The organism is Niveispirillum sp. FG156, from assembly GCF_057809555.1.
The window spans coordinates 1-49465 of the sequence record NZ_JBMDKE010000051.1; the positions used below are offsets into that span (position 1 = coordinate 1).

The following is a 49465-nucleotide window of genomic DNA, read 5'->3' on the forward strand; positions in this document are numbered from 1 at the left end:
CCCCGACCGGGCGGTTAACAGCCGCCTGCTCTACCACTGAGCTACCTGGGATCAGGCCATTTCCAACACTGGAACTACTATCGTACGCGTGCCAATCGCACCCCTGAATGAACAGGGCCGGACGCTTTTGGGCATCCGGCCCTGCCGATTGGCTCCCAGGGAGGGATTCGAACCCCCGACCGGGCGGTTAACAGCCGCCTGCTCTACCACTGAGCTACCTGGGATCAGTACTCACGTCACGACGCGTCATCGGCGCCGCATCGTGCGGTGGGCGGGCTTATAGCCAACCCGATCCGGGTTTGTAAACCCCTGTTTCGCGATTTTGCGCATTTTCTTGATCGGGGTAGAAAATCCCTGTGATTCCAGTAGCCTGAACCCATGTCTGACAAGGGGGACACGCATGCGCAACGATGACCCGGACGCCAATCCCTGGCGCACGCTGACCCGCCGTCCGGTTTATGAGAATCCCTGGATCCGGGTGGATCACCATGACGTGCTGAAACCCAGCGGCGATCCCGGCATCTATGGCCTGGTCCATTTCCAAAACCATGCCGTCGGCGTGGTCCCCGTGGCGGCGGACGGCACAACCTGGCTGGTGGGGCAGTATCGTTACCCGCTGAACCGTTACAGCTGGGAAATCCCTGAAGGCGGCGTGCCCGCGGGAGAGGATCCCGCCGCAGGCGCCCTGCGGGAGCTGCGGGAGGAAACGGGCCTGACCGCTGCCTGCATGATCCCCATCATCCCCCGCGTGGCCCTGTCCAACAGCGTCTCGGATGAGGAAGGCACGCTTTATGTCGCCTGGGACCTGACAGAGGGAGAGTCGGAGCCGGATGATACCGAACAGCTGCGGCGGCACCGTCTGCCTCTGCGTGCGGCACTTGATATGGCGCTTTCAGGGGAGATCACCGACAGCCTGTCTCTTCTCGCCCTGCTGCGCCTGCCCCTGCTGCTGAAAGCTGCGGATACGCCGGCGGATCTGCGCGCAGCACTGGTGAAGGGCTTGGGGTGAGGGCAAAGAAAAAGGCCCGTCGCGAGGACGGGCCTTTTAATTCTGGAGGCACGGCCGGGAATCGAACCCGGATTCACGGATTTGCAGTCCGTTGCATCACCATTCTGCCACCGCGCCATCGGTGCCGCCGTTCGGCATCGCCGTCCGGGGTGGGGCCGGTATATAGACGGGTGCCGCCACCAAGGTCAAGGGCCTGAAAGAAGAATTCCTTCGCACGGGTCTGTGGTGCAGCCGCAACATTGTGTTCCGCGGGCGGGACGGATATATAGCAGCGTGGGTTCCCGCTTTCCGGCGGCTGGGCCCACCCGCCCTTTCCTTTCCCCAGCGCGACAGACACGTCCATGATGGCCACCACCGAATATAGCGCCGCCCGTCTGAACATGGTCGAAGGCCAGATCCGGCCCAACAAGGTGACCGATCAGCGTGTGGTCGATGCCTTTCTGGCGGTTCCGCGCGACCAGTTCGTGCCTGAAGGCCTGCGCGGCGTCGCCTATGTCGACAAGAGCATCCCGGTCACCAGGAGCCGCTATCTGCTGGAACCGATGGTCCTGGCACGCCTATTGAACGACGCGAAGATCGAGTCCACGGATATCGTCCTGGATGTGGGGACCGGCACCGGTTATTCCGCCGCTGTCATTGGCCGCCTGGCCGCCACCGTCGTGGCGCTGGAATCGGACAGCGAACTGGCCGCATTTGCCAACCAGGCGATGCAGACCCAGGGCGTGGACAATGCCGCCGTCATGCATGGCCCACTGAATGCCGGCTGGGCCAAGCAGGCGCCGTACAACGTGATCATCGTGCAGGGTGCGGTTGCCGCCGTGCCACCCGCCCTGCTGGACCAGCTGGCTGAGGGCGGGCGTCTGCTGGCCGTTGTCCTGCCTGAAAGCGGTCAGGGCACCGCCCGCCTCTATCTGAAGACTGGTGGACAAGTGTCCAGCCGTATCCTTTTCGATGCATCGGCGGCCCTGCTGCCGGGCTTCGAAGCCAAGGCCGATTTTCAGTTCTGATTCAGTATCCGGAGGGTTCTGTGCGCCCCATCACAGACAATGAGCTGACGGTGGAGGATTTGGCGGACAGGCTCCGGACGGATGACGGGATTGTCGTGCTGGATGTACGTGAATCCTGGGAAGTGGAACTTTGCCATATCGCGCAAAGCATCCACATTCCGCTCGGGCAATTGCCGTCAGCCGTGGCGGCATTGCCAGAGGACCGCGATATCGCGGTGCTTTGCCACCACGGCATGCGAAGCGCGTACGCCACGCAATGGCTGCGCACCCAGGGTTTCGACCGGGCCATCAATCTTGCGGGCGGAATCGACGCTTGGGCCCGGCGTATCGATCCGACCATGAAGGTGTATTGACCATGGACTCCAGCCGTCTGAAGCAGTCCCCGACCAGCCTGATCCTGCGCCGCGTGGCGCGCGCCGCTCTGCCGGCCGTGGCCCTGGCCTTCGGACTTGGCCTTTCTCCCGCCAGCGCACAGTCCCTGCAGGACGCGCTGGCCCAGGCCTATCAGTCCAATCCGACCCTGGACGCCGCCCGCGCCCAGCTCCGCGCCACGGACGAGTTGATCCCGCAGGCCAAGTCCGGCTTCCTGCCGACCATCAACGCCAATGGTAGCGCCAGCCGCAATGTGCAGAAGAACGGCCCGGTTGACACCTACTGGACCGAGAAGTCGGTCGGCGCCGAAATCGTGCAGCCGCTGTTCCGCGGTGGCCGCACCGTTGCCAGCCTGAGCCGCGCTGAAGCGCTGGTGCAGGCGCAGCGCGCCACCCTGCAATCCACCGAGCAGTCGGTGCTGCTGGCCGTTGCCCAGGCCTATTCCGACGTGGTCCGCGACGAGGCGGTTCTGCAGCTGACCGTGAATAACGAGCAGGTGCTAAAGCGTCAGCTGGAAGCGGCCAATGACCGGTTCCGCGTGGGTGAAATCACCCGCACCGATGTCAGCCAGTCCGAGTCGCGTTTGGCCCTGTCGACCTCCAACCGCATTGCCGCCGAAGGTGCCCTGAACGCCAGCCGTGCGACCTTCGCTCGCCTGATCGGTGCGGTGCCGCAGGGCCTGACCCAGGCCACCGCGCTGACCGGCCTGCCGGCCTCGCTGGACGCCACCATCGCGCTGGCGGAACAGAACAATCCGCAGGTTCTGGCTGCCAAGTTCTCCGAACGGGCCGCTGACGCCGCCGTCGATCAGGTCGCGGGTGAACTGCTGCCGACCGTGTCGCTGGTCGGTTCTTACAGCCGTACCTGGGATCGCCCCGGCACTCTGGGCGATCTGGATAATGGCGCCATCGTCGCCCGCGTGACGGTTCCGATTTACGAGGCTGGCGGCACCACCGCCCGCGTGCGTGAAGCCAAGCAGACCGCCTCGCAGCGTCGTATCCAGATCGACGAGGCCGTTCGTGGCGCCCGCGAGACCGGCATCCGTGCCTGGGAGGCATTGAGCACCTCCCGCGCCTCCATCAAGTCGCGCAATGAGCAGGTGCGTGCCGCCAATATCGCTCTGGAAGGCGTGCGCCAGGAAGCGACCGTCGGTTCGCGTACCGTCCTGGATACGCTGGACGCCGAGCAGGAACTGCTGAACGCCCAGGTCGAACTGGTTCGCGCACAGCGTGATGAGGTTGTGGCCAGCTTCCAGGTGATGGCCGCCACCGGTCAGCTGTCGGTCGGCAGCCTGGGCCTGCAGGTCCAGACCTACGATGTGGAAACGCATTACAACAGCGCTTCCGGCAAGATCTGGGGTCTGTCGGCCGATTGATTCGGCAGCATTTGACGCAAATGAGCGCCAGCGGGGGAGGCCAATCGGCCTCCCCATTGCTTTTTGGCCGCCTTCAGAGCCGATTCTTCAATACTGTTAACAAGTTCGTGGAAATTTCTCGCGTTCTGCCCTAGGCTTGCCAACGAATTCGTGGAAGGTCAGGTTACGCGCGAAATGGCCGACAAAGGGTCCTCACAAGAACCATCGATGGAAGAGATCCTCGCTTCCATTCGTAGGATCATTTCCGAAGATGGCGAGACGCCGGGCGAAGAGGCTGCACCGCCTCCTCCCCCGCCGCCGCCACCTCCCCCGCCACCCCCGCCCCCTCCTCCTCCGCCACCACCTCCCCCGCCGCCGCCGCCTCCACCGCCACCCATGGCGATGATGATGGAGCCGGAGCCGGAGCCCGATTTCGGGCTGGTTGAGGAAGAGCCGCTGGAACTGACCCAGATGGTTCAGGAGGAGCCGGAATATTACAGTCCGCCGCCCCCGCCGCGCCGCGCGCCCCCGCCTGAAGATGGTGGACTGATTTCCGACTATGCCGCCGACGCGGCCAGTCGTGCCTTTGCGTCCGGTCTGGCCGGTTTCCGCCGTGGTGGGCCCAGCCTGACGGGCGATGGTCCCGTCGGTCGGGGCGACGTCACGCTGGAGCAGATCGTTTATGAGATCGTGCGCCCCATGATCCGTGAGTGGCTGGATGACAATCTGCCCACCATGGTTGAACGTATGGTCAAGCGTGAGATCGAGCGGGTGGTACGGCGCGGCCTCGACTGACGCGCTTGCCTGCTTTGACGTGAATAAAAGGGGCGGCGCCTTGCTGGTGCCGCCCCTTTTCCTTTATCTAAGCCAATCCCCTTTACCCGGAAGGTCCGGCCATCATGTTGGAAAAGACGTTCTCCCCCGCCGAGGTTGAAGCCAGCCATTATCAGCGTTGGGAGGAGACGGGTGCCTTTGCCGCACACGTCGATTCGAACCAGACGCCCTATACCATCATGATGCCGCCGCCCAACGTAACGGGCAGCCTGCATATGGGCCACGCGCTCACCTTCACCTTGCAGGATATCCTGATCCGGTATCAGCGCATGCGCGGCAAGGATGCCCTGTGGCAGCCCGGCACTGACCATGCCGGCATCGCTACCCAGATGGTGGTGGAACGCAACCTGGGCAAAGAAGGCATCAGCCGCCAGGATCTGGGCCGTGAGAAGTTCCTGGAAAAGGTCTGGGAATGGAAGGCAGAGTCCGGCGGCACCATCACCACGCAGCTGCGCCGCCTGGGCGCGTCGACCGACTGGGCGCGCGAACGCTTCACCATGGATGAAGGCTTGAACAAGGCCGTCCGCAAGGTGTTCGTGGAACTGTTCCGCCAGGGCCTGATCTATCGCGACAAGCGCTTGGTCAACTGGGACCCCAAGCTGCACACCGCCATCTCCGACCTGGAGGTCGAGCAGAAGGAGGTGAACGGCAATCTCTGGCATTTCCGCTATCCCATCGATGGGCAGGAAGGCCGGTACATTGTCGTCGCCACCACGCGTCCGGAAACCATGCTGGCCGATACCGCCGTCGCCGTTCACCCGGAGGATGAGCGCTATAAGGACCTGATCGGCAAGTTCGTGCGCCTGCCCCTGGTCGGCCGCCTGATCCCCATCGTGGCGGATGAATATGCCGATCCGGAGACGGGATCGGGTGCGGTCAAGATCACGCCGGCCCATGATTTCAACGATTTCGAGGTGGGCAAGCGCCACAAGCTGCTGCTGATCAACCTGCTGGATCGCGATGCCCGCATCGTGCAGGCCTTCGAAGGCTATAAGCCGGATGCCAATGGCCGTCTGGAAGCGTTCAGCGAGCCGGTGCCCGATTCCTATCGCGGCCTGGACCGGTATGAGGCGCGCAAGAAAGTGGTCGCCGATCTGGAAGCGCTGGAGCTTCTGGAGCAGATCGTCCCGCACAAGATGACGCAGCCGCATGGCGACCGTTCCGGCGTGGTGATCGAGCCCTGGCTGACCGATCAGTGGTATTGCGACGCCGCAACCCTGGCCAAGCCGGCCATCGAAGCGGTCGAAACGGGCAAGACCGTGTTCGTGCCCAGGAACTGGGAAAACACCTATTTCGAATGGATGCGCAACATCCAGCCCTGGTGCATCTCGCGTCAGCTGTGGTGGGGTCACCAGATCCCTGCCTGGTACGATGCCGACGGCAATGTCTTCGTGGCAGAGACCGCTGAAGAGGCGCAGGCCCTGGCCGGCGCAGGCGTCGCGCTGACCCGCGACAGCGACGTTCTGGACACCTGGTTCTCGTCCGCCCTGTGGCCGTTCAGCACGCTGGGCTGGCCGGAAAAGGTGCCGGAGCTGGACCGCTATTATCCGGGTGACGTTCTGGTCACCGGCTTTGACATCATCTTCTTCTGGGTCGCCCGTATGATGATGATGGGCATCCATTTCATGGGCGATGTGCCGTTCAAGACGGTCTATATCCACGCCCTGGTCCGCGATGAGAAGGGCCAGAAGATGTCGAAGTCGAAGGGCAATGTCATCGACCCGCTGGAAGTGATCGACCAGTATGGTTGCGACGCCCTGCGCTTCACCCTGACGGCCATGGCCGCACAGGGCCGCGACATCAAGCTGGCGGTGAACCGCGTCGAAGGTTACCGCAACTTCGCGACCAAGCTGTGGAACGCGGCCCGCTATGCCGAAATGAACCAGGTGGCAGCCGTTCCCGGCTTCGACCCGGCGGGCGTGAAGCTGACCGTCAACAAGTGGATCGTGGGCGCGGTGCAGCAGGCGGCGGGCCGCGTCACCGATGCGCTGGATGCCTACAAGTTCAACGAGGCGGCCAACGGCATCTATCAGTTTGCCTGGAACAGCTTCTGCGACTGGTACCTGGAATTCACCAAGCCCATCCTGAATGGCGAGGATGAAGCCGCCAAGGCCGAAACCCGCGCCACCACGGCCTGGGTGCTGGACCGTATCCTGCACCTGCTGCACCCGGTCATGCCCTTCATCACCGAAGAGCTGAACGAGAAGCTGGGTGGTGCGGGCCAGACCCTGATCTCCGCCCCCTGGCCCCTGCCCCAGGCCGCCCTGATCGATGCGGCGGCGGGCGACGAGATGGAATGGGTGGTGCGCCTGATCTCCACCATCCGCACCGTGCGGTCGGAAATGAACGTGCCGCCCTCGGCACAGTTGCCCCTGCTGCTGAAAGGGGCGTCGGAGGTCACGCGTCAGCGTCTGGCCACCCATCGCGACCTGATCCTGCGCCTGGCCCGCCTTTCGGGTGTGGAGACCACCAGCGAGGACGCCGCCAAGGGCTCCGCCCAGGCCATCCTGGACGAAGCCACCCTGATCCTGCCGCTGGCCGACTTCATCGATGTGGACAAGGAAAAGGCGCGTCTGGCCAAGGAGATTGGCAAGCTGGCACAGGACATCGCCAAGATCGACGCCAAACTGTCCAACAAGAACTTCGTGGACAAGGCGCCGGAAGAGGTGATCGAGGAACAGCGTGACCGCCGGGCGGAAGCCGACACCGTGCGGGCCAAGCTAGCCGATGCGCTGACCCGGCTTGGGTAAAATGTTCGGGCATTGCCCGAAGGGTGCATAAGAAAGGCGGCGTCCAACGGGCGCCGCCTTTTTGTTTGATGGACCATACGGTCGGGTATCAAACCAGCCGCTTGCCCGTGGCGCCGGCCAGATCTTGGATCAACTGCCACGCCACACGGCCCGACCGGTTCCCGCGCGTGACCGACCATTCCACGGCGGCGGCATGCAGTTGTTCGACCGTCAGGTCCAGGCCATAGGCGGCGGCATAGCCCTCCACCATGGCGAAATAACTGTCCTGATCGCAGGCGTGGAAGCCCAGCCAGAGGCCGAAACGGTCGGACAGGCTGATCTTTTCCTCCACCGCCTCTGACGGGTTGATGGCGGTGGACCGCTCATTCTCGATCATGTCGCGCGGCATCAGGTGGCGGCGGTTAGAGGTGGCGTAGAGCACGACATTATCGGGCCGCCCCTCGATCCCACCTTCCAGCAGGGCCTTCAGTGACTTGTAGTCGCCATCATCGTGGCTGAAGGACAGGTCGTCGCAGAACAGGATGCAGCGACGGTCCGACGCACGCAGCACCTCCAGCAGCTTGCCCAGCGTCGGGATATCGTCACGGTGGATTTCCACCAGCGCCAGGGAGCCGGGCGCATCGCGGTTCACCCTTGCATGCACCGCCTTGACGATGGAGCTTTTGCCCATGCCGCGCGCGCCCCAGAGCAGGGCATTGTTGGCCGGCAGGCCGCGCGCGAAACGCGTGCTGTTCTCCAGCAACTGCGCCTTCTGCCGGTCGATGCCCTTCAACAGGTCGTAATCGACATAGGCGACGCGGGCCACGGGCGTTAGGGACAAGGTATCGGCATGCCAGACGAACGCGTCGGCAGCGGACAGGTCACCCGTGGCGCGGGCCGGCGGGGCCAGACGGTCCAGGGCGTCGGCGATGCGGGACAGAAGGGGCAGGATATCCTGGTCAGCCATGTCGGTCGGTACTCGAAAGTTCAGTGGTACCCCTTGTGCGCGGCGGCGCGCGGGGCCAGATGTGATGCCGCACGCTATCACGGGGTCTGTGCCGTGCCGAAGCCCGCTTGCCGCATGGCAGAAGGCCGGTTTCGGTTGCAACGGCCCCGCTGGCTTGTATAGTCCCCGCATCCGGCGTCGCCGGGCTTTGAAGAATTTGAGGAGCAGTTGATGTTCATTTCCACGGCCTATGCCCAGGCCGCTGCCGGTGCGCCGGGTGGCGGCATGGAATCCCTGATGTCGCTGGCCCCGCTGGTGCTGATCTTCGTCGTCTTCTATTTCCTGCTGATCCGTCCGCAGCAGAAGAAGCTGAAGGAGCACAAGTCGATGCTGGAGGCGCTGCGCCGGGGTGACAAGGTCGTGACCGGCGGCGGTATCGTCGGCACCATCGTGAAGGTCGCCGATGACGAGGCGACCGTCGAAATCGCCGAAAATGTCCGCGTCCGCGTCCTGCGCTCCACCATCACCACCATCCTGGCCAAGACCGAGCCGGCCAAGGTGGAAGAGAAGTAAGCGCCCAATACGTCGTTACCGACGGAAAAGCAAAAACCCCGATCCGGGCATGGCGCCTGGATCGGGGTTTTCTTTTGGGCTGATGGAACGGCATTCACCGCGCCATCAACCGGTACTTCATCCGGTAAAAACCGCCCCCAGCCTTTCGACCGGGGGCGATCTTCATCAGAACGTCTTGGACACGTTCACGTAAACGCGACGACCGTAGAAGTCGTAACCGGAATAGATCGGCGAGTTGCCAACGCGGCTGTAGGAAGCCTTGGAACCCGTCAGACCCGACGAAATCTTCGGCGGCTCCTTATCGAAGGCGTTACGCACGCCAACCGTCATGCCCCAGTCGTCGGTCTTATACTGAACCGAGAAGTGGTGCAGGTCGTAGGACGGAACCTTGGCGATACGAGAGTCCGTGGCCGGGTTCAGGCCCAGGAGTTCGTAGCTGTCCATGCTGGCGATCCACTCGAAGCCGTAACGGAACTTCCAGTTTTCATACCGGTAGGTCAGGTCGGCGTTCAGCGTGTATTCCGGCGTGTTCAGCGTGCCATTGTACTCATCATAGGGCTGATCCGGGAAGGTCTTGCTCTTCTGCTTGAAGAACTGGGTCAGCTGACCATTGACGATGACATCGCCCGGACCCACTTCCGTTTCGTACCGGATGTTGTAATCCAGGCCGGTGGTGATGGACGAAGCGATGTTCGTGTAGCTGTCAGAGATGATGAGGCGGTTCGTACCGGCCTCACGCGCCGATACCAGACGGCACAGCGGAGCGCCACTGCGGAATTCAACCGAGCTATAGCAGCGGCCCAGGATTTCGGTACCGCCGATACGGGTGACCGAGTTGTCAATCTTGATGTCGAAATAGTCCACTGCCAGCGAGAATTCGCCCATGCCATCCGGCAGTTCCGGCTGGATCACCGTACCGATGGCGAAGTTCTCAGACGTTTCGGCCTCGACGCCGTTGGCGCGACCGCCACCGGAATTGACCTGAACCGACTGGGTCGCCTGGTAGTTCGGGGACAGGCCCTCGGCAGCGCAGTTGGCCTTGACGTTCGCACCCACACCAGCGGCACCGTAGTTGTTGCAGGGATCAGCCTGCGACGACAGGAAGCCCGAAGTGGTACCCAGGTACTGTTCGTACAGCGCCGGAGCGCGGAACGAAGTGCCGAAGGTGGAGCGGATGGCCATCCACTTGGCCGGACGGTAGTTACCGCCAACCTTGTAGGTCCAGTCCGAACCATAGCTGTCATACTCGGTGTAACGGCCCGAACCGGTGAAGGTCAGCTCTTCGACCAGCGGCAGGTCCTTCAGCAGCGGAACTTCCACTTCGCTGAAGACTTCGTACACATTGTCCTTGCCGCGCGTCGGAGCCGACGTCGTCAGGTTCAACAGATTGCCACGCACCGAGTTCGGATCGGGCGAATCGTTGATCTTGGACTCACGATATTCCGCACCGATGGCCATCTGAACCATGCCGGCCGGCAGTTCGAAAATCGGGCCGTCCATGTTCAGGGTGGCGGTGTTCTCACGGAACTTCGTGTTACCCACGACGTCGCGGAACATGTAGTTCACCCAGTCCTGCGGCAGCACGCCACCGATGGTCTGGCTGTTCAGGACCGGAGCCGGGATGCAGTTCTCGGCCGGATTGGTCAAGTTGACGGCGCAGGTGACGCCCACGCCATTGGCGCCCGGACGAACCAGAGCCGAGTTGAAGCCAGCCGGAGCCGTGACGACATTGACCGAATTGGAGGTCTTGTCAGTCAGGAAGGACTGCTGCAGGTAGCTGCCCTCAGAGTTGGCGTGCGAGACGTTGAAGTCATAGCGCCAGTTCGGCACGAACTTCAGGTCGCCGCGAACACCGGTCGTGCCCTTATAGAAATCGACTTCCTGCTCGGACTTGTCGTTGCCGAAGCCGATGAAGGCGCGCAGGCCAGGACCGGTGTGCAGCAGCGAACCGAAAGCAGTACCACGGCCCTGCAGGTTTGCGGGAACCAGCGGGCTGGTGTTCGGATAGTCCAGCGACAGCTGGCGATAGCCGGTCTGCCAGGATTCACGACGGTTATACAGGAACTCGGCATAGACCTCTGCTGCGCCCTCTTCATCCAGCTCGTAAGACGCCTGACCGAAGAAGTTGTAGGTCTTGACGGGGGACAGCAGCGAACGGTTCAGCGTGCGCGGATCGAACGTGTCGCGGACGTTGATGTTGTTCGAACCACCGCCCACACCTTCGAAGCCCGGCAGGCCCGTGGTGACAGCAGAATTCGGACGCCAGCGGTTGAAGGAGGTGCCCACCGAACCCAGGGCGCCAACACCCGTGATGCTGGCGGTACCCAGCGTGTTGATGGTCACGCCGTTGGAGCCGGTACCGGTGATCGGGTAGCACTTCGGCTGGCCCGTGATCGGATCGACGAAGTCAACGGAAGCACCGGTGGTCGGGTTGCGCTGGTAATCCAGGTTGCAACGGGTCCAGTCGCGGTCGGCCAGCGTCAGATTCTTCTGCTGGAAATATTCCAGCGAACCAGCGATCTGCCAACGGTCACCCGAGGTGCCACCGACGAGGGAGGCGCGTGCCTGCTCACCACCATTGTCGAACGGACGGGTGAACTGGCCTTCCGCCGTCACGCCCTCAATGTTCTTCTGGGTGACGATGTTGATAACGCCGGCGATGGCGTCAGAACCGTAAACGGACGATGCACCTTCGCGCAGGATTTCGACGCGCTCGACAATGGCGTTCGGCAGCGTGTTCAGGTCGGTGGCGCCCACCGAACCACGCGTGCCCGACGGCATAACGCGGCGACCGTTGATCAGCACCAGCGTACGACCGGAACCCAGGCCGCGCAGCGAAACAGAGTTCGCGCCGGGACCGCCATTGGTAACAAAGCCGCCAAAGGCGTTGTTCAACTGACCGGAACCGCTGGTCACGCCGCTCTGCTGCAGCAGGTCACCCGTGGAAACCATGCCTGCCAGCACGCTTTCCTCACGGTTGATCACCTGCACCGGCGAGGGCGAGTTGAACACGTCGCGGCGCAGGCGCGAGCCCACCACCACGATTTCCTTCAGCGCATCCCCCTCGCTGCTGGCCTGGCTGCTCTGCGCCATAGCCGGGAACGAGGTCAGGACCATCGCTGCGGCGCCCGTCAATAGAGCTGTCCGCAGGGTGCCAGACTTGGAAACCCGATAGTTCGTCATCTCTCAGCATTCCTTTTTAATTTTCGTTGGACCTTTGGGCCCATGCGGACATGCCACAGGGTCCGATACCCCGATCCAACGTATGAACAGTTAAAAATCCAGCTGCCGTTGCGGACAAGAGTGCTTGCATCTACGATACGTATTTGGGCAAAAGTGTTGCATTATTGCATATGATAGGAATTTAAACGTCATAATCGTTTCAATTTTGTCACTGCCCACGTAACTTTTGAACGATTAAAAACTTCAGTAATTAATCAATGTTTCTGACATGTAACTGACATAATAACATATCGAATATGTGAAAAGGTGCTCATCCAGAAAATCTGCCAGATTCTCTGATTATTCGCCTGCGCGCATCAATTGAATTTTCTTTTATCGCCTGCCGGCCAAGCTGCACCGTCACAGCAGGAACAGCGTCGCCAGACCCAGAAATGACAGGAAACCGACAACGTCGGTGATCATCGTCAAGAACACGCCCGACGCGACGGCGGGGTCAATCTTCATCCGGTCCAGCAGGAACGGGATAAGGCCACCGAACAGGCCGGCACAGATCAGGTTGATGATCATGGCGCCGGCAATGACCAGACCGATGATGGAATGGCCAAACCAGAAATAGGTGATGCCGCCGACAATACCGGCCAGGGCCATGCCATTCATCAGGCCTACCAGCACTTCCTTGCCGATCACGCGGGCGGCATTGGACGTGGTCAGTTCCTTGGTGGCAAGCGCGCGAACGGCAACAGTCAAGGCCTGGGTCCCGGCATTGCCGCCCATGCTGGCCACGATGGGCATCAGGGCCGCCAGCGCCACGACATGGGCGATGGTGGTGGTGAACTGGTTGATCACGGTCGCGGAGATCAGTGCCGTGACCACGTTGAAGGCCAGCCAGCGAAAACGCGACCGCGCCGTGGAAAGGACGGCACGATACAGGTCGTCCTCACCAACGCCACCCATGGCCAGCATGTCGGCCTCGGCCTCCTCCTCGATCACGTCCACGACGTCATCGACGGTGATGACACCCAGCAGACGACCGCCCTTATCCACCACCGGGGCAGACACGAGACCATAATTACGGAACAGGCGCGCCACCTCTTCCTGGTCCATGGTGACCGGAATGCGGTGAATATCCTCGTGCAGAATATCGGCCAGCTTCACGCCACGCTTGGCGCGCAGGACGCGGGACAGCGGTACGGAGCCGATGACCCGATGCATGGGGTCCACAACGAAGATGTCGTAAAACTGCTCCGGCAGATCGCTTTCGTCGCTGGTTGCAGCAGCACGCAGATAATCCAGAAGGCCGCCGACGGTCCAGAATTCCGGTACGGACACGAATTGCCGACCCATCAGGCGACCGGCAGAATATTCAGGATAAGTCAGCCCCTCCTCCACCAGCGCCCTGGCCTCGGGCGGCAGGTTGGAAAGGATGGATTGCTGGGACTCCTCGTCCAGGTCCTGGATCACGTCGACGGCGTCATCGGTGTCCAGTTCAGCGACAGCCGCGGCCAGTGCCTTCGGCTCCAGCCGCTCCACAACCTCGTCACGCAGGTCGATGGAGAGATAGGCCAGGATCTCTGCGTCGAACTGTGGTCGCAGCAGCGCGATCAGCAGCTCGCGCCGATCCTCATCAGCCTGTTCCAGCAGATCGGCAATATCGGACGGGTGCAGTTCGGCCAGAGCCATTGCGGCGCTTTGGGCGTCGCCGGCATCCAGAAAATCCGAAATCTCATGCATCTGCGCCCGCTCAGGCTCCTGCACCGTCACACCCCCGCCCCTATCGCCCTGACGCCAACGGTGCGGCCTTACCGCTCTGCGGGAAAGTGGGCATCCGCCAAGGCGCGGAGTTCCCCATCTTTCAGTGCTGCATTCGACGCAACCATCCAGAGGTCAAAAAACGGGAATCCACGGGAAATACCGGCAACAGCCTTGAAACCAGCCTCCTGCAACAACGACGCCAGACTGTCCCGGGTGAAACCGGTCCGGTGGGCCATGAACTGGTTGCCCGAGGCCAGCGAAGGGCGATAGCCGTACAGCATGTCGATGGCGGAGATGGGTCCGGCGGGCGCTGCCGCGAACGGCTCCATCAACTGGCCCTTGGCCACAAGGGCCGCGACCCCCTGCAGATCGGGACAGGTGATGATGATGAAACCATCGGGCTTCAGGATCCGGTGGCACTCCGCCAGCGCGACAGGCACCTCATGCGCATAATGATGCTCGATGCTGTGGGAGGAGAAGATGGCATCCATCGACCCAGACGCGATCATGTCCATCTTGACCATCGATCCGACAATATCGGCCCCGACACTGGGGTCGATATCAAGAAGGACCTCCCCCCAGCCGTCACCGGCAAAGGTCTTGGTCGTGTTTTGGCGCCGCTTTTCGCCGCACCCGGCATGAAGGAATTGCTTCAACCCAGCCGTCATACCCTGATCCCGGATGTAAAATTGGACGGGCCGCCCGCTGGCGGCCCGCCATGGAGGGCTCAACGCTCCTGCGTGGCCGTCGGACTATGCATCTGTGCGTCGATAACGGCCAGGGCCGACATGTTGACGATGCCTCGCACGGTAACCGACGGGGTCAGGATATGCGCCGGCTTGGCGGTACCCAGCAGCACGGGACCGACAGTCAGGCCATCACCCAGCACCTTCAACAGGTTGAAGGACACGTTGGCGCTGTCACGGTCGGGCATGACCAGCAGGTTAGCGGATCCATGCAGGCGGCTGTTGGGGAAGATGCGACTGCGGATCTCCGGACTGATGGCCGCGTCCGCATGCATTTCGCCTTCCACCTCCAGGTTGGGATAGCGGGCGGTGATGGCCTGCAGCGCCTCCCGCATCTTTACGGCGGAGGCGTCATTGTGGCTGCCGAAGCTGGAATGGGACAGCAGCGCGATCTTCGGCGACAGACCGAAGCGCCGCACCTCTTCTGCCGCCAGATCGGTGATGTCAGCCAGTTCCGACGCGCTGGGCGCCGCGTTCACATAGGTGTCGGTGAGGAAGAAGGTGCCGCGATTAAGGATCAGCACCGACAGGGCCGCCATCACGCGCGCGCCCGGCTTCTTGCCGATCACGTCATTCACATGCTTCAGATGCCAGTCATAGAGGCCGACGGTACCGCAGATCAGGGCGTCTGCGTCGCCCTTCTCCACCATCAGGGCACCGATGACGGTGCTGTTGGTGCGCACCACCTGGCGGGCGCGGTCGGGCGAGACGCCGCCGCGTTCCATCTTGCGGTGATAGGTCTGCCAATAATCATTATAGGCCGGGTCGTTCTGCGGATCGATCAGACGGACATTGTCGTCCAGGCGCAGACGCAGCCCCAGCTTTTCAATGCGGCGGGCCACAACCTCGCGGCGGCCGATCAGGATGGGCTGGGCAATGCCATCATCCATCACCTGCTGTGCGGCGCGCAGCACCCGCTCCTCCTCGCCCTCGGCATAGGCGATGCGGCGCGGATCGGCCTTGGCCTTGGCGAAGACCGGCTTCATCAGCAGGCCGGAGCGGAAGACGAACTGGCCCAGTTGTTCCAGATAGGCGTCGAAATCCTGGATGGGGCGGGTCGCCACACCGCTTTCCATGGCGGCCTTGGCCACCGCCGGCGCGATTTCCAGGATCAGGCGCGGGTCAAACGGACGCGGGATCAGGTATTCCGGGCCAAAGCTGGGCGGCGCCTCGCCATAGGCCATGGCGACGACATCATGCACCTCGGCCTGGGCCAGACGGGCGATGGCGTTGACGGCGGCGATCTTCATCGCCTCATTGATCGTCGTGGCCCCCACATCCAGCGCACCGCGGAAGATGAAGGGGAAGCAGAGGACGTTGTTCACCTGATTGGGAAAGTCAGACCGGCCCGTGCCGACAATGGCGTCGGGACGCACGGCCTTCACCTCGTCCGGCATGATTTCCGGCGTGGGGTTGGCGAGCGCCATCACGATCGGATTGGCGGCCATCTTCTTCACCATGTCCTGGGTCAGGACACGGGGGGCGGACAACCCTAAGAAAATGTCGGCATCGCCGATAATATCGTCCAGGGTACGGGCGTTGGTCGGCTTGGCGTAGCGTTCCTTGCGCGGGTCCATCAGTTCGGTGCGGCCCTGATAGACCACGCCCTTGATGTCATTCACCCAGACGTTCTCAACCGGCAGGCCCATATCGACCAGCAGATCCAGACAGGCCAGCGCCGCCGCACCGGCACCGGAGCAGACCAGCTTCACCGACGCAAAGTCGCGGCCCGTCAGTTTCAGCGCATTGGTGATGGCGGCAGCCACGATGATGGCGGTGCCGTGCTGATCGTCATGGAAGACGGGGATCTTCATGCGCTCACGCAGCTGCTTCTCAACATAGAAGCATTCCGGCGCCTTGATATCCTCCAGATTGATGCCGCCAAAGGTCGGCTCCAGCGCCGCGATGACATCAACCAGCTTGTCGGGGTCCTTCTCGCTGATCTCGATGTCGAAGACATCGATGCCGGCGAACTTCTTGAACAGGACGCCCTTGCCCTCCATCACGGGCTTGGACGCCAGGGGACCGATATCGCCCAGGCCCAGAACGGCGGTGCCGTTCGTGATGACAGCCACCAGATTGCCGCGGCTGGTGTACTTGGCGGCATTCGCCTCGTCCTCCACGATGGCTTCACAGGCATGCGCAACGCCCGGCGAATAGGCCAGGGCGAGATCGCGCTGCGTTGCCAGCGGCTTGGTCGGCGTCACGGCAATTTTGCCGGGAACGGGAAGGCGATGGTAATCCAGCGCCGCATCGCGGAAGGAATCGGTCATTTCAGGGTGAGCTCCCAACAAACCTGAACGGATTTTTGTTGGTCCTAGTTAGTCCCCTACCACCGCCGCTGTCCAGCCAGAGGACACCGCGCAAAACGGTTACCAGATAAAACAAGAAGGATGGCCGGCGCGCAGCCGGCCATCCTTTCCTGATTTCCGGCCCTGTCGGCACACGTCCCGATCACTGATCCCGGCGCAGAAGGACACCCCAATAAAGATCCGGACCGCATGCGACATTCACATTGATGGCGGTGGCGTCAGCGATGGTGAAGCCTGTGCGACGCATCAGGCTTTGCCAGGATGACAGGCCAAATACGCTGTAATGGTTCAGGTTCTCATGATGATAAGCGGATGTATCGGGCGCCGGCACCTCGACATAGACATGGCCACCGACACGCGTCAGCCGGAAATATTCCGACAGGGTGAAAAGCGGAAACGGGCTGTGCTCCAGGACGTGGCGGCACCAGAGAAGGTCGAATGACTGGTCAGGGAACTCAAGAAAGCTCTGGTCGGCCTCGACGACCTCATACCCTGCGGCCTTGCAAACCTCATAATCGGCGCCGATGGTAATGCCGATGGCCTTGGCCCCTGCATCCCGGAAATGGGCCAGGGCCACGCCCTGCCCGCATCCGATGTCCAGGACATCCATGCCGGCCTTCAGCACGCCATTCTGCTTCAGATGGTTGACCATCATGGCCGTGACGGAGATCGCCGGTTCCGAAGGCGGTTCGGCGTAGATTTCACCACGCAGACTGTCCAGGAATTTATCGAACCGTGAATAGTCGCGCATTACCGCCCCCCGCATGCCATCAAATAGACAATACACGCGGGATGGGACGAAAAGAAAGATCACCATTGTAGGCTGACCGTCGCCACAGGCCAGAAAACACGAAGCCCCGGAACATTACTGTTCCGGGGCTTATCGCGGATCATGGTGCGGCCGAAAAGACTCGAACTTTCACGGGTTGCCCCACAGCGACCTCAACGCTGCGCGTCTACCAATTCCGCCACGGCCGCAAGCACATGTCGAAAACCAAACGGGGTCGCCGTTCGGTGGAGGGGTGGATAGCAAATCGCGACACGAGGTTCAAGCAGCATTTAGAGCCGCCCCGACCATGCTACGGATTTGACGGGCCGGTCACGCGTGTTAGCTTCTCCCCCACGTTCCACGCCCCGATGGGAGATTGGCGACAATGCAACTGAAGAAGACCCTGACCGCCGCACTGACGGCAGCGACCATGCTTTCGTCCCTGCCGGCACTGGCCGACACGGTGGTGGGACTGGTGGCGCCGTTGACCGGCCCCAACGCGGTTTTCGGTGAACAGATGCGCCGTGGCGCCGAAATGGCGGTGGCCGATATCAATGCCAAGGGTGGCTTGCTGGGTGAAAAGCTGGTTCTGGTCAATCTGGACGATGCATCCAATCCCAGCCAGGGTGTCGCCATCGCCAACAAGCTGGCCACGCAGGGCGGTGTCGCCGCCTTCGGCAACTTCAACTCCGCCGTTTCGATTCCCTCTTCCAAGGTGTTCGCCGATGAAGGGATCGTGATGATCAGCCCGGCCTCCACCAACCCGCAACTGACGGAGCAGGGCCTCACCACCGTATTCCGCACCTGCGGACGTGATGACCAGCAGGGCGATGTGGCCGCCGCCTGGCTGCTGAAAAGCCACAAGGATGGCAAGGTCGCCGTCATCCATGACCAGACCACCTATGGCCGTGGCCTGGCAGAAGCCACCCGCAGCGCCCTGAACAAGGGTGGCAAGAAGGAAGTCATGTTCGACGCCGTGAATGTCGGCGACCGCGACATGTCGGCCCTGGTTACCAAGATGAAGGATGCCGGGGTCAATGTCGTGTATTTCGGCGGCCTGCATACCGAAGCGGGCCTGCTGGTCCGTCAGATGGCCGATGCGGGGCTGAAGGCCGTGTTCATGTCGGGTGACGGCACCGTGAACCAGGAATTCTGGAACATTGCCGGCGCTTCCGCCGAGGGGGCCCTGGTCACGTTCGGCAATGAATATCGCGACAAGCCGGAAGCCGCCGATGTCGTGAAGCGCTTCCGCGCTGGTGGCTTCGAACCCGAGGCCTACACGCTCTACACCTATGCCGCCGTGCAGGTCTGGGCCGGTGCTGCCGCCAAGGCCAAATCGGCGGATGCCGACAAGGTCGCGGCCAGCATTCGCGATGGCGCCTATTCCACCGTGATCGGTCCGCTGTCGTTCGATGCCAAGGGCGACCGCAAGGTCACCGACTATGTCGTCTATCGCTGGACCGCCGGTAAGTACGCCCCGATCCCTGGGCAATAATCATACTCCCCCGAACACCCCCGGCCCGCCAAATGCCGGGGGTGTTTCGATTCTGGCACTATCGCTTTTGGCATTGGGCGAACTTTTGGTATAAGTGCCTGTGCCTACTGGCTGAATTGCGCGTATTCGGCTGTTGCCCTATCCAGAAGACATTGATGCCGTCATGCGCCCCTTGATAGGGACGCTGCGGCGGGCTCCCCCCCGCTTGAAGGAATCGTGGTGACCGTGTCCCCCGCCGCCAATCCGCCCCTGAAGGTCATGATCGTCGAAGACGACGCTCTTGTCGCCATGGGGGTGCAATTGACGCTGAACGAGCTTGGCCACGAAGTGGTCGGCATTGCGGCGTCGGAGATGGAGGCGTTGGCCGTGGCACAGGCGGAGCGCCCGCAATTGGCCCTCATGGATATCCGCCTGCGCGGGGCCAATGATGGGGTGCAGGTGGCACAGCGGCTTTGGCAGGAATTGCGGGTCCGCTGCATCTTCCTGTCCGCCTATGCCGACGAGCATACGATGGAACGTGTGGCCAAGACCCGGCCCCTGGGTTTTGTTCAGAAACCCTACTCGGCCCAGCAGCTGAAAACAGCGCTGGAACAGGCGCGCCCGCGCTTGAACGAGGACTAAACGACCCTTAGGTCTCTGAATTACCCCGTGAACGGCATCTGATTGCCGCATTTCCGGGGGAACCTGAGCATGAAGACGGCAGGAATGAGGGTGGTTTGACGGGAAAATACGCAAAAACTTCCCCGTGAAGCCATCGACCCTGTTGTCATAATGCACTCAAGGCTTCAAGGTTGGAGCGTTGAAGCGTACCCGGTAACGGGGGGATGGGCCCCTGCCAACCGGTCACATATAAGCGAAGGAGCGAACAAATGCGCGTGCTTCCCATGGTCTTTGCCGGCCTGATGGTTGTCGGTCTGGCCGCCTGCGGCAAGAAGGAAGAGGCTGCCGCCCCGGCTCCGGCTCCGGCCGCTGAGACGCCGGCTCCGGCCCCCGCCGCCGAGCCCGCCCCGGCGCCTGCGGAAGCGCCGGCTGCTGCTCCGGCTGAAGGCACCACGGCTCCGGCCGAGGGCGCTGCCCCGGCGACCCCGCCGGCTGAGGGCACCACCCCGCCGGAAGGTAACAAGTAATCCTTGATACCTTGACCGCTTAGGCGGTCGGAAGGGGCCGGGCATCGTCGGGATGCCCGGCCCTTTTCATTTCCGGAAGGAAAACACCGTCAGGCCTTCTTTTCCCAGCCACCACGGTCATTCTGCTGCCAGTAGGTCAGTTCGTCGCCCGCCGCCTTTGCCGTGCGCCAGCGGTCGCGGGCCGATGCGACCGCATCGGGATCATTGCCATCGAACAGATCGCAGATCAGGGTGACGCCCGGCATTCCCGGTTGATCCACACCGTCGGTCAGGAACAGAACCGTGGCACCGTTGGGCGGCGTTTCCAAGGGCCCATCGGCCAGGGCATGGATCAGCACCGGTTGTAACGCGGCGTGCCCATCCTTGGCGGTGCCGTGGGGCAGGAAGCCATCAGGCCGGTAGGTCCAGAGATGCTGGTTCAGCGCCTCCGCCCGTTCCGAACTGGCCACCATCACGAGCACGCGCCAGCCGCGTTCCAGCGACTTTTCCAGCAGGCCCGGTAGGGTCTGTTCCAGCGTCTTGCGCGTCAGGTGATAGAAACGCCGTTCCGTCATCGACAGGACCCCATCCCGGTTCACGACCGTTGCTTTAGCACGAAAGCCGACCGTGAAGTCAGGGGGCACGATCAGGGGACAGCCACCGACAGCGCATATTCCGGCACGATACGGGCGGATTTCAGCACCGCCACCTGGCCATCCGGCTTCTGCACCGGTTTCCATTCCTGCTGGATATAGATGGGCGCATCGGCGCGCAGCGGCATGACAGTCAGGGTCAATGGCTGTGCGATCTCCGCTGCGAAACGCTTCAATCCGATGCGCCAGACGGGACCATTGAAGTAGTGATCATCGATCATGCGCACGCCGCTGAACAGCCGGCCAACATCACCCTGATAATCCAGTTCCAGCCAGGCATCGGCCACACCGGCCAACGCATCCGCCGGCACCCGGACCGACCACGCCGCCGACCTGCCATAGGCTTCCGGCGCCGGCTGCATCGCCGCCTTGGCCGGGCCGCCGATACGGCTGGCAGGAGCAGGCTGCGCCGCGCGCACCAGTTCCACCGTTACCGGCATATCCGGCTTGGGTGTCACGGCCTTTTCATAGGCGGTGAACAGCCCATCCGCTTTGCCGCCCTGGCCCAGAGACGGCAGCGCGGAATAACGGAAACGTGGATTGCCCCGGCTGCGCAGGTCGAATCCTGCATCGGTGGGGAACAGGTCGGCATCGCTGATGACCGCAATATCCTGACCGTTCCGGCGCAGCAGTGCCAAGGATTCGGCCTGCACCTCCGTCAGGATCAACAGACGCTTGGCAGCACCGGCGGCCTTGAAGTTCACGACCGCGCCAAGGCCGGGCTTCAAGCCCGTGACAAGGGTGGTGCCAGGGCGATTGGCGAGCTTCGCCCCCGGCGCCATGACATCCACTGCACCCGCCAGGGCCAGTTCCACGGGCACGCCGGGTTCGGCCTGCAGGATATGGGTTTCGATGCCGTCGATCGTCACACGCGTGACCGGCTGCGCCGTGGCGTAGGCCAGCCGGGCGCCGCCAAGGTCCATGTTCACGGGCCAGATGAAGTGCGATCCGACAGGAATGGTCACCGGTACGGACGGAAAGCTGACAGGTCCGCCGGGCAGATTGATGGTGAAGCGCACATCGGTGACCGGCTGCATCCGGTATTGACGGATATGGCTGCTGAAGAACAGGAAAGCGGCGTCGCCGGCGCTGCGCACCGACCAGCGCGGTGTGGAAAGGTCATCCAGCGCCTTGGGCAGGATGGCCGGTGCATGCGGCACCATGGGCGCCAGTTGATCGCCATAGGCGGATGTGAACAGGTGGAAGGGCCGCACCTTGCGCAGGACGGGGCGCATATCGCCATACTGACCAATCGGCGCCTGGAAATCATAGCCGATGATGGGCGTGTCATTATGGCCGTGGATGGCCGTGTTCTCTTCCAGCGTGGTGCGCCCCACCGGATTGCGCCCGCCATGGAACATGTAATAGCCGAACAGGTTCACGCCCGACCCGATCTGTACCGGCAGCATCGCAGAGATATCGGCGGGGTCGATCACGGCCCGGCGCCGATACATGGCCGGCACCCCGCCACCATATTCGGCCCCCAGGAAGGGGGTATGCGGGATGTCGGGATCGGCATCACCCCGGCGCGTGGCCACCGTCTGCGCGCCCAGATTGCCGCTGACCCGGCTGTCGAACCGGAAGGCATAGGTTTCCTTGGGCGGCAGGATTTCCGGACTGGCCTTCCAGGGTTCATCCGGATAACCGCCAAAGACGGGCACCACTTCCCCGCTGGGATAGACGGTCTGGTCCCAGCCGGTGACGGTATAGAGCGGGACATCGAACCCGGCGGCCAGCGCCATGCGCTTCAAGGTGGCGATATGGTCCCGCCCCTGCCCCGGCCCGGTCAGGTTATATTCATTCTCCAACTGCACCCCGATGACCGGGCCACCATCCTTCCACAGCAAACCTGAAACCTGCGCCGCGATCTGCCGGTAGAAGCGGTCGACATAGGACAGATATTGGGGGTCGTTGCCGCGCGTCGGCATGGCATCCACCACCCAGTCAGGGATGCCGCCATACCGCACCTCCGCATGCGACCAGGGGCCGATGCGGACCACCAGTTTCAGCCCGTGCTTGGCACAGAGCTGCGCAAACCGCCGCAGGTCGCGATCCCCGGTCCAGGTGAAGGCGCCCTCCACCTCCTCATGATGGTTCCAGATGATGTAGGTGGCGACGATGTCGATGCCCGCCGCCTTCATCTTGGCCAGTTGTTCCTCCCAGCCATCGGCGGGGAAGCGGGTGTAATGGAACTCACCCATGGTCGGCATCCAGGGCTTGCCGTCCAGCGTCAGGTAGCGGTTGTTGATGCCAATGGTTCCGCCCGCCGGGCTGACCCCCTGCCCCATTTTCAGGTAACCGGCTTCCAAGGCCGGAGCGGGCGCGGTGGCATCCACGCTGAGCACGGTTTCCGCCCGGCTGATCCCCGATGACAGAAACGTCGCGGCCAGAGCCATGCCGACCAGATGGCCATGTTGAACGCGCATCAACCTACCTCCCCAAACCTGATTTTGGAGAGTAGTATTATACGATAAATATGCCCTGTAAAAGCCCGTCAGCGCAGCGGGAACGGATCGAAATCCACTTCCTGGACCATGGAACGCAGGTCATCCAGGGTTCCGGTGCGGGTGGTCAGCATGACAATACCGTCCGCCCCGGCGGGAATCTGGATCTGGTGAAGCGGCACCTGCGCCTCCGGATAGGTGATGACGATGGCGCGCTTGCCATGCAGCACCTCAACCGTGCCGTTCGGTGGCAGGGTGCTGGGGATCTTGATGGAGCCCATGACGGCCTTGAACAGGGTCGGGCTACGGGCCGCCCCCACCACAACCTCAACCTTGCCCTTGCGGTAGGAGGCCTCTGCGGTCGCTGCCGAATACATCGGCAAGGCGCCGCCCGCCGTGCGGACCTCGCTTTTCTTCCAGCCATCATGGCCGCCGGGAAGGACGTCCTGCATCTGGCTGTTCGGCTTGATGACAGGCTCCTGGGCCGTTGCCAGGGTGGCCGGCAGCAAGGCCAGCGGGGAAACCAGCAGGGCAAGGGAGAGAGCAAGGGCCGAACGACGCATGAAACCTTCTCCGTCGGAAAATCACCGTAGAAAAGGGGCCGGCCATTCCGCCGGCCCCTGACCATGTATCAGATATCAGCCTTCGTAATGCGTGGCGACCAGCTTATCCAGCAGGCGCACGCCGAAAGCCGTGGCGCCCTTCGGCACCATGCCCTTGTCAGCCTTGGCCCAGGCGGTGCCGGCGATGTCCAGATGTGCCCACGGCACCTTGTTCACGAAGCGCTGCAGGAACTGCGCCCCGATGATGGAACCGGCATTCATGGGGCGGCCAATGTTCTTCACATCGGCCACATCGCTGTCGATATCCTTGTCATAGGCGGGCGACAGCGGCAGACGCCACAGCTTCTCACCCGTCTTCAGACCAGCCTCGGTCAGCTTGGCGGCCAGATCGTCGCTGTTGGAGAACAGGCCCGCATGTTCATTGCCCAGGCTGACGATGACGGCGCCGGTCAGGGTAGCCAGATCGACCATGAATTTGGGCTTGAACTGATCCTGGCAGTACCAAAGCGCGTCGGCCAGCACCAGACGGCCTTCGGCGTCGGTGTTCAGCACTTCGATGGTCTGGCCCGACATGGTGTTGACGATGTCGCCCGGACGCTGGGCATTGCCATCGGGCATGTTCTCGGCCAGGGCGACGACGCCGATGGCGTTCACCTTTGCCTTGCGCCCGGCCAGCACGGCCATCAGGCCGATGACGGTGCCGGAACCGCCCATGTCCCACTTCATCTCGTCCATATTGGCGGCGGGCTTGATGGAGATGCCGCCCGTGTCGAAGGTGATGCCCTTGCCGACGAAGGCCACCGGCGCCTCATCCTTGGCACCGCCATTCCACTTCATGATGACCAGACGCGGCGGACGCACCGAACCCTGGCCCACGCCCAGCAGCGCGCCCATGTTCAGCTTCTTCATCTTCTTCTCGTCCAGCACCTCGACCTCAAGGCCCAGCTTGGACAGTTCGACGCAGCGGTCGGCCAGCGTCTCCGGATAGATGACATTCGGCGGCTCGGACACGACATCGCGGGTGACGAAGATGCCGTCGGCGACCTTTTCCAGCTTCTCCCAGACCTTCTTGGCGGCCTTGGCGGCGTCGGTCTGCACCGTCACCTTCTTGATCGACGGCTTCTTATCGTCGGACAGCATCGTGCGGTACTTGTCGAAGCGGTAGGAACGCAGGACGGCGCCAAACGCGACCTCGGCGGCCAGTTCACCCGCATCGCCCGCCAGCTCGTCATGGGCATCCAGTGCCACGGCCAGATCAACCTCGCCCGTGCTCTGTGCGGCAGCCCAGGCGGCGGCACCGGCATTGTTGGCGCCATTGCCGTCAAAGTCACCGGGCGCGCCAATGCCGACCAGCAGCAGGCGGGAAACGTCCAGGCCGGTGGGCGCGACGAGGTTCAGCACCTCTTCCGCCTTGCCCTTGAAACGGCCCTGTTCCATGGCGCGGGTCAGCAGGCCGCCGGTCTTCTGGTCCAGATCACGCCCCAGGGCGCCCAGCGCGCGGTCGGCGGCGACAGTGACGGCCAGGATGCCGGATTTCGGCGTACCGGGCGAAGCGAAGGCGATTTTCATTCCGGTGCTCTCTTGTTGTTGAACCGGCGAATTGTGGCGCCGGCGGTTGTGTGCATGGCAAGGAGTCGATAAAGAACAGCCACGTACCCATGTCAAGGTCACCTTGGGCCAAAATCTGTCGGTCCGCCACGAACAGGTCGCAATCGGGCGATACGTTGTATGGTGGGTGCAGGGCCGGTACGGTGCCCGACCCTTTGGGAAAACATGTCTCAGATCAACCGTTACCTTCTGCGCAACCTGTTCCTGGCCACGATTGTGGTGACGGGTGCCCTGTCGGCGGCCATCTGGCTGACGCAGTCGCTGCGCCTTGTCGAACTGGTGGTGGAAGGGGGTGCCGGCTTCGGCGCTTTTGCGCATCTGGCGCTGCTGTCCTTCCCCACCTTCCTGTCGATCGTGCTACCCTTCGGGGTGCTGACGGCGGTGCTGTTCACCTATAACCGCCTGACGCAGGACAGTGAACTGGTGGTGATGCGCGCCGCCGGCCTTGGCCCCATGGCGCTGGCGCGGCCTGTCCTTATCCTGGCGCTGGTCGGCACCTTGCTCTGTTTCATGCTGTCCGTCTGGCTGGGTCCGGCGGCGCAACGCAGTCTGGTGGCACTGCGCCAATCGGTGCGCAGCGACGTGTCGGCCATGCTGCTGCGCGAGGGGACGTTCAACGAACTGTCGGACAAGCTGACCATCTATATTCGCGACCGGCTGCCCGATGGATCGCTGGAGGATATCCTGATCCATGATGGGCGCCAACAGGGGGTGACCACCACCATCGTGGCGGCGCGCGGCACCATCACCGATGCCGATGGCACCCCCCGCGTCCTGGTCCATGATGGCACGCAGAGCAAGTTCACGGAGGCCACGGGCAAGGCCGAATGGCTGGAATTCGAACGCTACGCCGTGGATTTGCAGTCGCTGCGCCGTGAATTGGCGCCCCGCTGGGTGGAGCCGCGCGAACGGACCCTGGAACAGCTCTGGATACCCGATGAGAATGACCCGATTGACCGCCGCTTTGCCGGGCGGTTGCGGGCGGAACTCCATAACCGGCTGGCCAGCCCCTTCCTGGTCCTGTCCTTTGCCACCATCGCGCTGGCGGCCCTGCTGCCGGGTGAGTTTTCCCGCCGGGGTCGCGGCAGGCGCATCACCATTGCCGCTGTTGGTGCCCTGGTGCTGCAGGCAGCATTGCTGGGCATTGTCAGCCTGATCGGCAAGGTGCCGGTACTGGCGGGCCTGCTGTACCTGTTCGTGCTGGCGCCCGTACCGCTCTGCCTCTGGTATCTGCGGCGCGACGGCATGGGCCGTTCCCAGCCCGCTGCCCCTGGCAAGGGGGTGGTCTGATGCGTCTGTTTGCCACCCTTTCCCTTTATATCGGGCGTCAGTTCCTGCTGTGGTTTGCGGCGGGGCTTGGTTCGCTGCTGGCCCTGGTCTATCTGCTGGACACGGTCGAGTTGCTGCGCCGTGCCGCCAACAGGCCGGAAGCGACCTTTGATATCGTCGTGACCATGGGCCTGCTGAAACTGCCGGAGATCGGGCAGGAGGTGCTGCCCTTCGTCGTGCTGTTTGGCGCCATGTACACATTCTGGCGCCTGACCCGCACGCATGAGCTGGTGGTGGCGCGGGCCAGCGGGATCAGTGTGTGGCAGTTCACGGCCCCCGTGCTTGCCTGGGCCATGATCATCGGCGTGGTGCTGGTCACCATTCTGAACCCGATCTTCGCCGCCATGCTGACCCGGTATGAAAAGCTGGAAAACCGGTATCTGCGCGGCCAGACCTCCTCCCTGGATGTCGGGCGGTCCGGCCTGTGGCTGACACAGCTGACGCCGGAAGGGGCCTATCGCATCCATGCGGAGTCGGTGGTGCCCGGCACGCTGGAGATGCGGCGCGTCATGGTGCTGCTGTCCACGCCGGGGCAAAAACTGTCGGCCCGTCTGGATGCGGCATCTGCCGAACTGGTGCCCGGATACTGGGACCTGGGCGAGGTCTGGTACAATGAACCGGGGGAGCCTGCCCGTTTTCTGGCACGCTATCGCCTGCCCACCGACCTTACCGAACAGCGCATCCAGAACAGCTTTGCCAGCCCCGACACGCTGTCCTTCTGGCAATTGCCGGACTTCATCCGCACGCTGGAACTGACGGGCCTGTCACCGGTAAGACACCGTCTGCATTGGCATGTTTTGCTGGCGCAGCCTTTCTTCTATGCGGCCATGGTGCTGCTGGCGGCGGCGTTCTCCCTTCGGCAGATGCGGGGTGGCGGCACCCTGACCATGGTGGGGGCCGGGATCGTCACCGCCCTGCTGCTGTTCATCGTGAAGGATGTGATCATGGCCCTGGGCCTGTCGGGCGCGGTGCCCGTGATCATGGCCGCCTGGGCGCCCGCCGGGGTGACGGTGATGCTGTCCGCCGCCGCCCTTCTTCACACCGAAGACGGATGAACAGCGGTACGCTTTGCGTTTAGCCCTGCAAGCCTCTATAAGAACGCCCCATGATGCAGCCTGTGATCCGACCGACCATGAAAAGCCTCGCGCGCAAAGCCCTGCTGGGGGCGACCGCCCTGTCCATCGCCCTGCTGTCTGCGCCTGTGGCCGTGATGGCGCAGGGCGCCAACGGGGCCCAGGGCCAGTTGGGCCGTATCGCCGCCATCGTGAACGAGGAACCGATCACGGTTGCCGACGTTGAAGGCCGGTTGCAGCTAGCCATCGTATCTTCCGGCCTGCCCGACAATGACGAGACGCGTCAGCGCCTGCTGCCGCAGGTCATCCGCCTGCTGACCGACGAAGCGTTGCAGATCCAGGAAGCGCGCGAACGCAACCTGACGGTCACCGAGGATGAGCTGAGCGAGGATCTGGAAGCCGCGGCACAGCGCAACCGCATGGATCTGGAACAGCTGAAGGCCGCCCTGGTTCAGGCCGGCGTGCCCTGGAACACCATGCGTCAGCAGATGCTGGCCCAGATCGCCTGGAGCAAGGTCGTGCAGCGCGTGGTGCGCCAGCAGGTGACCGTGCCCGACAGCGAAGTGAACGCCTATATCGAGCGTATCCGCGCCAATGCCGGTAAGCCCGAATATCAGGTCGCGGAGATTTTCCTGGCCGTCGATAGCAGCACCAGTGAAGCCGAGGTTCTGCGCCTGGGTGAACGTCTGGTGGAACAGATCGGCCGGGGTGCGAATTTCAGCGCCGTTGCGCGTCAGTTCTCGCAATCGGCCGGTGCCGCCAATGGCGGCGACCTGGGCTGGATTCAGCAGGGCCAGTTGGAAGACAATCTGGACCGGTCGTTGCAGCAGATGCAGAAGGGCCAGTTCTCCCGCCCGATCCGTGGTTCCGCCGGCTACCACATTCTGTGGCTGCGCGATCAGCGTATCGTGGCTGCGGGCGATCCCAAGAATATCCAGATTGCCATCCGTCAGTTCGTGGTGCCCATCGCCGGTGAGGCGCAGGCCCAGCAGGACGCGGCCTTCAACGCCGCCAAGCAGGTGAGCGAGCAAGCGCGCGGCTGCGAAGCCCTGGAACAGGCCACGCAGGCCGTGCCGGGGTCGCAGGTCTTCACCCAGCCGCTGACCCGTCTGGGCGACATCCCTGAACAGATCGGGCAGATGGTGAGCGCGCTGGGCGTGGGTCAGGCGACGGCCCCGCTAATGACCGACCGTGGCGCCATGCTGCTGATGGTCTGCGACCGCGTGGTGCCGGAGGGCAGCCTGCCGCCGCCCGATCAGGTGCGCAGCGCCCTGTTCCAGGAACGCATGGACTTGCAGCAGCGCCGGTACCTGCGCGACCTGCGCCGGAACGCCACCATCGAGACCAGGATGTAAGTCATGGCGGCGCCACTGGGCCTGACCATGGGGGAACCGGCAGGCATCGGCGGCGACATCGCCCTGAAGGCCTGGATGGAACGCGGGGCGGCATCAGTGCCGCCCTTCGTCTTGCTGGATGACCCCGACCGTATCACGGCGCTGGCATCAACGCTGGGCCTGGATGTGCCGGTCGCCATCGTCGATGAGGCGGGGCTGGACCTTGTTGCTGATCTGTTTGCCACGTCCCTTCCCGTGCTGCCCGTCACCCTGCCCGCCCCCGTTACCTATGGCAATCCCGATCCGGCCAATGGATCGGCGGTGATTGCCGCGATTGACCGTGCCGTCGGGCTGGCAACAGAAGGGCGGCTTTCAGGGGTCGTTACGAACCCGATCCAGAAAAGTGCGCTCTATGCCTGCGGCTTTCGCTGGCCGGGCCATACCGAATATCTGGCGCATCTGGCGGGGCTGCCCGATGACGGCACCGTCATGCTGCTGGAAGGCGGTGGCTTGCGCGTCGTGCTGGCCACCATCCATGTCGCGGTGAAGGATGTGGCCAAACATCTGACGTCGGATGCCATCCTGCACGTGGCCCACGTCACCAATGCCGCCCTGAAAAGTGATTTCGGTATCGAAACACCCCGTCTGGCCGTTGCAGCCCTGAACCCTCATGCGGGCGAAGGGGGTGCCATGGGGCGGGAGGAGATCGAGGTGATCGCGCCCGCCGTCGCCAGCTTGAAGGCTGACGGCATCGATGCCGCCGGTCCCTTCCCCGCCGACACCCTGTTCCATGCCGGTGCCCGTGCACGGTATGACGCGGTTGTCTGCATGTATCACGACCAGGGTCTGATCCCGCTGAAGACGCTGGATTTCGACACGGGCGTGAATATCACGCTGGGCCTGCCCTTTGTCCGCACCTCGCCTGACCATGGCACGGCCCTTTCCCTGGCCGGGACCGGACAGGCCAATGCCAGCAGCTTGATCGCGGCCCTGCATGCCGCCTCCCGCATCGCCGCCCGCCGGCAGAAGAGTGCTTGATATGAGTGATGGCCGCGACCTGTCCCACCTGCCGCCCCTGCGCGACGTCATCGCCACCCACGAACTGGCCGCCAAAAAGGCATTTGGGCAGCATTTCCTGTTGGACCTGAACGTCACCCGCCGCATCGTGCGCGAGGCCGGCGATTTCACGGGCGTGAATATCGTGGAGGTTGGCCCCGGTCCCGGCGGCCTGACCCGCGCCCTGGTGGAAAGCCCGGCTGCCAGCATCACCGCCGTTGAACGCGACCCGCGCTTTGCCGTCGCCCTGGCCGACATCGTGGCCGCGTCGGCGGGGCGCATGCGGTTGATTGAGGCGGATGCGCTGACCGTGGACCCGGTTGATCTGGTCCCAGCCCCGCGCGCCGTCGTCTCCAACCTGCCCTATAATGTCGGCACACCACTGCTGATTGGCTGGTTGAAGCAGATCCACGAGTACCGGTCGCTGACCTTGATGTTCCAGAAGGAAGTGGCCGACCGCATCGTGGCGGGCACGCGGACCCCGGCCTATGGCCGTCTGGCCGTGATGGCGCAATGGCTGGCCCATTGCCGCAATCTCTATGATTTGCCGGCCCGCGCCTTCACCCCGCCACCCAAGGTGGACAGCGCCGTCGTGCACCTGACCCCGCGCGAACGGCCTGCCGACGATCCCGACTTCGCCACGATGGAGACGCTGGTGGCGGCGGCGTTCGGGCAACGGCGCAAGATGCTGCGCGCCAGCCTGAAGTCGGTGATGAAGGAGCCGGAGCCCCTGCTGCTCTCCGTCGGCATCCCCCCCACCGCGCGGGCGGAGGAGATCGACGTGGCCGGGTTCGTCGCCCTGGCCAAGGCCTGGAAGCCGAAATGAAAAGGGCCCCACGTCACCGTGGGGCCCTTTCTTTTTAGACCACGCCTGCCTTGCTGAAAGGCAGGTCGTGCAGCTTCTGGCCCGTGGCGCGGAAGACCGCGTTGGCGACCGCCGGGGCCGCCGTGGGCACGCCGGGTTCGCCCACGCCCGTGGGGCGGGCCGTGGACGCCACGATATGCACCTCAACCTCGGGCATGTCTGACAGGCGCATCGGCTCGTACCCGTCAAAATTGCTCTGATCGACCAGACCGTCCGTCAGGGTGATCTGGTCGCGCAGGGCATGACCGATGCCGAAGCCGGTGCCGCCTTCGATCTGGGCCTTGATGACGTTGGGGTTCACGGGCACGCCGCAATCCACCGCCACGACGACACGATCAACCTTGATCTTGCCATCCTTGGACACCGTCACCTCGGCCACGTGGGCCACAAAGCTGCTGAAGCTTTCATGGACGGCGACACCGCGCGCCCGCTTCGACCCGTCCGCCGCCGGGGCCAGGGGCTTAGACCAGCCGGCCTTTTCCGCCGCCAGCTTCAGCACACCCGTCAGACGCGGATGGGCATCACCCAGCAGTTCCAGACGGAAAGCCACACTGTCCTTACCGGCTGCCGCCGCCAGTTCCTCAACAAAGGCCTCCTTGGCGTAGGCAGTGTGGGTGTGGCCGACCGACCGCCACCAGAGCGTGGTAACCGGCGAGGCCATCTGATGGTAATCGACGGACAGGTTCGGCACGGCATAGGCCATGTCCGAAGCGCCTTCGACCGCCGTCGCATCGACGCCATCCTTGATCATCACCTGCGCAAAGGGCGTGTCGGCGATGAAGGACTGGGTCACGATGGCCTGTTCCCAGGCGACCAGCTTGCCGGCCTTATCCAGCCCACCCTTGACGCGATGGACGACCATGGGGCGATACCGGCCCCCCTGGATATCATCCTCACGCGTCCAGACCAGATGCACCGGCACCTTCTTGCCCTTGGCTGCCAGGGCCTTGGCGATCAGGGCAACCTCGGCGATATAGTCAGCGGTGACGGTCGCACGGCGGCCAAAGCTGCCACCGGCCCAGAGCGTGTTGATCTTCACCTTGTCGGGCGTGGTGCCCAGGATGCCGGCCACGACCGGCTGTTCAATGCCCTGGAACTGCGAGCCAGCCCAAATCTCAGCCCCGCCATCGGCCTTGATCTCCAAGGTGGCGTTCAGCGGCTCCATCGGGGCGTGGGCCAGATAGGGGAAGCTGTATTCCGCCTCGATCACCTTGGCGGCATTCTTGAAGGCGGCACCTGTGTCACCCTTGCGGGCGGCCTTGGTGCCTGGCTTCTTGGCCTGGGCGCGGTATTCGGCCAGCATCTGATCGGTGCCACGCTTTTCAGCCTTGGCATCATCCCACTGGATGGACAGGGCCTCGCGGCCCTTGATGGCGGCCCAGGTATTCTTGGCCACCACCGCCACGCCGACCGGCAGGGTCAGCACGTCGATGACGCCGGGAACCGTACGGGCGGCCTTGTCATCCACCGACTTGACCGTGCCCCCGAAACGCGGGCTGCGGGCCAGAACCGCCGTCACCTGATTGGGACGCCGGATATCCATGGCGAAGATGGCGGTGCCATTGGTCTTCGACACATGGTCCAGACGGTGCAGCGTCTCATTCCCGATCAGGCTGTACTGGCCGGGTTCCTTCAAGGTCACCTTGGCGGGGATCGGCTGCTTCGACGCGGCTTCGGCCAGTTTGCCAAAGGTGGCGGACTTGCCCGAGGCCTTGTGGCTGACGACACCCTTGGCGACGGTGATCTGGTCAGCCGGCACCTTCCATTCGGCGGCGGCGGCGTTCACCAGCATGATGCGGGCGGCGGCACCGGCCATCCGCAGCTCATCCCAGCTATTGGCGACGGCGGTGGAACCGCCCGTACCCTGGATGCCGAAGAAATGGTTGCCATACAGCTTGCTGTCGGCGGGCGCATGCTCACCCCGCATCTGCGACCAGTCAGCGTCCAGTTCCTCTGCCACGATGGTGGTGAGACCGGTCATGATGCCCTGGCCCTTGTCCAGATGCTTGACCAGGACGGTGACACTGTTGTCCTTGGCCACGCGCACGAACAGGTTCGGGCGCGGGTCGGCGGGGCCGACAATGCCGGGGGCAGCGGACTCGGCCGCAAATGATCCCAGCGGGACCACGGCACCGATGACCAGGGCGCCGCCCGTGCCCTTCAGAAAGGCGCGGCGGCTGGGGGTGGGTTCGGCCACGTTGGACGCGGCCTGTCGCAGCAATTGACGCAGCATCATGGCTCAGGTCCTCGCCAGCTTGGCAGCCTGCTTCACGGCTGCCTTGATCCGCACATAGGTGGCGCAACGGCAGACATTGCCGTCCAGCGCCGCCTCAATATCGGCATCGGTGGGGTTCTGGTTCTCGGCGATCAGGGCCGTGGCGGCCATGACCTGACCCGACTGGCAGTAGCCGCACTGCACCACGTCCAGATCGGCCCACGCCTTCTGCACCGCGGCGGCGGCCTTACCGGACAGGCCCTCGATCGTGGTGATCTTGGCGCCCACGGCGGCAGAGGCCGGCAGCTGGCAGGACCGGGTCGGCTGACCATCCACATGCACGGTACAGGCACCACACTGCGCAACGCCGCAGCCGAACTTGGTGCCCGTCATATTCAATTCGTCACGAAGGACCCACAGAAGCGGCATGTCCTCCGGCACGTCCACTTCGCGGACCTTGCCGTTGATATCGAGGCTAATCATCGCTGACCCCAATCAAGAATGAAATCATCAGGCTCTCGCCAAGCCTGACATCGTGGGAGAGGATGAAGGGCAAGGGCTTGGAAGTCTTCCAGATTTCGATCATTTCACGCCGATGGAAGCCTGTTTTGACCTGTATATCCAGTTACTTGGCGCTAATCGTAATATCAAATCAGATATAGCGATATGACTTTGCCGGCACCAGCCGGGCCGGATCGGCGCGAAAGTCAGAAACCGACTGCTTCCGCCTGCAAGTCTCATCATCTATACTAACCTGAACTTGTGTGTGGTGGGGGTGTGGGTGGCAGCGCGTGTATCGACGGTGGCCTTTCAAGGCATTGATGTGCTGGATATCGACGTTCAGGTGCAGATGACGGGCGGCCCCATCACCTTTCTGGTGGTGGGATTGCCGGACAAGGCCGTGGCGGAAAGCCGGGAACGTGTGCGCGGTGCGTTGCATGCGCTGGGTATTGCGCTGCCGGCACAGCGCCTGATGGTCAATCTGGCCCCCGCCGATGTCATGAAGGAAGGATCGCATTTCGATCTGCCCATCGCGCTGGCCCTGCTGGTGATGATGGGCATCCTGCCCGACGACACCATGGCGGGGTATCAATCGCTGGGGGAACTGGGGCTGGACGGGTCCATCGCGCCGGTGGCCGGTGTGTTGCCCGCCGCCATCAATGCCCTGGCATCGGCCAAGGGCCTGATCTGTCCTGCCGCCAGCGGGGGGGAGGCGGCATGGGCCGGCGATGGGCTGGACATCCTGGCACCGCCATCGCTGCTGGCTTTGATCAATCATTTCAAAGGTACGCAGGTCCTGACCCGTCCCGAACCGAAGCTGCAGCAGGAGTTGCCCGGCAGTGTGCGCGACCTTCGCGATGTGAAGGGACAGGAAACGGCCAAGCGCGTGCTAGAGGTCGCCGCCAGCGGCGGCCATAACATGCTTATGCTGGGGCCACCGGGATCGGGCAAGTCGATGCTGGCCGCGCGCCTGCCGGGCCTGCTGCCGGGGTTGGACGCGGCAGAGGCGCTGGAAGTGTCGATGGTGCATTCCATCGCGGGCGGGTTGGAAGAAGGGCGGTTGATCCGCACCCGGCCCTTCCGGGAGGTGCATCATTCCGCCACCCTGGCCGCCATGGTCGGCGGGGGCACGCGCGCCAAGCCGGGGGAGATCAGCTTGGCGCATCAAGGTGTTCTGTTCCTGGACGAATTGCCGGAATTCGCGCGCGGCACGCTGGAGGCGCTACGTCAGCCGCTGGAAACGGGCCGCGCCACCATCAGCCGCGCCAACCACCATGTCACCTATCCGGCCCGGTTCCAGTTGGTGGCGGCCATGAACCCCTGCCGCTGCGGTCATCTGGACGATGCTTCACTGGCTTGTGGCCGGGCGCCGAAATGCGCGCTGGATTATCAGAGCAAGATCAGCGGGCCGCTGTTCGACCGTATCGACCTGCATATCGATGTGCCGGCGGTCAGCGCATCCGACCTGTCACTGCCGCCCCCGCGTGAGGGCACGGCGGAGGTGGCGGCCCGCGTCGCCGCCGCGCGGGAGCGGCAGCGGGAACGGTACAAGGCCCTGCTTCAGCCCGGCCACCCGCCCGTCCGCACCAATGCAGAGGCGGATGGCGAGTTGCTGGAGAAGGCGGCGGCACCCGATCCGCAGGGGCGCAGCCTGCTGACCGAAGCGGCGGAGCGGCTGAAACTGTCGGCGCGGGGATATCATCGCGTGCTGCGCGTGGCCCGCACCCTGGCCGACATGGACAATGCCGATCAGGTGCGCCGCATCCATGTGGCGGAAGCCCTGTCCTATCGCCGGGTTGCGCCGGGCCGGTAGGTTCAGATCAACGGGGGCCGGCAGGGGCACCCAGATAGGCCCTGTATTCAGGAGCCACATCCTGGGGCAGACGGATGGAGGCGGATGCGATCTTCAATTCCGCCTCACTGATGCTGCCGCTACGCGGCACCCCGACGGTGATGTTGAAACGCGCCACGCTGCCCTTGATGGCAACCTCGCGCATGCCTTTCGCGAAATAGCGGAACGTGTATTCGGAGATGATGCCGTAAGACACTCGACCATGCTGGACCAGACGAAAGACATTCTCCTCTGACCGGACATCGCGCCGTGACACGGCCCCACTGTCGAAACCCTGGCGCATCCGGTCGCCATATTCATAGCCGATGACGGTCGCCACCTCCGCCGGCAGGGAACATTGATCACAGATGCTGGGTGTCCCCTGCGCCGCAATGAAGACATTGTCAGCGGTGTAGAGCCGGCGACCGAACCAGAGATCGTCTGGATAGGCGTACCAGCCAGGGGCGACGTGGCACACCATGTCCACCTCCCCCGCCCGCACCAGTTCGGGCAACCGTTTGGGCGGGGCCAACCGCACCGTCGCAGCATGGCCCAGCCGTTCGGCAACCTTTCGGCACAGATCAATGGCCAGCCCCTTCGCCTCTCCCCCATCCTCATCCAAGATCAGATAGGGCGGCGGCAGACTGTCGGAAACAACCAGGCGCAAAGGTGCGGCAGCCGGTGCCACGGCAGGAAGCGCAATCATAAGAAGAATGATAAATTCACAAACAAGCCAAAAGCGTGCAACGCTCCCCATGGCCATGCGCTTATTCATCCATCGTCTGCAATCAGCCCGCCTAGGATGTATGATTGTTCGCGCCTGATGCCAAGGCTTGTTGAAGGGCCATCCCCTGTGCGACCCTCAAAAGGCACGACCCCGGACAATGGAGAGCGCAATGGCGGCGGTTTTGGGGATTGGTGGTCTGTTTATCAAGGCATCCGACCCGACAGCCATGGGCGACTGGTACCGACGGGTGCTGGGAATCGACTGGGGTGATTTTGGGGCCATATTCCCCCCTCCCGACCGGGGATTCACCCTGCTCAGCGGGTTCAAGGCGACCAGCAGCTATTTCGATCCCAGCCCCCTGCCCTTCATGGTGAACCTGATCGTGGATGATCTGGACGGGGTGCTGGAAAAGGCATTGGCGGCGGGGGTGGAACCGCTGGGCCGCGACGATAGCGACCCCAATGGCCGCTTCGCCTGGCTGATTGATCCCTGGGGATTGAAGATCGAGTTGTGGGAAGCGCCGGCGAAGGCGGGGGATTAGCAGGGTGCGGAAAAACCATTTCGCTACTGCGGTCGGGTTATTTTCGGCAATCTCGCGTCAAGCCCTCGCAAGATACCACCAGTATCTTGCTTCGGCCTTTCCTAATCTTGCCGAAAATCCCCCACCCTCGCGACGCGAAAGCCTTTTTCCGCACCCTGTTAAACCCGCTTGCCGCCCGGTCTGACCATATGGCGCGGGTCGGTATAAGCCTTGGCCGCAGCTTCGGGCTTTTTCAGGTTTTCCATGAGGGCCATGGCGAAACGCCCGCCATCATTGCGCGATTGCAGGAAACTGGCCACGACATCGCGCGCCGCATCCTTGTCATAGGGCACTTGATCGGGCGGCAGGGTACGCGCCGCGTCCGCCGCTTCGGCGGCCTTCTGGGCGCGGGCCAGAACATCGGGATCGATGCGCCGCCGGATGGTGCGGATCTGGCGCAGCAGTTCGGCTTTCGCGTCGCTGGACATTGCTGTTGGCCCCGGATTGATCACGGGGCACAGGATGCGCGCAAGGGCCTGTGGCTGCAAGGGGCATTGAAAACACGCGCGAAAAGGTCAGGACCGGCCCGCAAAGGGTTGCGCCCCCGCCGTCTTGCCCTATCTTGGGCGGCCAGTGCCGGGATAGATACGGGAGAGAAACCCCATGGACCGCGTTGACGCCGAAGCCCAGTGCCTGTTGTCCCCCATCAACCCCACCCTGTCGCGACGGATATTCGCCATGACGACGCTGGCGGGCGGTTTCGCCCTGTCCACCCTGCCCGTTTCCGCACAGACCATCACCACGCCCACGGATGGGCTGGTCGCGGGTGAGGTGTCGATCCCGGTGGAGGGCGGCAGTCTTCCCGCCTATCGCGCCAAACCGGCGGGCAAGGGCCCGTTCCCCATCGTGATGGTGGTGCAGGAAATCTTCGGTGTGCATGAGCATATCAAGGATGTCTGCCGCCGCTTTGCCAAGGAAGGATGTCTGGCGGTCGCGACGGAGTTTTATGCGCGTCAGGGCAACGCCGCCGCCTTCACCGACACCGGCGCCCTGATCCGTGATCTGGTCAACAAGGTGCCGGATGCGCAGGTCATGGCCGACCTGGATGCCACTGCCGCCTGGGCGGCCAAGGATGGGGGCGATGCCGCCCGGCTGGGCGTTACCGGCTTCTGCTGGGGCGGGCGCACAACCTGGCTTTATGCCGCCCATAACCCGAAGCTGAAAGCCGGTGTCGCCTGGTATGGCCGGCTGACCAGTGCGCCGACGGAGCTGCAGCCCATGGTGCCGGTCAATCTGGTGCAGAAGATGAATGCACCGGTCCTGGGCCTTTATGGCGGCAAGGATGGCGGCATCCCCATGGCCGATGTGGAGCGGATGCAGAAGGCGCTGGCCGCCGTCAATTCGCGCAGCACCTTCCATGTCTATCCGGAAGCGCCCCACGCCTTCCACGCCGATTACCGGCCCAGCTATCGCCCCGACGATGCCAAGGACGGGTGGAAGCGCTGTCTGGAATGGTTCCGCGCAAACGGCGTGTAGCTTTTGTTTTTCCTCAAACACCGGCGCCGCATCCGCGGCTTGGCTTCACGCCCGCACGCGCGGGCGCGGCGGCAGTCGCCCCCGGAGTGGTTTCAGCCTTTGCTGAAACCACTCTCCCCCGTCGGCATCATGCCCGACCGGTTTTTCTGACGCTTGCAGCATCGGGGGCGGGGCAGCATAGTCCCGCCCCGCCGATCCACGCCGTCAGCAGAAAGCCCGCTCCATGGCCGTCCATCCGCATGATATCGATGCCCGCGCCGAAACGTTTGCCCATCGCCACCTGCTGGGGATCGAGGGGCTGACGGCGCCGGAGATCAATCTGCTGCTGGATACCGCCGACCGCTATGTCGAGCAGAATCGCGGTGAGAACCGGGTGACGAACAAGCTGGCCGGCAAGACCATCGTCAACCTGTTCTTCGAAAACTCCACCCGCACCCGCACCAGCTTCGAACTGGCCGCCCGCCGCCTGGGCGCCGATGCCATCAACATGTCGGTCGATGGCAGTTCGGTGAAGAAGGGCGAGACCCTGATCGACACCGCCCTGACGCTCAACGCCATGCATCTGGATGCGCTGGTGGTGCGGCATCAGGAATCGGGCGCGCCGAAGCTGCTGGCCAGCAAGGTCAACTGCGCCGTCATCAATGCCGGCGACGGGCAGCATGAGCACCCGACCCAGGCCCTGCTGGACGCGCTGACCATCCGCCGCCGCCTGGGCACGCTGAAGGGCCTGACGGTCGCCATCTGCGGCGACATCCTGCATAGCCGGGTGGCCCGGTCCAACATCCATCTGCTAAACATCATGGGCGCCAATGTCCGCGTGGTGGCCCCGCCCACCCTGCTGCCCGGTGCCGTGGACCGGATGGGGGTGGAGGTGCATCACTCCATGGCCACCGGGTTGAGGGATGCCGACATCGTCATGATGCTGCGGTTGCAGTTGGAACGCATGCAGGGCCAGTTCCTGCCCAGCCAGCGGGAATATTTCCGCTTCTTCGGCCTGGATTACGAGAAGCTGTCGGTGGCCAAGCCCGGCGCCCTGATCATGCATCCAGGCCCGATGAATCGCGGCGTGGAGATCGACAGCCTGGTGGCCGACGATATCCACCGCTCTGTGATCCTGCAGCAGGTGGAATTGGGTGTGGCCGTGCGCATGGCCTGCCTGGACCTGCTGACCGCGGCGCCCAAGGCCGCGTAAGCGGGATCAGCCCCAGTCCCAGACACCGGGTTGACGCTGGCGCAGGCTTTCCATCTTTGCCGGCGGCGGCGGGGTGGTGCCTGCTGCATCATCCACAGGCCGCGATGGCCGATACATCTTGTCCCCAATGCGGGGCAGCATCCGGAACGGGCTCCCCGTGAAATCGGACGGCTTTGGCAGTGGCCGTTCCGCGACGTCGCATTGATCCATGGCATCCTCCCGTGAACAGGCGGCATATTAGAACATTTCAAGAACATTGACAAGTCGGCTTCGGGATCAAATCGCAGACGTGGGTATGTTCCCGGCACGCAGCCATTCCATCGCAAGGATCAGAATGCGTCCTGCGCCGACGTGATCCATGCTGTCCCCATTACTTTTGCAAAGGATGGGGAAGCGATGTCACGCCTGGATGCATATGACTGGCCGTTGCTCGGCAATGACCTGAACAGCCAGGGCAGTACCGTCATGAAAGGGTTGCTGGCAGCGGACGAATGCGCACGGATTTCCGGGATGTACCCGGATGAAAGCCATTTCCGCAGTCATGTCATCATGGCCCGGCATGGATTCGGACGGGGGGAATACCGGTATTTCCGCTATCCGCTGCCCGATCTGGTGCAGGCCATGCGGACGGCGCTGTATCCGCGTCTGGCCCCCATTGCCAATGACTGGAACGCAAGGCTGGGCCGGGACCGGCATTATCCGGCGGCGCATGCCGACTATCTGGATCAATGCCATGCGGCGGAACAGAAACGCCCTACGCCGCTGCTGCTGCAATATGGTCCCGGCGACTATAATTGTCTGCATCAGGACCTGTATGGCGATCTGGTCTTCCCGTTGCAGGTGGCGGTTCTGCTGTCCGAACCGGGGCGGGATTTCACGGGCGGCGAATTCGTCCTGACTGAACAGCGTCCCCGCATGCAAAGCCGGGTGGAGGTTGTTCCCCTGCGCCAGGGGGATGCCGTGATCTTCGCCGTGAATGAGCGGCCAGTGCATGGCACGCGCGGCCCCTATCGCGTGGCCCTGCGCCACGGGGTCAGCCGTATTCGCAGCGGGCACCGCCACACGCTGGGCATCATCTTTCACGACGCGCGATAAGACCGCCCCCTCTCCACCTCTTCCAATGAAGCGTTGATATGATACAAATGTCACTCAACCCTTTATTGAGGTGGTTATATGTCCAACCAGCGGATTCCCACCAGCACGCTTCTCGCCGCCGCGCAGTCCGATGGGGCTGTACAAATCCCCTTGATCTACATCCCCCTTGGTGACAGCGCCAAGATCGGTATCAATGTGGCCGTATCGGTCCCTGGCTGGAACAATGATCAGCCAGTCGTCCGAGTTTATGAATTCGACACGGGCGGTAAGGGCTTCTGGGTAGACTCCACCAACCTCCCGCTTTTGGAGGTGGAGTCGCTGGGGTCCGTGGAAACGCTTTATACCAGTGGCAATTTCTATGAAGGTACAGCGGCCCAGGCGACCGTGTCCTTTCCGGGCGCCACCGTGCCGTCCGGTACCTCGGTACCTGCGATCTCTGCCATTGTCGGGCTGGTCACAACCTTCAACCGCTATCCGCAGGGCTGCATGATCCAGTCATCCGATCCGCTGGTGGTGGTGAAACGGTCAAATGACGAGCCACAGACAGCAGTGCCTGACAGCTTCCCGATTTTCACCGAGTGCTACGGCGATTTCGGTGCCTCGCTGGACGCCACGGCCGGGTCGCCCTCGCTGCTGTCCGTCCTGGCGCAGTATGTGCCGGTATTGACGAGTAACCGGACGCTGGAAAGCGGGTTCATCGTATCGGTACCGACCAGCGCGGATGATGCGGGATACCTGATCCTGGGCATCGGCAGCGCGCTGTCCAACCTGTTCAAAACCGAAGTCGCCATGAACCCCAGCGGCAGCCCAGCATACCCCTTGCAGGGTGGAGGAAGCGTTCCGACCTTTTCGGAACAGGTGATCAATGCCGACGTGACGGTCGGCAGCTTGACCGAACTGCAAGGCCTGGGCATTTGCCTGGATACGGGCTGCCCTCAGGTGGTGATGCATGGCGGCACCACGCTGACCATCGGTGTGAAAGGCGAGCCTGATTACGGGTCTGGAGCCCTGACGATCACCGTCGATGGCGGGACCGTACTGATGGATCCGGGAACCGATTACAACGCCATGCCAACCCCGACCACCAACCAGGGGCAGGGCTACATCAATACCGGCGTACAGAACTTCATGGCCTATCAGGTGATGTATAATCCCAGCACCGCTAAGCTGTACCTGTCCAGCGGCGGTTAAGCATCCGGGCGGCGGCTATTTCACGCCCGTACCACTGATCCAGCCGCCGCCCAGCATGCGCTCGCCATCATAGAACACGGCGGCCTGTCCGGGCGAAATCCCATACTGCGCGGCCTCCAGTTCGACGACCGCATTGCCGTCGCCATGCAGGACCAGAACCGCCGGCGCCGGGTTCTGGGCGGAACGCAGCTTCACCGATACGGGCATGGGCACCCCGACCGCGTTGGGGCCCAGCCAGTTCAGTTCGCGCACCATCACCTTGTCACGGGCCAGCGACGCGCGCGGCCCCACCACCACCTGATTGGCCACAGGATCGACGCGAACGACATAAAGCGGATCGACATCATCACCCGCTTCGGTCTTGCGGCCCCCGATACCCAGGCCCTTGCGCTGACCCACCGTGTAATTGATCACGCCGTCATGCCGGCCCATGACGGTGCCGTCGACATGCACGATCTCCCCCGGTCGCACGGCACCGGGCCGCAGCTTCTCCACCACCTTGGCGTAGCCGCCGGTGGGCACGAAGCAGATATCCTGGCTGTCGGGCTTGTCCGCGACGGCCAGACCCAGGGCATCGGCGATGGCGCGCGTTTCCGTCTTCGGCTTATCGCCCAGGGGGAAGCGCAGGAAATCCAACTGTTCCTGGGTGGTGGCGAACAGGAAATAGGACTGGTCGCGGTTATGGTCGGCCCCGCGCAGCATGGCGGCCCGGCCATCGACCAGTTCGCGACGCGCGTAATGGCCCGTGGCCATGCAATCGGCGCCCAGTTCGCGCGCCTGATCCAGCAGATCCTTGAACTTGACCGTCTGATTACAGCGGACACAGGGGATGGGCGTCTCACCCTTCAGATAGGTATCGACGAAATCATCCATCACCGACTGCTTGAACCGGCTTTCGTAATCCAGCACGTAATGGGGAATGTCGATCTGGTCGGCCACGCGGCGGGCATCATAGATGTCCTGACCGGCGCAGCAGGCACCCTTCTTGCCGACCGTCATGCCGTAATCATAAAGCTGCAAAGTGATGCCGACGACGTCATAGCCTTCACGGCGCAGCATGGCAGCAGCAACAGAGCTATCGACGCCGCCGGACATGGCGACGACGACGCGGGTATCGGCCGGGGCCTTATCAATGCCAAGCGAGTTCATGCCCCCTATATAGCGGCAAACCGGGCCGGGACAATCGCGCATCCCTTGCGGGGCCGCCATACGCCAAGCGGCTGGTTATGTGCCGCCCCCTCATGTAAAACGCTTGTTTGAATGACCAAGGGGAAACGCGCATGCCCAGCATCAAGGCCAATGGCATCACCATCGCCTATCAGGATGAAGGACAGGGGCCGGCCCTGCTGCTCTGTCATGGCTGGCCGGAACTGGGGCATAGCTGGCGTCATCAGGTGCCGGCCCTGGTGGCGGCAGGGTACCGGGTGATCGTGCCCGACATGCGTGGCTTTGGCGGGACCGACGTGCCGGACGCGGTGGAGGATTATACGATCCTGCATCTGGTGGGCGATATGGTCGGCCTTCTGGACGCGCTGAAGATCGAGAGCTGCACGATCATTGGCCATGATTGGGGCGCACCTGTCGCTTGGCATGCCGCCCTGATGCGGCCGGACCGGTTCCGCGCCGTAGCGGGGCTGGCCGTGCCCTGGTCGCCGCGCGGCCCCCATGGCAGCCTGGTCGGCATGGCCCGCGCCCAGGGCCTGAACCGGTTCTACATGGTCTGGTTCCAGGAACCGGGTGTGGCGGAGGCGGATCTGGAGCGCGATCCCTATGAAACCCACCGCCGCCTGCTGGTCGGTGCGTCGGGCGCATCGGCGGCGGCTGGCCGGGGTTGGCCGCTTGTCATCCCGGATGGCAAGGGGCTGGTAGAAGCCTGCCCGCCGGTCGAGAGCCTGCCCGACTGGTTGACCGAAGAAGATTTGCAGACCTATGCCACAGCCTATCGCCGAACCGGCCATCGTGGCGGCCTGAACTGGTACCGCAACCTGGACCGTAACTGGGCGCTGACCGCCCCCTGGCATGGCGCGCCCATCCGGGTTCCCGCCTGCTTCATCGCTGGCTCGCTGGATGGCGTGCTGCGCATGCCGGGCATGGACAAGGCCCTGCGCGCCATGGAGGGGATAACCTGCGCCGATTATCGCGGGACCACCTTAATTGACGGGGCCGGACACTGGGTGCAGCAGGAGGCACCGAAAGCGGTGAACACCGCGCTGATCACCTTCCTGCAAGGCTTGTAAAAAGATCGGAGTCCGAATATAGATCGGGATGCAACCTTTGCGCGGGGCATCATGATCAATGACATGTTCGACCGGTTAAGCGAGCCGGCGGCGAACCGGCTGGCCGACGGGTTTGTGCGGGTGGCGGCGGCGTTGAAGGCCAATGACTGGCGCGATGCCACGCCCCACGGCTTGACGGCGACGCAGGCCCGCATCCTGACCCTGCTGCGCGACAATCCCGACGGCCTGCGCCCCGTCACCATCGCGGCCCGCATCGGGGTGAAGGCCCCCACGGCCAGCGAGGCGACGACCACCCTGATCCAGAAGGGTCTGGCAGCCCGCGTTGCCGCCCCCGATGACGGGCGCGGCAATCTGGTGCTGGCCACCCGCGCCGGCCTGGCCCTGGCCGACCGGTTCGGCGGTGGGCCAGTGTTCCTCATCGATGCGCTGGGCGATATGCCGGCGTCGGACCAACTGTCGCTGCTGCGTCTGATGCTGCGCCTGATCCGCACGCTGCAACGGGCCGGGCATATCGCACCCAGCAAAATGTGCTTGGATTGCAAATACTTCCAGCCAAATGTAAAACCTGGATCGGATCAACCGCACCATTGCCATTTCGTGGGCGCGCCGCTGGGTGACCGGCATCTGCGCCTGGATTGCCCCGAACAATCCCCCGCCCCCATTCCCGTCGCGAACGAGGTCTGGGCCGGATTCCTGAATGATCGGGGAGAGGTGCGATGAGCATCCTTCTGTCCCACCTGCTGACCGGCACGCCGCAGCCACTGGGCGACAAGGCGGTGCCCAGTTCCATCGCCAGTCGCCGCCCCGTCACGGGTCCCGTGCGCGTCACCATGCTGGGGCTGGACGGTGATGCCGTGGGCGATACCAAGGTGCATGGCGGCCCGGACAAGGCCATCCATCTTTACCCGCATGATCATTATGCCGTCTGGGCCGCAGAGCAGCCGGCAATGGCGGCACACCTGTCGCAAGCGGGGGCGTTTGGCGAGAACCTGTCGGTCGCCGGGGTGACGGAGGCGGATGTCTGCCTGGGCGATGTGGTCGCTCTCGGCACTGCCCGGTTGCAGATTGCGCAGTCGCGGCAGCCCTGCTGGAAGCTGGGCGTGCGGTTCGGCCTGCCCACCCTGCCGCGTCTGGTACAGAAGACGGGGCGCACCGGCTGGTACTACCGCGTGGTGGATGAAGGGGTGGTGCAGGCCGGCGACGAGTTGCACCTGATCGACCGGCCCAACCCCGCCTGGACACTGGCCCGCGCGCTCCGCACCCTTTATGTGGACACGCTCAACCGCGATGCCCTGGCCGAGTTGTCCACCCTGCCCGGCGCCAGTGCCGGCCTGCAGCGTCTGGCCGCCAACCGTCTGGCCAATGAAGCCGTAGAGGATTGGGAGCGGCGGTTGGGGGGCGGTTAAGCCGTGACCGACCCCGGCACCACCGGACGCGGACGGCCATCCTTACCCAGGGCGACATAGGTGAACACCCCCTCTGTCACCTTATAGGCGGTGCCGTCATAGCGGCGGACCCAGACATCGACACGCACGCGGATGGAGGTGTTGCCGATCCGCTCCACCTCTGTGTAGCAGTTCACCTCGTCGCCCACGGCCACGGGGCGGTGGAACTTCATGGCCTCCACACCGATCGTCGCCACCGGCCCGCGCGCCACGCGCACGGCGGGCGCGGCCCCGGCCAAATCCATCTGCGACATCACCCAGCCACCGAACACCTGGCCATTGCCGTTCAGGTCGGCGGGCATGGCGAAGGTGCGCATGGAGGGTGCGTCGCGGTCGAAATCCGGCATCCGTTCCTGACTCATGCCCTGAAACTCCTTCTTTCATCAAAATGTAGGGGTCTATGTCGTCGGGAGATACCGCATCTCCTTGAACAACACCCCGACCCATTCCTATAATGGCGCATGAGCGACCTCTTCCAGAACTCCGCCGCCAAGCAGGACAGCTATTCCGCCCAGGACATCGAGGTCCTGGAGGGGCTGGAACCCGTTCGCCGCCGTCCCGGCATGTATATCGGCGGGACCGACGACCGCGCCCTGCACCATCTGGTGGCCGAGATCCTGGACAACGCCATGGATGAGGCGGTGGCCGGCCATGCCAGCCGCATCGACCTGGACCTGTCCGCCGACGGGACGGTCACGGTGCGCGACAATGGCCGTGGCATCCCGACCGACGAGCATCCCAAATATCCCGGCAAGTCAGCGCTGGAAGTGATCTTCACCACACTGCATTCCGGCGGCAAGTTTTCCGGCAAGGTCTATGCGACCTCGGGCGGCCTGCATGGCGTCGGCTCGGCAGTGGTGAATGCCCTGTCCGACCGCCTGCATGTGGAGGTGGCACGCGACCGGCAACTGTTTGCGCAGACATTCTCGCGCGGGCTGCCGCTGGGGCCGCTGACCCATGCGGGTGCGGTGCAGAATCGGCGCGGCACCACCGTCAGCTTTCATCCCGATGCCGAGATTTTCGGACCCGACGCGCATTTCAAGCCGGAACGGCTGTATCGGCTGTGCCGGTCCAAGGCCTATCTCTATCGTGGCGTGGAAATCCGCTGGTCCTGCGACACCGCCCTGATCAGCGCCGATAGCGGCGTGCCGGCGGCGGAGGTGTTGCATTTCCCCAATGGTCTGCTGGATTACCTGAACGGTACGCTGAAAAGCCGGACCACAGTCACCCCCCTGCCCTTTGCCGGTCAGGCCGATTTCCCCGGCGATGCGGGGCGTGTGGAATGGGCCATTGCCTGGCCGGAGGATGATGAGGGGTTCAGCCACACCTATTGCAACACCATCCCCACCCCGCTGGGCGGCACGCATGAGGTGGGGCTGCGCGGTGCCCTGACCCGCGCCATCAAATCCTATGGCGAGATGTCGGGTAACAAGCGGGCTGCCACCATCACGGCGGACGATGTGATGGAGGGCGCCACGATCCTGCTCTCCGTCTTCATCCGCGACCCACATTTCCAGGGCCAGACCAAGGAACGGCTGGTCAGCGCCGATGCGCAGAAACTGACCGAAAGCGCCATCAAGGACCGGTTCGACCATTGGCTGTCGGGATCGCCCGACGCGGCCAAGACCCTGATTGAGCGTCTGATCGAGAAGGCGGAAGAACGGGCGCGCAAGAAGGCGCAGAAGGAGATGGCGCGCAAGACGCCGACCCGCCGCCTGCGCCTGCCCGGCAAGCTGGCCGATTGTTCGCGCCAGAGCGCCGACGATACCGAGATTTTCATCGTAGAGGGCGATTCGGCAGGCGGTTCCGCCAAGCAGGCCCGCCGCCGCGATACCCAGGCCATCCTGCCCCTGCGCGGCAAAATCCTGAACGTGGCCTCGGCCAGCGTGGACAAGCTGCGTGGCAATCAGGAACTGGCCGATCTGGCCCAGGCCCTGGGCTGTGGCACCGGCAAGGAATTCAGCGCCGACAAGCTGCGGTACGAGCGCGTCATCATCATGACAGACGCCGATGTCGACGGCGCCCACATCGCCTCGCTGCTGATGACCTTCTTCTATCGGGAGATGCCGGGCCTGATCCAGCAGGGGCACCTGTACCTGGCCCTGCCGCCGCTCTACCGTCTGGCCGGCGGCGGCAACACCCGGTATGCCCGCGACGACGCGCATAAGGACGAGTTGATGAAGACCGTTTTCAAGTCGGTCAAGGGCAAGGTGGAAATCAGCCGCTTCAAGGGCCTGGGCGAAATGCCGCCCGCGCAGTTGAAGGAAACCACCATGGACCCCTCCAAGCGCACCCTGCTGCGTGTCGTGGTCCCGGATCAGCGCGACCCGGACCAGAAGGATGATGTCGAAGAGACCAAGGCCCTGGTGGAAAGCCTGATGGGCCGCAAGCCGGAACTGCGGTTCAAGTTCATCACCGAGAATGCGAAATTTGCGCAGGATTTGGATGTGTAGTCATGGACGAGAACGAAGCTCTGTTGGCTTTATTTCCATTTTTTGCTCAAGCCAGAGCTTCACTCGATAAAAACGAATTAAATTTCTCATATTACTGTTCTGCTGAAGTGGCATTTAATATTCTGCGTCACAAGAAATTCTGGTTAAGATCTGTTAATGTCATGAATGACTTCCTTGAAGTCGATCATGGCATGAAGTCATTGATGGCCGTGTCGTCAACCGAGTTGGGGCAAGAATTCAGAGCGCTCATAAATTCCAAATTTCCTGATATGTGGGATCGTGTGATTGCTAGTTTGAATAGTGAGTTTTTTAAATTCAAAACATCAACTTACATAATCTGTGTTTCAGAACACCCTAAAGACGAAGACCTGTATGGTCGGCTGTCAATGTGGCGCGCATACGGTGGTGAATCAGGCGTTGCCTTGGTTCTCAATAAAGATGTAATTATGGACGGTCCTGGGCAATATAATGTTGTTGCCGCCCCAGTGACATATGAAGACTTCAATTACATAATATCTCAATCGATATCGTCGATATACAACAATCCTTGCATATTTGACAATTTATCTCCTAGCGAAGTAGAGGGTGTTCTTTACAGAGCTTTCAAATATTTGATCTTGTGCTGCAAACACCCTGGGTTTAGAGAAGAGCGGGAATGGAGATTTATCTATACGCCATATGATTCTGACCCAGAGAGGCGCTTACAAAAAGATGTGGAATGCATCAGAGGTAGGCCGCAAATTGTTTACAAGGTAAAAATTAATGATGAAGCCACGGAAATCAACAAAATTAGCATGAAATCTTTAATTTCCGGAATCATAATTGGCCCAACAGAAGGGTGGTTTACCCTATATCAGGCATTTTATGATGAATTATTGAGTCTTGGTTTTAGTGAAGGCGAAATCCCAACAGTACTGAAAGTATCGCATATCCCATTAAGACACAAACAATGATAGTTTGTAATTTAATTGATGGACGGTGCCCAATGACCAAGCCAACCCGATCCATCGCCGCCGATATCCTGGAAGGCCTGAACGAAGCCATCGACTATCTGGATGGCAAGCCGACCGGTGTGCGCGTTACGCAGGTTGCGGTCGTGCCTAAGGTGGATGTGCGGGCCATTCGGTTGGCGACAGGATTAACGCAGGCGGAGTTTGCGGCGCGCTATGCGCTGCCCATCGACACCTTGCGGAAGTGGGAACGGGGTGAGCGGGAGCCAGACGCGGCAAGCCGAGCCTACCTCACCTTGATCCAACGGGACCCGGAAATGGTGGCGCGGACGCTGGCGGCGTGAGGCAAGCCGGCAGGTAGGGCGCACTTAGTGCGGGGTTCTTTTGACTGGAACCGTGTTTTCTTCGTCATCCCGGCGGAAGCCGGGACCCAGCGTAGAGCGGCGTCCGCCGCGACATG

Annotated in this window: 45 protein-coding genes and 3 tRNA genes; 27 read left to right on the forward strand and 21 right to left on the reverse strand. The window is 63.0% G+C overall.

Annotation, left to right across the window (positions count from 1 at the left end; translation table 11 throughout):
- Positions 1 to 149: 149 nt before the first annotated feature.
- Positions 150 to 224 (reverse strand) — tRNA-Asn (locus ACODSP_RS24905).
- Between the two features lie 176 nt (positions 225 to 400).
- On the opposite strand from ACODSP_RS24905, the gene ACODSP_RS24910 reads away from it, so the two are divergent.
- A complete protein-coding gene (locus ACODSP_RS24910; protein ID WP_488968229.1) occupies positions 401 to 1009 on the forward strand; it encodes an NUDIX domain-containing protein in 609 nt (202 codons plus the stop codon).
- A gap of 43 nt (positions 1010 to 1052) precedes the next feature.
- Here the strand turns inward: ACODSP_RS24910 and ACODSP_RS24915 are convergent.
- Positions 1053 to 1126, reverse strand: a tRNA-Cys gene (locus ACODSP_RS24915).
- Between the two features lie 224 nt (positions 1127 to 1350).
- Here ACODSP_RS24915 and ACODSP_RS24920 point away from each other — a divergent pair.
- From ACODSP_RS24920 to ACODSP_RS24930, 3 genes are read left to right on the forward strand one after another with little or no spacing between them, the layout of a single operon-like run.
- A complete protein-coding gene (locus ACODSP_RS24920) occupies positions 1351 to 2016 on the forward strand; it encodes a protein-L-isoaspartate O-methyltransferase family protein (RefSeq protein WP_488968230.1) in 666 nt (221 codons plus the stop codon).
- Between the two features lie 20 nt (positions 2017 to 2036).
- On the forward strand, positions 2037 to 2369 hold the full coding sequence (locus tag ACODSP_RS24925) for a rhodanese-like domain-containing protein (protein WP_245924149.1): 333 nt from the start codon (positions 2037 to 2039) through the stop codon (positions 2367 to 2369).
- A gap of 2 nt (positions 2370 to 2371) precedes the next feature.
- Positions 2372 to 3763 carry a TolC family outer membrane protein gene (locus tag ACODSP_RS24930; RefSeq protein WP_488968231.1) on the forward strand — a complete coding sequence of 464 codons (1392 nt, stop codon included), beginning with the start codon at positions 2372 to 2374 and terminating at the stop codon, positions 3761 to 3763.
- 238 nt (positions 3764 to 4001) lie between these two features.
- Here ACODSP_RS24930 and ACODSP_RS24935 read toward each other — a convergent pair whose 3' ends face one another.
- Positions 4002 to 4136 (reverse strand): hypothetical protein, encoded by a 135-nt coding sequence (locus ACODSP_RS24935; RefSeq protein ID WP_488968232.1) that lies wholly within the window; start codon positions 4134 to 4136, stop codon positions 4002 to 4004.
- A 2-nt stretch (positions 4137 to 4138) separates the two neighbouring features.
- On the opposite strand from ACODSP_RS24935, the gene ACODSP_RS24940 reads away from it, so the two are divergent.
- Positions 4139 to 4537: a DUF2497 domain-containing protein gene (locus ACODSP_RS24940; RefSeq protein ID WP_488968233.1), complete on the forward strand. Its 399-nt coding sequence runs from the start codon at positions 4139 to 4141 to the stop codon at positions 4535 to 4537.
- 104 nt (positions 4538 to 4641) lie between these two features.
- The gene (locus tag ACODSP_RS24945) at positions 4642 to 7326 is read left to right on the forward strand and encodes a valine--tRNA ligase (RefSeq protein ID WP_488968234.1); all 2685 of its coding nucleotides are present in this window, start codon (positions 4642 to 4644) and stop codon (positions 7324 to 7326) included.
- A gap of 88 nt (positions 7327 to 7414) precedes the next feature.
- Here ACODSP_RS24945 and ACODSP_RS24950 read toward each other — a convergent pair whose 3' ends face one another.
- The gene (locus ACODSP_RS24950; RefSeq protein ID WP_488968235.1) at positions 7415 to 8272 is read right to left on the reverse strand and encodes an ATP-binding protein; all 858 of its coding nucleotides are present in this window, start codon (positions 8270 to 8272) and stop codon (positions 7415 to 7417) included.
- A gap of 210 nt (positions 8273 to 8482) precedes the next feature.
- On the opposite strand from ACODSP_RS24950, the gene yajC reads away from it, so the two are divergent.
- Positions 8483 to 8824, forward strand: a complete 342-nt coding sequence (yajC, locus tag ACODSP_RS24955) for a preprotein translocase subunit YajC (RefSeq protein ID WP_488968236.1) — start codon at positions 8483 to 8485, stop codon at positions 8822 to 8824.
- 165 nt (positions 8825 to 8989) lie between these two features.
- Here the strand turns inward: yajC and ACODSP_RS24960 are convergent, their stop codons facing one another.
- From ACODSP_RS24960 to ACODSP_RS24985, 6 genes are all read right to left on the reverse strand, one after another.
- Positions 8990 to 12007 (reverse strand): TonB-dependent receptor plug domain-containing protein, encoded by a 3018-nt coding sequence (locus tag ACODSP_RS24960; protein WP_488968237.1) that lies wholly within the window; start codon positions 12005 to 12007, stop codon positions 8990 to 8992.
- Between the two features lie 399 nt (positions 12008 to 12406).
- Positions 12407 to 13768 carry a magnesium transporter gene (gene mgtE, locus ACODSP_RS24965; protein WP_488968238.1) on the reverse strand — a complete coding sequence of 454 codons (1362 nt, stop codon included), beginning with the start codon at positions 13766 to 13768 and terminating at the stop codon, positions 12407 to 12409.
- A gap of 38 nt (positions 13769 to 13806) precedes the next feature.
- Positions 13807 to 14427: a class I SAM-dependent methyltransferase gene (locus tag ACODSP_RS24970; RefSeq protein ID WP_488968239.1), complete on the reverse strand. Its 621-nt coding sequence runs from the start codon at positions 14425 to 14427 to the stop codon at positions 13807 to 13809.
- Between the two features lie 59 nt (positions 14428 to 14486).
- Positions 14487 to 16778 carry an NADP-dependent malic enzyme gene (locus ACODSP_RS24975; protein ID WP_488968240.1) on the reverse strand — a complete coding sequence of 764 codons (2292 nt, stop codon included), beginning with the start codon at positions 16776 to 16778 and terminating at the stop codon, positions 14487 to 14489.
- Between the two features lie 181 nt (positions 16779 to 16959).
- The gene (locus ACODSP_RS24980; protein ID WP_488968241.1) at positions 16960 to 17568 is read right to left on the reverse strand and encodes a class I SAM-dependent methyltransferase; all 609 of its coding nucleotides are present in this window, start codon (positions 17566 to 17568) and stop codon (positions 16960 to 16962) included.
- Positions 17569 to 17710: 142 nt separating this feature from the next.
- Positions 17711 to 17795, reverse strand: a tRNA-Leu gene (locus ACODSP_RS24985).
- A 176-nt stretch (positions 17796 to 17971) separates the two neighbouring features.
- On the opposite strand from ACODSP_RS24985, the gene ACODSP_RS24990 reads away from it, so the two are divergent.
- From ACODSP_RS24990 to ACODSP_RS25000, 3 genes are all read left to right on the forward strand, one after another.
- The gene (locus tag ACODSP_RS24990) at positions 17972 to 19081 is read left to right on the forward strand and encodes a branched-chain amino acid ABC transporter substrate-binding protein (RefSeq protein WP_488968242.1); all 1110 of its coding nucleotides are present in this window, start codon (positions 17972 to 17974) and stop codon (positions 19079 to 19081) included.
- Between the two features lie 219 nt (positions 19082 to 19300).
- Positions 19301 to 19702: a response regulator gene (locus tag ACODSP_RS24995; protein ID WP_488968243.1), complete on the forward strand. Its 402-nt coding sequence runs from the start codon at positions 19301 to 19303 to the stop codon at positions 19700 to 19702.
- 248 nt (positions 19703 to 19950) lie between these two features.
- A complete protein-coding gene (locus ACODSP_RS25000) occupies positions 19951 to 20208 on the forward strand; it encodes a hypothetical protein (RefSeq protein WP_488968244.1) in 258 nt (85 codons plus the stop codon).
- An 89-nt stretch (positions 20209 to 20297) separates the two neighbouring features.
- On the opposite strand, the gene ACODSP_RS25005 is transcribed toward ACODSP_RS25000, so the two are convergent.
- The 4 genes from ACODSP_RS25005 to ACODSP_RS25020 all read right to left on the reverse strand — a co-directional run bounded on the left by ACODSP_RS25005 (position 20298) and on the right by ACODSP_RS25020 (position 25416).
- The gene (locus ACODSP_RS25005; RefSeq protein WP_488968245.1) at positions 20298 to 20762 is read right to left on the reverse strand and encodes a DNA polymerase III subunit chi; all 465 of its coding nucleotides are present in this window, start codon (positions 20760 to 20762) and stop codon (positions 20298 to 20300) included.
- 71 nt (positions 20763 to 20833) lie between these two features.
- Entirely contained in the window at positions 20834 to 23266 is a 2433-nt protein-coding gene (locus tag ACODSP_RS25010) for a beta-galactosidase (protein ID WP_488968246.1), read from the reverse strand.
- A gap of 68 nt (positions 23267 to 23334) precedes the next feature.
- Positions 23335 to 23847 carry a hypothetical protein gene (locus ACODSP_RS25015; RefSeq protein ID WP_488968247.1) on the reverse strand — a complete coding sequence of 171 codons (513 nt, stop codon included), beginning with the start codon at positions 23845 to 23847 and terminating at the stop codon, positions 23335 to 23337.
- Between the two features lie 75 nt (positions 23848 to 23922).
- Complete coding sequence (locus ACODSP_RS25020) at positions 23923 to 25416, reverse strand: leucyl aminopeptidase (RefSeq protein WP_488968248.1); 1494 nt, start codon at positions 25414 to 25416, stop codon at positions 23923 to 23925.
- A gap of 204 nt (positions 25417 to 25620) precedes the next feature.
- On the opposite strand from ACODSP_RS25020, the gene lptF reads away from it, so the two are divergent.
- The 5 genes from lptF to rsmA are packed head-to-tail and all read left to right on the forward strand — an operon-like array spanning position 25621 to position 31073.
- Positions 25621 to 26745, forward strand: a complete 1125-nt coding sequence (gene lptF, locus ACODSP_RS25025; RefSeq protein ID WP_488968249.1) for an LPS export ABC transporter permease LptF — start codon at positions 25621 to 25623, stop codon at positions 26743 to 26745.
- The gene (lptG, locus tag ACODSP_RS25030) at positions 26745 to 27839 is read left to right on the forward strand and encodes an LPS export ABC transporter permease LptG (RefSeq protein ID WP_488968250.1); all 1095 of its coding nucleotides are present in this window, start codon (positions 26745 to 26747) and stop codon (positions 27837 to 27839) included. Before lptF ends, lptG begins: the two co-directional genes overlap by 1 nt.
- A gap of 50 nt (positions 27840 to 27889) precedes the next feature.
- The gene (locus ACODSP_RS25035; protein WP_488968251.1) at positions 27890 to 29212 is read left to right on the forward strand and encodes a peptidylprolyl isomerase; all 1323 of its coding nucleotides are present in this window, start codon (positions 27890 to 27892) and stop codon (positions 29210 to 29212) included.
- A 3-nt stretch (positions 29213 to 29215) separates the two neighbouring features.
- Positions 29216 to 30229 carry a 4-hydroxythreonine-4-phosphate dehydrogenase PdxA gene (gene pdxA, locus ACODSP_RS25040; protein WP_488968252.1) on the forward strand — a complete coding sequence of 338 codons (1014 nt, stop codon included), beginning with the start codon at positions 29216 to 29218 and terminating at the stop codon, positions 30227 to 30229.
- A 1-nt stretch (position 30230) separates the two neighbouring features.
- Complete coding sequence (rsmA, locus tag ACODSP_RS25045) at positions 30231 to 31073, forward strand: 16S rRNA (adenine(1518)-N(6)/adenine(1519)-N(6))-dimethyltransferase RsmA (protein WP_488968253.1); 843 nt, start codon at positions 30231 to 30233, stop codon at positions 31071 to 31073.
- 34 nt (positions 31074 to 31107) lie between these two features.
- Here the strand turns inward: rsmA and ACODSP_RS25050 are convergent, their stop codons facing one another.
- Positions 31108 to 33348, reverse strand: a complete 2241-nt coding sequence (locus ACODSP_RS25050) for a xanthine dehydrogenase family protein molybdopterin-binding subunit (RefSeq protein WP_488968254.1) — start codon at positions 33346 to 33348, stop codon at positions 31108 to 31110.
- Between the two features lie 3 nt (positions 33349 to 33351).
- Positions 33352 to 33810 carry a (2Fe-2S)-binding protein gene (locus ACODSP_RS25055; protein ID WP_054167485.1) on the reverse strand — a complete coding sequence of 153 codons (459 nt, stop codon included), beginning with the start codon at positions 33808 to 33810 and terminating at the stop codon, positions 33352 to 33354.
- A 298-nt stretch (positions 33811 to 34108) separates the two neighbouring features.
- On the opposite strand from ACODSP_RS25055, the gene ACODSP_RS25060 reads away from it, so the two are divergent.
- Positions 34109 to 35641 carry a YifB family Mg chelatase-like AAA ATPase gene (locus tag ACODSP_RS25060; protein ID WP_488968255.1) on the forward strand — a complete coding sequence of 511 codons (1533 nt, stop codon included), beginning with the start codon at positions 34109 to 34111 and terminating at the stop codon, positions 35639 to 35641.
- Positions 35642 to 35648: 7 nt separating this feature from the next.
- Here the strand turns inward: ACODSP_RS25060 and ACODSP_RS25065 are convergent, their stop codons facing one another.
- The gene (locus ACODSP_RS25065; RefSeq protein ID WP_488968256.1) at positions 35649 to 36365 is read right to left on the reverse strand and encodes a substrate-binding periplasmic protein; all 717 of its coding nucleotides are present in this window, start codon (positions 36363 to 36365) and stop codon (positions 35649 to 35651) included.
- Positions 36366 to 36555: 190 nt separating this feature from the next.
- On the opposite strand from ACODSP_RS25065, the gene ACODSP_RS25070 reads away from it, so the two are divergent.
- Entirely contained in the window at positions 36556 to 36927 is a 372-nt protein-coding gene (locus ACODSP_RS25070; RefSeq protein WP_488968257.1) for a VOC family protein, read from the forward strand.
- A 158-nt stretch (positions 36928 to 37085) separates the two neighbouring features.
- Here the strand turns inward: ACODSP_RS25070 and ACODSP_RS25075 are convergent, their stop codons facing one another.
- Entirely contained in the window at positions 37086 to 37394 is a 309-nt protein-coding gene (locus ACODSP_RS25075; RefSeq protein WP_488968258.1) for a hypothetical protein, read from the reverse strand.
- Positions 37395 to 37569: 175 nt separating this feature from the next.
- Here ACODSP_RS25075 and ACODSP_RS25080 point away from each other — a divergent pair, with 175 nt between their 5' ends.
- Together ACODSP_RS25080 and ACODSP_RS25085 are read left to right on the forward strand one after the other, a co-directional pair.
- Entirely contained in the window at positions 37570 to 38442 is an 873-nt protein-coding gene (locus tag ACODSP_RS25080) for a dienelactone hydrolase family protein (protein ID WP_488968259.1), read from the forward strand.
- Positions 38443 to 38665: 223 nt separating this feature from the next.
- Complete coding sequence (locus tag ACODSP_RS25085) at positions 38666 to 39634, forward strand: aspartate carbamoyltransferase catalytic subunit (protein WP_054167480.1); 969 nt, start codon at positions 38666 to 38668, stop codon at positions 39632 to 39634.
- Between the two features lie 6 nt (positions 39635 to 39640).
- Here ACODSP_RS25085 and ACODSP_RS25090 read toward each other — a convergent pair whose 3' ends face one another.
- Positions 39641 to 39844, reverse strand: coding sequence for a hypothetical protein (locus ACODSP_RS25090; protein WP_488968260.1), 204 nt, complete (start codon positions 39842 to 39844; stop codon positions 39641 to 39643).
- Positions 39845 to 40030: 186 nt separating this feature from the next.
- Here ACODSP_RS25090 and ACODSP_RS25095 point away from each other — a divergent pair, with 186 nt between their 5' ends.
- Both ACODSP_RS25095 and ACODSP_RS25100 read left to right on the forward strand, forming a co-directional pair.
- Positions 40031 to 40729, forward strand: coding sequence for a 2OG-Fe(II) oxygenase (locus tag ACODSP_RS25095; RefSeq protein ID WP_488968261.1), 699 nt, complete (start codon positions 40031 to 40033; stop codon positions 40727 to 40729).
- Positions 40730 to 40807: 78 nt separating this feature from the next.
- Complete coding sequence (locus tag ACODSP_RS25100) at positions 40808 to 41920, forward strand: hypothetical protein (protein WP_488968262.1); 1113 nt, start codon at positions 40808 to 40810, stop codon at positions 41918 to 41920.
- 15 nt (positions 41921 to 41935) lie between these two features.
- On the opposite strand, the gene mnmA is transcribed toward ACODSP_RS25100, so the two are convergent.
- Positions 41936 to 43069 (reverse strand): tRNA 2-thiouridine(34) synthase MnmA, encoded by a 1134-nt coding sequence (gene mnmA, locus ACODSP_RS25105; RefSeq protein ID WP_488968263.1) that lies wholly within the window; start codon positions 43067 to 43069, stop codon positions 41936 to 41938.
- Between the two features lie 131 nt (positions 43070 to 43200).
- Here mnmA and ACODSP_RS25110 point away from each other — a divergent pair, with 131 nt between their 5' ends.
- Genes ACODSP_RS25110 through ACODSP_RS25120 form a run of 3 tightly spaced genes read left to right on the forward strand, consistent with a single transcriptional unit; the run spans position 43201 to position 45563 of the window.
- Positions 43201 to 44157, forward strand: a complete 957-nt coding sequence (locus tag ACODSP_RS25110) for an alpha/beta fold hydrolase (RefSeq protein WP_488968264.1) — start codon at positions 43201 to 43203, stop codon at positions 44155 to 44157.
- Positions 44158 to 44208: 51 nt separating this feature from the next.
- Positions 44209 to 44877, forward strand: a complete 669-nt coding sequence (locus tag ACODSP_RS25115; protein WP_488968265.1) for a MarR family winged helix-turn-helix transcriptional regulator — start codon at positions 44209 to 44211, stop codon at positions 44875 to 44877.
- Entirely contained in the window at positions 44874 to 45563 is a 690-nt protein-coding gene (locus ACODSP_RS25120) for an MOSC domain-containing protein (RefSeq protein WP_488968266.1), read from the forward strand. Before ACODSP_RS25115 ends, ACODSP_RS25120 begins: the two co-directional genes overlap by 4 nt.
- Here the strand turns inward: ACODSP_RS25120 and ACODSP_RS25125 are convergent.
- Positions 45560 to 45964: an acyl-CoA thioesterase gene (locus ACODSP_RS25125; protein ID WP_488968267.1), complete on the reverse strand. Its 405-nt coding sequence runs from the start codon at positions 45962 to 45964 to the stop codon at positions 45560 to 45562. The genes ACODSP_RS25120 and ACODSP_RS25125 overlap by 4 nt on opposite strands.
- A gap of 99 nt (positions 45965 to 46063) precedes the next feature.
- On the opposite strand from ACODSP_RS25125, the gene parE reads away from it, so the two are divergent.
- Genes parE through ACODSP_RS25140 form a run of 3 tightly spaced genes read left to right on the forward strand, consistent with a single transcriptional unit; the run spans position 46064 to position 49349 of the window.
- Positions 46064 to 48055 (forward strand): DNA topoisomerase IV subunit B, encoded by a 1992-nt coding sequence (gene parE / locus ACODSP_RS25130; protein ID WP_488968268.1) that lies wholly within the window; start codon positions 46064 to 46066, stop codon positions 48053 to 48055.
- 2 nt (positions 48056 to 48057) lie between these two features.
- Positions 48058 to 49008: a DUF2971 domain-containing protein gene (locus ACODSP_RS25135; protein WP_488968269.1), complete on the forward strand. Its 951-nt coding sequence runs from the start codon at positions 48058 to 48060 to the stop codon at positions 49006 to 49008.
- 32 nt (positions 49009 to 49040) lie between these two features.
- Positions 49041 to 49349, forward strand: coding sequence for a helix-turn-helix domain-containing protein (locus tag ACODSP_RS25140; RefSeq protein WP_488968270.1), 309 nt, complete (start codon positions 49041 to 49043; stop codon positions 49347 to 49349).
- Positions 49350 to 49465 lie beyond the last annotated feature (116 nt).

Excerpts from the sequence above, each read along its gene's own strand:
- ACODSP_RS24920 (WP_488968230.1), top strand. The coding sequence starts at position 1,351 with ATGATGGCCACCACCGAATATAGCGCCGCCCGTCTGAACATGGTCGAA.
- ACODSP_RS25020 (WP_488968248.1), bottom strand. The coding sequence starts at position 25,416 with ATGAAAATCGCCTTCGCTTCGCCCGGTACGCCGAAATCCGGCATCCTG.
- pdxA (WP_488968252.1), top strand. The coding sequence starts at position 29,216 with ATGGCGGCGCCACTGGGCCTGACCATGGGGGAACCGGCAGGCATCGGC.
- ACODSP_RS24945 (WP_488968234.1), top strand. The coding sequence starts at position 4,642 with ATGTTGGAAAAGACGTTCTCCCCCGCCGAGGTTGAAGCCAGCCATTAT.
- ACODSP_RS25055 (WP_054167485.1), bottom strand. The coding sequence starts at position 33,810 with ATGATTAGCCTCGATATCAACGGCAAGGTCCGCGAAGTGGACGTGCCG.
- ACODSP_RS24975 (WP_488968240.1), bottom strand. The coding sequence starts at position 16,778 with ATGACCGATTCCTTCCGCGATGCGGCGCTGGATTACCATCGCCTTCCC.
- ACODSP_RS25135 (WP_488968269.1), top strand. The coding sequence starts at position 48,058 with ATGGACGAGAACGAAGCTCTGTTGGCTTTATTTCCATTTTTTGCTCAA.
- ACODSP_RS25010 (WP_488968246.1), bottom strand. The coding sequence starts at position 23,266 with ATGCGCGTTCAACATGGCCATCTGGTCGGCATGGCTCTGGCCGCGACG.
- ACODSP_RS25110 (WP_488968264.1), top strand. The coding sequence starts at position 43,201 with ATGCCCAGCATCAAGGCCAATGGCATCACCATCGCCTATCAGGATGAA.
- lptF (WP_488968249.1), top strand. The coding sequence starts at position 25,621 with ATGTCTCAGATCAACCGTTACCTTCTGCGCAACCTGTTCCTGGCCACG.
- ACODSP_RS24910 (WP_488968229.1), top strand. The coding sequence starts at position 401 with ATGCGCAACGATGACCCGGACGCCAATCCCTGGCGCACGCTGACCCGC.
- ACODSP_RS24950 (WP_488968235.1), bottom strand. The coding sequence starts at position 8,272 with ATGGCTGACCAGGATATCCTGCCCCTTCTGTCCCGCATCGCCGACGCC.
- ACODSP_RS25035 (WP_488968251.1), top strand. The coding sequence starts at position 27,890 with ATGATGCAGCCTGTGATCCGACCGACCATGAAAAGCCTCGCGCGCAAA.
- ACODSP_RS24990 (WP_488968242.1), top strand. The coding sequence starts at position 17,972 with ATGCAACTGAAGAAGACCCTGACCGCCGCACTGACGGCAGCGACCATG.
- mnmA (WP_488968263.1), bottom strand. The coding sequence starts at position 43,069 with ATGAACTCGCTTGGCATTGATAAGGCCCCGGCCGATACCCGCGTCGTC.
- ACODSP_RS25070 (WP_488968257.1), top strand. The coding sequence starts at position 36,556 with ATGGCGGCGGTTTTGGGGATTGGTGGTCTGTTTATCAAGGCATCCGAC.
- ACODSP_RS25000 (WP_488968244.1), top strand. The coding sequence starts at position 19,951 with ATGCGCGTGCTTCCCATGGTCTTTGCCGGCCTGATGGTTGTCGGTCTG.
- ACODSP_RS25075 (WP_488968258.1), bottom strand. The coding sequence starts at position 37,394 with ATGTCCAGCGACGCGAAAGCCGAACTGCTGCGCCAGATCCGCACCATC.
- ACODSP_RS25050 (WP_488968254.1), bottom strand. The coding sequence starts at position 33,348 with ATGATGCTGCGTCAATTGCTGCGACAGGCCGCGTCCAACGTGGCCGAA.
- ACODSP_RS24960 (WP_488968237.1), bottom strand. The coding sequence starts at position 12,007 with ATGACGAACTATCGGGTTTCCAAGTCTGGCACCCTGCGGACAGCTCTA.
- ACODSP_RS25090 (WP_488968260.1), bottom strand. The coding sequence starts at position 39,844 with ATGGATCAATGCGACGTCGCGGAACGGCCACTGCCAAAGCCGTCCGAT.
- parE (WP_488968268.1), top strand. The coding sequence starts at position 46,064 with ATGAGCGACCTCTTCCAGAACTCCGCCGCCAAGCAGGACAGCTATTCC.
- ACODSP_RS25005 (WP_488968245.1), bottom strand. The coding sequence starts at position 20,762 with ATGACGGAACGGCGTTTCTATCACCTGACGCGCAAGACGCTGGAACAG.
- ACODSP_RS25095 (WP_488968261.1), top strand. The coding sequence starts at position 40,031 with ATGTCACGCCTGGATGCATATGACTGGCCGTTGCTCGGCAATGACCTG.
- ACODSP_RS25140 (WP_488968270.1), top strand. The coding sequence starts at position 49,041 with ATGACCAAGCCAACCCGATCCATCGCCGCCGATATCCTGGAAGGCCTG.
- ACODSP_RS24970 (WP_488968239.1), bottom strand. The coding sequence starts at position 14,427 with ATGACGGCTGGGTTGAAGCAATTCCTTCATGCCGGGTGCGGCGAAAAG.
- ACODSP_RS25115 (WP_488968265.1), top strand. The coding sequence starts at position 44,209 with ATGATCAATGACATGTTCGACCGGTTAAGCGAGCCGGCGGCGAACCGG.
- ACODSP_RS25125 (WP_488968267.1), bottom strand. The coding sequence starts at position 45,964 with ATGAGTCAGGAACGGATGCCGGATTTCGACCGCGACGCACCCTCCATG.
- lptG (WP_488968250.1), top strand. The coding sequence starts at position 26,745 with ATGCGTCTGTTTGCCACCCTTTCCCTTTATATCGGGCGTCAGTTCCTG.
- ACODSP_RS25085 (WP_054167480.1), top strand. The coding sequence starts at position 38,666 with ATGGCCGTCCATCCGCATGATATCGATGCCCGCGCCGAAACGTTTGCC.
- ACODSP_RS25100 (WP_488968262.1), top strand. The coding sequence starts at position 40,808 with ATGTCCAACCAGCGGATTCCCACCAGCACGCTTCTCGCCGCCGCGCAG.
- rsmA (WP_488968253.1), top strand. The coding sequence starts at position 30,231 with ATGAGTGATGGCCGCGACCTGTCCCACCTGCCGCCCCTGCGCGACGTC.
- ACODSP_RS24940 (WP_488968233.1), top strand. The coding sequence starts at position 4,139 with ATGGCGATGATGATGGAGCCGGAGCCGGAGCCCGATTTCGGGCTGGTT.
- ACODSP_RS24930 (WP_488968231.1), top strand. The coding sequence starts at position 2,372 with ATGGACTCCAGCCGTCTGAAGCAGTCCCCGACCAGCCTGATCCTGCGC.
- ACODSP_RS25080 (WP_488968259.1), top strand. The coding sequence starts at position 37,570 with ATGGACCGCGTTGACGCCGAAGCCCAGTGCCTGTTGTCCCCCATCAAC.
- ACODSP_RS25065 (WP_488968256.1), bottom strand. The coding sequence starts at position 36,365 with ATGATTGCGCTTCCTGCCGTGGCACCGGCTGCCGCACCTTTGCGCCTG.
- ACODSP_RS25015 (WP_488968247.1), bottom strand. The coding sequence starts at position 23,847 with ATGCGTCGTTCGGCCCTTGCTCTCTCCCTTGCCCTGCTGGTTTCCCCG.
- ACODSP_RS24980 (WP_488968241.1), bottom strand. The coding sequence starts at position 17,568 with ATGCGCGACTATTCACGGTTCGATAAATTCCTGGACAGTCTGCGTGGT.
- ACODSP_RS25120 (WP_488968266.1), top strand. The coding sequence starts at position 44,874 with ATGAGCATCCTTCTGTCCCACCTGCTGACCGGCACGCCGCAGCCACTG.
- yajC (WP_488968236.1), top strand. The coding sequence starts at position 8,483 with ATGTTCATTTCCACGGCCTATGCCCAGGCCGCTGCCGGTGCGCCGGGT.